This window comes from uncultured Photobacterium sp. (genome assembly GCF_947039875.1).
Classification (GTDB): Bacteria; Pseudomonadota; Gammaproteobacteria; order Enterobacterales; family Vibrionaceae; genus Photobacterium.
Window position 1 is genome coordinate 1 of record NZ_CAMRAN010000010.1, and the last position, 57,671, is coordinate 57,671.

Annotated in this window: 46 protein-coding genes and 3 tRNA genes (1 of these 49 running past the window's edge); 12 read left to right on the plus strand and 37 right to left on the minus strand. The window is 38.0% G+C overall.

Going from position 1 to position 57,671, the window contains the following annotated elements; translation table 11 throughout:
• Positions 1-116 precede the first annotated feature (116 nt).
• Positions 117-207, minus strand: a tRNA-Ser gene (locus Q0V26_RS05405).
• Between the two features lie 204 nt (positions 208-411).
• On the opposite strand from Q0V26_RS05405, the gene Q0V26_RS05410 reads away from it, so the two are divergent.
• From Q0V26_RS05410 to Q0V26_RS05420, 3 genes are all read left to right on the plus strand, one after another.
• Positions 412-1,119, plus strand: a complete 708-nt coding sequence (locus Q0V26_RS05410) for an SDR family oxidoreductase (RefSeq protein ID WP_297478901.1) — start codon at positions 412-414, stop codon at positions 1,117-1,119.
• Between the two features lie 167 nt (positions 1,120-1,286).
• On the plus strand, positions 1,287-2,171 hold the full coding sequence (locus Q0V26_RS05415; protein ID WP_297478904.1) for a DMT family transporter: 885 nt from the start codon (positions 1,287-1,289) through the stop codon (positions 2,169-2,171).
• A gap of 111 nt (positions 2,172-2,282) precedes the next feature.
• Positions 2,283-2,537, plus strand: a complete 255-nt coding sequence (locus Q0V26_RS05420; RefSeq protein WP_297478908.1) for a hypothetical protein — start codon at positions 2,283-2,285, stop codon at positions 2,535-2,537.
• A 65-nt stretch (positions 2,538-2,602) separates the two neighbouring features.
• Here Q0V26_RS05420 and Q0V26_RS05425 read toward each other — a convergent pair whose 3' ends face one another.
• The 5 genes from Q0V26_RS05425 to Q0V26_RS05445 all read right to left on the minus strand — a co-directional run bounded on the left by Q0V26_RS05425 (position 2,603) and on the right by Q0V26_RS05445 (position 8,491).
• Positions 2,603-3,646 (minus strand): histone deacetylase family protein, encoded by a 1,044-nt coding sequence (locus tag Q0V26_RS05425; protein WP_297478911.1) that lies wholly within the window; start codon positions 3,644-3,646, stop codon positions 2,603-2,605.
• The gene (locus tag Q0V26_RS05430; protein ID WP_297478914.1) at positions 3,646-4,677 is read right to left on the minus strand and encodes a spermidine/putrescine ABC transporter substrate-binding protein; all 1,032 of its coding nucleotides are present in this window, start codon (positions 4,675-4,677) and stop codon (positions 3,646-3,648) included. Before Q0V26_RS05430 ends, Q0V26_RS05425 begins: the two co-directional genes overlap by 1 nt.
• 214 nt (positions 4,678-4,891) lie before the next feature.
• The gene (locus Q0V26_RS05435) at positions 4,892-6,817 is read right to left on the minus strand and encodes a monovalent cation:proton antiporter-2 (CPA2) family protein (RefSeq protein WP_297478916.1); all 1,926 of its coding nucleotides are present in this window, start codon (positions 6,815-6,817) and stop codon (positions 4,892-4,894) included.
• 2 nt (positions 6,818-6,819) lie between these two features.
• A complete protein-coding gene (locus tag Q0V26_RS05440; protein WP_297478920.1) occupies positions 6,820-7,437 on the minus strand; it encodes an NAD(P)H-dependent oxidoreductase in 618 nt (205 codons plus the stop codon).
• A gap of 106 nt (positions 7,438-7,543) precedes the next feature.
• Complete coding sequence (locus tag Q0V26_RS05445; RefSeq protein WP_297478923.1) at positions 7,544-8,491, minus strand: AraC family transcriptional regulator; 948 nt, start codon at positions 8,489-8,491, stop codon at positions 7,544-7,546.
• 210 nt (positions 8,492-8,701) lie between these two features.
• On the opposite strand from Q0V26_RS05445, the gene Q0V26_RS05450 reads away from it, so the two are divergent.
• Complete coding sequence (locus tag Q0V26_RS05450; protein WP_297478925.1) at positions 8,702-9,853, plus strand: iron-containing alcohol dehydrogenase; 1,152 nt, start codon at positions 8,702-8,704, stop codon at positions 9,851-9,853.
• A gap of 97 nt (positions 9,854-9,950) precedes the next feature.
• On the opposite strand, the gene Q0V26_RS05455 is transcribed toward Q0V26_RS05450, so the two are convergent.
• The 3 genes from Q0V26_RS05455 to lptA all read right to left on the minus strand — a co-directional run bounded on the left by Q0V26_RS05455 (position 9,951) and on the right by lptA (position 12,303).
• Positions 9,951-10,628, minus strand: a complete 678-nt coding sequence (locus Q0V26_RS05455; protein WP_297478928.1) for a Crp/Fnr family transcriptional regulator — start codon at positions 10,626-10,628, stop codon at positions 9,951-9,953.
• A gap of 707 nt (positions 10,629-11,335) precedes the next feature.
• Complete coding sequence (locus Q0V26_RS05460; RefSeq protein WP_297478930.1) at positions 11,336-11,803, minus strand: GNAT family N-acetyltransferase; 468 nt, start codon at positions 11,801-11,803, stop codon at positions 11,336-11,338.
• An 11-nt stretch (positions 11,804-11,814) separates the two neighbouring features.
• Positions 11,815-12,303, minus strand: coding sequence for a lipopolysaccharide transport periplasmic protein LptA (gene lptA, locus Q0V26_RS05465; protein ID WP_297478933.1), 489 nt, complete (start codon positions 12,301-12,303; stop codon positions 11,815-11,817).
• A gap of 288 nt (positions 12,304-12,591) precedes the next feature.
• Here lptA and Q0V26_RS05470 point away from each other — a divergent pair, with 288 nt between their 5' ends.
• The 5 genes from Q0V26_RS05470 (at position 12,592) to Q0V26_RS05490 (ending at position 16,983) form a co-directional block, all read left to right on the plus strand.
• The gene (locus tag Q0V26_RS05470) at positions 12,592-13,641 is read left to right on the plus strand and encodes an HlyD family secretion protein (protein WP_297478936.1); all 1,050 of its coding nucleotides are present in this window, start codon (positions 12,592-12,594) and stop codon (positions 13,639-13,641) included.
• Between the two features lie 12 nt (positions 13,642-13,653).
• Positions 13,654-14,640, plus strand: coding sequence for a DUF2955 domain-containing protein (locus Q0V26_RS05475; RefSeq protein WP_297478938.1), 987 nt, complete (start codon positions 13,654-13,656; stop codon positions 14,638-14,640).
• The gene (locus tag Q0V26_RS05480) at positions 14,640-15,104 is read left to right on the plus strand and encodes a MarR family transcriptional regulator (RefSeq protein WP_297478942.1); all 465 of its coding nucleotides are present in this window, start codon (positions 14,640-14,642) and stop codon (positions 15,102-15,104) included. The genes Q0V26_RS05475 and Q0V26_RS05480 overlap by 1 nt, the downstream gene beginning before the upstream one ends.
• A 181-nt stretch (positions 15,105-15,285) precedes the next feature.
• Positions 15,286-15,948, plus strand: a complete 663-nt coding sequence (locus tag Q0V26_RS05485; protein ID WP_297478944.1) for a DUF1007 family protein — start codon at positions 15,286-15,288, stop codon at positions 15,946-15,948.
• Between the two features lie 21 nt (positions 15,949-15,969).
• Positions 15,970-16,983: a nickel/cobalt transporter gene (locus Q0V26_RS05490; protein ID WP_297478947.1), complete on the plus strand. Its 1,014-nt coding sequence runs from the start codon at positions 15,970-15,972 to the stop codon at positions 16,981-16,983.
• Between the two features lie 139 nt (positions 16,984-17,122).
• Here the strand turns inward: Q0V26_RS05490 and Q0V26_RS05495 are convergent, their stop codons facing one another.
• On the minus strand, positions 17,123-18,427 hold the full coding sequence (locus Q0V26_RS05495; RefSeq protein WP_297478949.1) for a hypothetical protein: 1,305 nt from the start codon (positions 18,425-18,427) through the stop codon (positions 17,123-17,125).
• A gap of 587 nt (positions 18,428-19,014) precedes the next feature.
• On the opposite strand from Q0V26_RS05495, the gene Q0V26_RS05500 reads away from it, so the two are divergent.
• On the plus strand, positions 19,015-19,494 hold the full coding sequence (locus Q0V26_RS05500; RefSeq protein ID WP_297478952.1) for a GNAT family N-acetyltransferase: 480 nt from the start codon (positions 19,015-19,017) through the stop codon (positions 19,492-19,494).
• Positions 19,495-19,523: 29 nt separating this feature from the next.
• On the opposite strand, the gene Q0V26_RS05505 is transcribed toward Q0V26_RS05500, so the two are convergent.
• Entirely contained in the window at positions 19,524-20,873 is a 1,350-nt protein-coding gene (locus Q0V26_RS05505; RefSeq protein ID WP_297478955.1) for a diguanylate cyclase, read from the minus strand.
• Between the two features lie 369 nt (positions 20,874-21,242).
• Between Q0V26_RS05505 and Q0V26_RS05510 the strand changes: the two genes are divergently transcribed.
• Positions 21,243-21,316 (plus strand) — tRNA-Gly (locus Q0V26_RS05510).
• 365 nt (positions 21,317-21,681) lie between these two features.
• Here the strand turns inward: Q0V26_RS05510 and Q0V26_RS05515 are convergent.
• The 22 genes from Q0V26_RS05515 to Q0V26_RS05620 all read right to left on the minus strand — a co-directional run bounded on the left by Q0V26_RS05515 (position 21,682) and on the right by Q0V26_RS05620 (position 46,279).
• Positions 21,682-22,158: a hypothetical protein gene (locus tag Q0V26_RS05515; RefSeq protein ID WP_297478957.1), complete on the minus strand. Its 477-nt coding sequence runs from the start codon at positions 22,156-22,158 to the stop codon at positions 21,682-21,684.
• 525 nt (positions 22,159-22,683) lie between these two features.
• Positions 22,684-22,983: a hypothetical protein gene (locus Q0V26_RS05520; RefSeq protein ID WP_297478960.1), complete on the minus strand. Its 300-nt coding sequence runs from the start codon at positions 22,981-22,983 to the stop codon at positions 22,684-22,686.
• A gap of 262 nt (positions 22,984-23,245) precedes the next feature.
• Positions 23,246-24,319, minus strand: coding sequence for a hydrogenase nickel incorporation protein HypB (gene hypB, locus Q0V26_RS05525; RefSeq protein ID WP_297478963.1), 1,074 nt, complete (start codon positions 24,317-24,319; stop codon positions 23,246-23,248).
• 1 nt (position 24,320) lies between these two features.
• Positions 24,321-24,662, minus strand: a complete 342-nt coding sequence (gene hypA / locus Q0V26_RS05530; protein WP_297478967.1) for a hydrogenase maturation nickel metallochaperone HypA — start codon at positions 24,660-24,662, stop codon at positions 24,321-24,323.
• An 11-nt stretch (positions 24,663-24,673) separates the two neighbouring features.
• The gene (hypF, locus tag Q0V26_RS05535) at positions 24,674-27,052 is read right to left on the minus strand and encodes a carbamoyltransferase HypF (RefSeq protein WP_297478969.1); all 2,379 of its coding nucleotides are present in this window, start codon (positions 27,050-27,052) and stop codon (positions 24,674-24,676) included.
• An 18-nt stretch (positions 27,053-27,070) separates the two neighbouring features.
• Positions 27,071-27,658 carry a HupE/UreJ family protein gene (locus Q0V26_RS05540; protein WP_297478973.1) on the minus strand — a complete coding sequence of 196 codons (588 nt, stop codon included), beginning with the start codon at positions 27,656-27,658 and terminating at the stop codon, positions 27,071-27,073.
• A gap of 106 nt (positions 27,659-27,764) precedes the next feature.
• On the minus strand, positions 27,765-28,598 hold the full coding sequence (gene fdhD, locus Q0V26_RS05545) for a formate dehydrogenase accessory sulfurtransferase FdhD (protein WP_297478974.1): 834 nt from the start codon (positions 28,596-28,598) through the stop codon (positions 27,765-27,767).
• 42 nt (positions 28,599-28,640) lie between these two features.
• Positions 28,641-30,710, minus strand: a complete 2,070-nt coding sequence (locus Q0V26_RS05550) for a sigma 54-interacting transcriptional regulator (RefSeq protein ID WP_297478977.1) — start codon at positions 30,708-30,710, stop codon at positions 28,641-28,643.
• Between the two features lie 320 nt (positions 30,711-31,030).
• The gene (gene fdhF, locus Q0V26_RS05555; RefSeq protein WP_107276092.1) at positions 31,031-33,175 is read right to left on the minus strand and encodes a formate dehydrogenase subunit alpha; all 2,145 of its coding nucleotides are present in this window, start codon (positions 33,173-33,175) and stop codon (positions 31,031-31,033) included.
• Between the two features lie 56 nt (positions 33,176-33,231).
• On the minus strand, positions 33,232-33,780 hold the full coding sequence (locus Q0V26_RS05560) for a 4Fe-4S dicluster domain-containing protein (RefSeq protein ID WP_297478981.1): 549 nt from the start codon (positions 33,778-33,780) through the stop codon (positions 33,232-33,234).
• Between the two features lie 258 nt (positions 33,781-34,038).
• Positions 34,039-34,533, minus strand: a complete 495-nt coding sequence (gene hycI, locus Q0V26_RS05565; RefSeq protein ID WP_297479117.1) for a hydrogenase maturation peptidase HycI — start codon at positions 34,531-34,533, stop codon at positions 34,039-34,041.
• Between the two features lie 32 nt (positions 34,534-34,565).
• The gene (locus tag Q0V26_RS05570; protein WP_297478984.1) at positions 34,566-35,015 is read right to left on the minus strand and encodes a formate hydrogenlyase maturation HycH family protein; all 450 of its coding nucleotides are present in this window, start codon (positions 35,013-35,015) and stop codon (positions 34,566-34,568) included.
• On the minus strand, positions 35,012-35,851 hold the full coding sequence (locus Q0V26_RS05575) for an NADH-quinone oxidoreductase subunit B family protein (protein WP_297478987.1): 840 nt from the start codon (positions 35,849-35,851) through the stop codon (positions 35,012-35,014). The genes Q0V26_RS05570 and Q0V26_RS05575 overlap by 4 nt, the downstream gene beginning before the upstream one ends.
• A complete protein-coding gene (locus Q0V26_RS05580) occupies positions 35,851-36,399 on the minus strand; it encodes a formate hydrogenlyase complex iron-sulfur subunit (protein WP_080156310.1) in 549 nt (182 codons plus the stop codon). The genes Q0V26_RS05575 and Q0V26_RS05580 overlap by 1 nt, the downstream gene beginning before the upstream one ends.
• 8 nt (positions 36,400-36,407) lie before the next feature.
• Positions 36,408-38,162: a hydrogenase large subunit gene (locus tag Q0V26_RS05585; protein ID WP_297478995.1), complete on the minus strand. Its 1,755-nt coding sequence runs from the start codon at positions 38,160-38,162 to the stop codon at positions 36,408-36,410.
• A gap of 9 nt (positions 38,163-38,171) precedes the next feature.
• Complete coding sequence (locus tag Q0V26_RS05590) at positions 38,172-39,125, minus strand: respiratory chain complex I subunit 1 family protein (protein WP_297478998.1); 954 nt, start codon at positions 39,123-39,125, stop codon at positions 38,172-38,174.
• Positions 39,125-41,056: a proton-conducting transporter membrane subunit gene (locus Q0V26_RS05595; protein ID WP_297479001.1), complete on the minus strand. Its 1,932-nt coding sequence runs from the start codon at positions 41,054-41,056 to the stop codon at positions 39,125-39,127. Before Q0V26_RS05595 ends, Q0V26_RS05590 begins: the two co-directional genes overlap by 1 nt.
• The gene (locus tag Q0V26_RS05600) at positions 41,053-41,667 is read right to left on the minus strand and encodes a 4Fe-4S dicluster domain-containing protein (RefSeq protein WP_297479004.1); all 615 of its coding nucleotides are present in this window, start codon (positions 41,665-41,667) and stop codon (positions 41,053-41,055) included. Before Q0V26_RS05600 ends, Q0V26_RS05595 begins: the two co-directional genes overlap by 4 nt.
• A 365-nt stretch (positions 41,668-42,032) precedes the next feature.
• Positions 42,033-43,874 (minus strand): selenocysteine-specific translation elongation factor, encoded by a 1,842-nt coding sequence (gene selB / locus Q0V26_RS05605; protein ID WP_297479009.1) that lies wholly within the window; start codon positions 43,872-43,874, stop codon positions 42,033-42,035.
• Positions 43,874-45,283 (minus strand): L-seryl-tRNA(Sec) selenium transferase, encoded by a 1,410-nt coding sequence (gene selA / locus Q0V26_RS05610; RefSeq protein ID WP_297479012.1) that lies wholly within the window; start codon positions 45,281-45,283, stop codon positions 43,874-43,876. The genes selB and selA overlap by 1 nt, the downstream gene beginning before the upstream one ends.
• 99 nt (positions 45,284-45,382) lie before the next feature.
• Positions 45,383-45,474, minus strand: a tRNA-Sec gene (locus Q0V26_RS05615).
• A 205-nt stretch (positions 45,475-45,679) separates the two neighbouring features.
• On the minus strand, positions 45,680-46,279 hold the full coding sequence (locus Q0V26_RS05620; protein WP_297479015.1) for a hypothetical protein: 600 nt from the start codon (positions 46,277-46,279) through the stop codon (positions 45,680-45,682).
• Between the two features lie 62 nt (positions 46,280-46,341).
• Between Q0V26_RS05620 and Q0V26_RS05625 the strand changes: the two genes are divergently transcribed.
• The gene (locus tag Q0V26_RS05625; RefSeq protein WP_297479018.1) at positions 46,342-47,463 is read left to right on the plus strand and encodes an SEL1-like repeat protein; all 1,122 of its coding nucleotides are present in this window, start codon (positions 46,342-46,344) and stop codon (positions 47,461-47,463) included.
• A 121-nt stretch (positions 47,464-47,584) separates the two neighbouring features.
• Here the strand turns inward: Q0V26_RS05625 and Q0V26_RS05630 are convergent, their stop codons facing one another.
• The 4 genes from Q0V26_RS05630 to Q0V26_RS05645 all read right to left on the minus strand — a co-directional run.
• Positions 47,585-50,344, minus strand: coding sequence for a hypothetical protein (locus tag Q0V26_RS05630; protein ID WP_297479020.1), 2,760 nt, complete (start codon positions 50,342-50,344; stop codon positions 47,585-47,587).
• Between the two features lie 17 nt (positions 50,345-50,361).
• The gene (locus tag Q0V26_RS05635; RefSeq protein ID WP_297479023.1) at positions 50,362-50,883 is read right to left on the minus strand and encodes an OmpA family protein; all 522 of its coding nucleotides are present in this window, start codon (positions 50,881-50,883) and stop codon (positions 50,362-50,364) included.
• Positions 50,884-50,900: 17 nt separating this feature from the next.
• On the minus strand, positions 50,901-57,482 hold the full coding sequence (locus Q0V26_RS05640; protein ID WP_297479026.1) for a hypothetical protein: 6,582 nt from the start codon (positions 57,480-57,482) through the stop codon (positions 50,901-50,903).
• A 140-nt stretch (positions 57,483-57,622) separates the two neighbouring features.
• Positions 57,623-57,671 carry the 3' end of a hypothetical protein gene (locus Q0V26_RS05645; protein ID WP_297479028.1) on the minus strand. Its footprint extends 3,218 nt past the window's final position, so only the last 49 of its 3,267 coding nucleotides appear in the window; its start codon lies off the right edge, out of view; its stop codon occupies positions 57,623-57,625.

Sequence of the window (57,671 nt, forward strand, 5' to 3'; positions counted from 1 at the left end):
GAGCTGATTTAGGCATTAGAGGATTTGAACCCGCTTTTATTGCGCCAATTAAATATATTGCTACTTTTACTTAGACGAAAAAAAGCCAACATTTAAATGTTGGCTTTTTAAGAATTTGGCGGAGAGATAGGGATTTGAACCCTAGATACGCTATAAACGTATGCTGGTTTTCAAGACCAGTGCTTTCAACCGCTCAGCCATCTCTCCATGCGGCGTATATTATAGTGGTCAGTATTATCTGTAAAGGCTTTATTCTCTAAAGGAATTTAAGCGAGCGTTTATTACACTGATAATTGAATTTTAGCTGTTTTATCACACCATGACTATTTCAAAATGTTCGCTATAATTTAATTTAGCAGCCATTGTTACAATATTGATAAATAATAATATTACGATTTCAAGGAAGATCTGATGAATGTATTAGTTCTTGGTGGCACAGGTGGTATAGGGTTAGCGATCGTTCAACAATTGTTACTCATTAAGCCACATGCAAACATCCACGCGACATTTTTTCGCCACCAGCCTCAATATCAACATTCGCAGCTACATTGGCACTATTGCGATATTACACTAGAGAATCATATTGCAGCACTTGCAAAACAACTACCTCAACTTGATATCGTGATCAATGCTGTCGGTATGCTCCACACCACTGAACATCAACCTGAAAAATCTATTCAACAATTTGATGTGAATTTTTTCCAAACCAACATTCAAACGAATACACTACCCAGCTTATTAATTGCTAAACATTTCATGGCGGCATTAAAAACATCGTCACGCAGTTATTTTGTGACTATTTCAGCCAAAGTTGGCAGTATTGAAGATAATAAATTAGGTGGCTGGATCAGTTATCGTAGCTCAAAAGCCGCACTTAATATGTCCATTAAAACTATTAGTATTGAATGGCGAAGCAAACTCCCCCATTGTTGTGTTATTACTTTTCACCCCGGCACAACCGCAAGCCCACTATCTAAACCATTTCAACGTAATGTTGCGCCTCACAAATTATTTACCCCCTCTTATACCGCACAATGCTTATTAAATTTATTAGCGACATTAACACCACAAGATACCGGACAATTTCTAAGTTATGATGGTAAGATTATCTCTTGGTGACAACTGAAAAACATAAGTTATAAGCACAGGATAGACCAATACCACACATTTTATATCATTATACATAATGTTAAAATCATCATAATATACAGGCTTATTAATACTGTTGTTTGCGCTTCTTAACCTCAATCAGCACCACATTCACCTTGTTTATTGCGGCAGGTATAATGAAAAAACGTTCTGCTGGCTTTGCTATGACCATTTTAATTATTGGTAATTTAGTCGCTGTACTTTCTGATTCATTAATTGAAACCATGGGTAAAGACGCAGCTGTGTTTCAGTTTGTATTTTTTCGCCAATTATCAGCGGTAGTGATTCTGCTTCCTTTTTGTTTACGCGCAACCAAACAAAGTTTTTTAGTCGGCTTAAAATGGCATTGTATACGCGCACATGTGTGGTTATTAGGGGCAATATTTATGGTTATTTCATTAAATACGCTACCGTTAGCCACAGCCAATGCTATTTTCTATGCCGCGCCCTTGATCATGCTTCCGTTAGCCGTCATGGTTTACGGTGAAAAACTCAGTCGTTATTCTATTGCTGCGGGGATCATCGGTTTTGCTGGCGTGTTAGTTATTGTACGCCCAACAGACATTAGCTGGGCAGCATTAGCCGCGCTCGTGGTTGCATTCACGATTGCTGTAAATAACCTTTTTATTCGTAAACTCCCCACCCAACAAAGCGTTGCCCAAACATTATTACTCACAAACTTAATCGGTATGCCAGCATCTCTCGCATTAGCATTGTGGGAAAATAAACCATGGGATTGGTCACCTTTGATTACCGCCTCTGGTTCTAGTGCATTAATTTTAGTGTATGCCGCCACATGCGTAGTGGCCTACCGAGCAGCGGAAAGTAATAAAATCGCCAGTGCTGAATACAGTGGTTTAATTGGTGCTGTGATCGTGGGTTATTTATTGTTTAACGAAGTGCCTGATATAACAACCTTAGTCGGCACGCTAATGATCATTGTGCCACTATTATGGCTAGCAAAAGTTGAAAGAAAGCAGCATAAAAAAGATTCAATTCAAGCGATTGCTGTTAACGAATAATACAATCTTTCATTGCAGAACTTTCTGCATACAGAGGCTAAGACTCGGAATATGCTATTTTCAGCCACAAGTTATATGTGACTTTAACGTTACTTACATAGGATATCTGTAATGAGAAAAGCGCTTAAAATTAATAATATTTATATCAATATGGAAACAATTGTAGCCTTTGATTTGAATTATAAAATAGATGGTCATCGTGCTCTTTATCTATTAACAAATAGCACTGAATTACCTTTTTTAGAAATTGAAGAAAACGATATAGCAACCGATGATGGTACTGACTATCAAGCTCAGAAAGTCATATCAAGTGAATATAACCGGATTAAGCGTGAGTTATGCGTTTATATGGGGGTTGTTTTATAAATAAAAAAGCGATAGCCATTCGACTATCGCTTTTTCATCTTGCATAATTTTAGATTACGATAAACTTAAACGAGTGCTTTATTAAATCCATCAAGGACGGCGACGGTGTTATGACCTAAATCATCTACCGCATACCCACCTTCAAAAACAAATAGTGTTGGTATATTTAATAAGCCAATCATCCAGCCAATATTTTGGTAATCATTACGCATCAATTTAAAGTAACTAATCGGATCATCAGCAAAAGTATCCATACCCAATGAAATCACTAATGCCTCAGGCTTATATTCTGCAATACGAGCCAATGCTTGTGCTAATACGGGCTCATACACCGACCAATCAGTTGTATGCAGTGGCAATGGAAAATTAAGATTAAATCCTACCCCTTCACCTTCACCCTCTTCATCAGTAAAACCTAGATAATGCGGATAATCGTAATCAGGATCGCCATGAATAGAAGCAAATAAAACGTCACTACGATGATAGAAAATACTTTGCGTACCATTACCGTGGTGGTAATCAATATCTAATACAGCAACTCGCTTAGCACCTTGACGAACAAAGCTTTCAGCTGCAATTGCTGCATTATTGGCATAACAATAACCACCCATTAAATCAGACGCCGCATGGTGACCAGGAGGACGACATAATGCAAATGCGGCATGTTCGCCTTGTTTAATTAAATCTACCCCAGTTAAAGCACATTCTGTCGCCGCAACAATCGCTTTCCAAGATCCAGCAGTAATAGCAGCGGTCATATCAAAGCTGTAATACCCTAACCGACCTTCGATATCTTTTGGAATACGGTTACGTAAATGACGTGCAGGTGCAAAACAGTATGGCGACGCATCATGTACATCACCAAACGCTTCTACCCACTGATCCCAGCAACTCGCAAGAAAATCAACGTAATCATCAGTATGAACCCAACGCAGCGGCGCATCACCATAACTATTGGGCTCAACCATCGTAAAACCACCGTGGTTATTTAACGCATTCAACACCATGTCAGCACGTTCGGGTTTTTCAAAACACGGCGTCGCTTCACCATTTAAGAATTCAAAACGTACATGGTGCAAACGTTGTTTTTCAGTGTAGATAACTTTCATTATTTCTTTAACTCCATCCAGTAACGCTGATAGAGTGCTGTCGCATCACCAACATCCGCTAGAAATTGACCTTTTTGCTTAATCGCTTTCGGTGGAAAGATAATCTCACTTTGACGAATAGTATCAGGAAGATTATTTAATGCTTCTAAATTAGGCGCAGCATAGCCAATTTCTGTGATAATTTTAGCTTGGTTCTCAGGCTTTAATAAGAAATTAATAAATTGGTAGGCCGCATCTTTATGCTGACTGGCAGCGGGAATAACCATGTTATCCATCCAGAAAATAGTACCTTCTTGAGGATAAGCAAATTTAAGTGCTGGATTTTCATTTTTAGCACGAACTGCAGTGCCGTTCCATTGCATTCCAACAGAAACTTCACCTGCAATATAAGGAATGTGTGGCGCATCTGAATTAAACACCGCAACATTTGGCATCAATGTTTTCAATGTTTCATAAGCTTGTTTGATTTCAGCTTCATTACGGCTATTAACACTATGACCATTCATAATCAGCGCCATGCCAAATACATCACGAGGATCATCAGTTAATAACACGTTACCTTTAAATTCAGGCTTCCACAGATCTTTCCAGTGTGTGATCTGGTGGCTATCAATACGATCACTATCATAACCTAATGCGGTACTCCCCCAAACATAAGGCAATGAATACTGGTTATTGGGATCAAAAGGTTGATTTAAAATTGTGCTATCTAGTTTAGAAAATGCGGAGATCTTGCTATGGTCTAATTTCGCTAATAAGCCTTCATCAGCCATTTTAGACACGTAATAAGTAGATGGGAAAACTAAATCATACCCTTTACCGTCGATCATTTTGATCTTGGTATACATCGTTTCATTACTTTCAAACGTTGAATAGTTAACCTTGATATCGGTTTCTTTCGTAAATTGTGTCAGTAATTCTGTAGGTAGATATTCTGACCAATTATAAATATTTAATGTTGTATCAGCGAGAGCAGGTTGAGCGGCGAAAGAACTAAGTAGAAGCGATGCAAGTAGATTCTTTTTAAACATTTCACCTATTACCAATATTCAAATAAAGCTCGAAATAAGCTTTCCTAATTGACAATAACATAAATAAATTTAAGCAGTTATTTAGAAATTGCATGTAAATGCTACATAGATATGATTTCGGTAATATAAAAAAAGACGCTAATGATTAAACAGTTAGCGTCTTATTAACTCAATTGAAGTTGTTATTTTAGATCAAGAATCACGCTCATCACTGTTAGTTATTCTTATCTGCCTGCATTTGTTCTGCTTCTTCGATAAAGTTTTTAGGTGGCGGCGCCCAGCCACGTTCTGGTCTATTACGCTCTTGTTTCATCACTTCACCTAACGTTTGTTCTAGTTGTCTGAACAATTCAACATAAGAGGTATTAAAGCGATCTTCTTCAGTATTATTACTCCATGTTTGATACAGCAGCTCTTTACTCTTTATTTCCGTTTCAACAAACATTTCTTTTTGCTGTTCGGCTCTAAACGGATGGACACCGAGTTCTTTCAAAGCTTGTGCACCCATCGCTAACGCTGAACGGTAGGTCTCACTGATCGTATAATCAGCACCTGCGTAGCGTAATGAATAGTGATGCCCTCGATCATAAGCGCGCGCTAATACACGAACATGCGGATAATTCTGCTTGATATAATGCACGAGTTCTGTCGCACGCTCTTGATCGTCAATGGCCACCACAAACACTTTGGCATCTTCAATACCAGCGGTATGCAATAAATCATGACGAGTAGCATCACCAAAAAAACTCTTAATGCCAATTTTACGCATCATATCAATTTGAGTCACAGAATGATCGAGTACTACAGTTTGCATGCCATTTGAGGTCAATAAACGATTCACAACCTGACCAAAACGACCGATACCTGCGATGATGACTTTCCCTTGTTCATCAATCTCATCAGCCTCATGTTCATTTTGAGCCGCACTAAACCGCGGCAAAATCACCTTATCATATAATATAAATAACCCAGGAGTTAAGAACATCGACAAAGCCACAACTAATGATAACGTTTGACCTAATTCTGTAGGCAATACATTGTTTTGGACAGTATAGTTCAATAATACAAATCCAAATTCACCCGCCTGTGCCAAACTAAGCGCAAATAGCCATCTATCACTGCCTTTCACTTTAAAAACAAACGCTAATATTAGTAATACCAATGCTTTAATTAGCATCACACCAAGAGTTAAGCCAATAATGGTACCAAACTGCTCAAACAAAATACCAAAGTTAATACCTGCACCAACAGTAATAAAGAATAACCCCAGCAATAAGCCTTTAAATGGTTCAATATTTGATTCAAGCTCGTGACGGAATTCACTGTTTGCCAGTACTACACCCGCCAGAAACGTTCCCAATGCAGGTGATAAGCCAACTAAACTCATTAGCACAGCAATACCAATTACCAGCATTAATGCTGTTGCTGTGAAAATTTCACGTAAGCCAGAACTTGTAACAAAACGGAACAGTGGTCGACTAAGATAATGCCCACCAACAACAACTCCCGCAATGGCGAAAATCACCACAATAGCGTATCCCCACCCAGGTAACCCTACGACTAAACTCAGTTCATCATGATGCTCGGCAGCAGTAGCTACGGTTGATTGTGCTTTCTCGACTAATTCAGGTAATGCTAATAATGGAATTAATGCCAGCATCGGAATAACGGCGATATCTTGAAACAGTAACACCGAAAATGCACTTTTACCGCCTTCCGTTTTACTTAGCCCTTTTTCATTAAAGGTTTGCAGTACAATCGCAGTTGATGACAATGAAAAGATCAAACCAATGGCTAAGGCATAAGTCCAACCTAGCCCTAATGCCATAGCAACTCCCATAACAACAGCAGCGGTTACTACAACTTGCAAGCCACCTAAACCCAATAAGCGATGACGCATACTCCATAACATTTTAGGTTCTAATTCTAAGCCGACAACAAATAACATCATCACTACCCCAAACTCAGCAAAGTGCTGAATTGTGGTAGTTTCGCTGCCAACTAATCCAATAACGGGGCCAATAACGACACCGGCAATTAAATAACCCAATACTGAGCCAAGTCCGAAGCGTTTCGCGATAGGTACAGCAATAATAGCTGCCATTAAATAGATAAATGCTTGTAAAAATATTCCAGTCATAGCTACTCCGTGATCACAATATCAAGACTCTGATTTAATTCTGATAATTTACTCGCAACGTCATAATCGAACTTATTCTCTGCTATTGCGACTAACACGCGACGCCAATTTTGTAGGTGTTTGATAGTACGTTGCTCTTCCGTAGCAGTACCCGCACCAAATAAAGCAAACGGAGCTAAAAACGCCATTCCCGTCAATTCTGTCATTAGCTCTAGCGGCTGTAATACCTGACGAATACCAGAATGGTTAAAACCATCTTTACAATAACTAGCTTCAGAACCACCAACAGTAAGTGCGCATAGCAATTTTTTACCCTCTAACGCCTTACCTTTACTACCGAAAGCAAAGCCATATTCCAACACCAGATCTTGCCATTCTTTCAGTAACGATGGCGTTGAATACCAATAAAGTGGAAACATAAACACAATCACATCATGATCACGTAACCGTTGCTGTTCTTTATCGATATCAATACGAAAATTGGGGTACTCTGCATATAAATCCACAGTCGTAACGTGGTCAAAACCTTTAGACGCATTAAATAACGGAACATTGATTTCAGAACGGTGTTGTAACGGATGAGCAAATAAAATCAACACTTTTTTTTGAGAAGCAGACATTGTTTTCCTTATTATTGTTATCTTATCTTTGATAGATACTACGCTAATAAAACAATATATTATAAAAAACATAATAATTGCACATCAACGATGCTATTTAGATATATTATTGAATCAATCCAGCATTTTCATGAATTTTACTTGGCGGTAAACCAAAATAGCGTTTAAATTCACGGCTAAACTGCGCAGGACTTTCATAGCCCACCAGTCCCGCTGCAATATTAGCAGCCATACCTTGTTGTAAGATTAACGTCTTGGCATTATTTAACCGTATTTTCTTAATGTATTGCAGTGGTGGATCGGTCACGACCTGTTTAAACACTTTATGAAAAACAGACACACTCATTCCAGCCATTGCCGCTAACTCATGCACTTGTAATTTTGTATCATAATGTAGTTGTACATAATCAATAACTGATGAAATTTTAGCTAACGCACTATCTTGTTCACAATATTGCGCTAATAAATACCCTTGATCGCCTTGCAGTAAATAATAAAACAACTGCCGAATCAGTGATGGGCCAACAACCATCGCATCAAGAGGATCGTGCAATACTTCTAATAATTGTTCGACACTGCGATACATGCGTTCTGTCATCTTTGCGGTCGCCACTCCACAACTGCCTTCATAATTAAATTGATATTGCTGCTCAGATTCAATCATGGTGACTAACTGGCGAATAACAGTTAGATCAAAATCGATATTAATTCCAATCAATGGCTGTTGTTGTGAGGCAAAGGTTTCACAAACAATGGGATAAGGTGTCGTAACTAATAAGCATCGTTGTGGATCGTAATTAAATTGGTGTTGATTTAAATGACCCGTTTTGTGGCCTTGAATAATAATAACAACACCTTGCTCATACATTTGTGGGCTATGTTTATGATAACTATCAATTCTAAATAACCGTATTCCAGCAAGATTGGTGTCCACACGACCAGATTGATGCGCTAAACCATAATACTCACATAACGAATAGGCCAAGGTAATTATGGATGTTGGTATGGTGATCGGTTGAGATGCAGTTATCTTTGCAATGCTTCCACTTTTCATGGTTATCTACTCACAAAATCATTTCAGTCACCTTAACAGACATCCACTATTAATAGCAGCAACAAAAGAGGAATAGGCAAGTATTAAAGAGAATTATGTATTAAGTAAATACGTATTATCCCCTAGACTGGAAACATCTAAGGTACTCAGTATCTGATAACTAAAATCATTATAATAATCAGCTCAGTTTGCTGTTCTAAGGAAAATAAAATGGATAAGTTTACCTATCAAAGCCCTACAAAAATTCATTTTGGTGAAGGTCAAATTACTGAAATTGCCAATGACATTCCGAAAGATAAGAAAATCTTAGTTATCTACGGTGGCGGCTCAATTAAAAGTAACGGCGTCTATGAACAAGTTGCCGCAGCACTAACAGGCTTTAATTGGAGTGAGTTTTCAGGCATCGAGCCAAATCCACAATATGGCACCCTAATGCAAGCCGTTGCTAAAGTGAAAGCAGAAGACTATGACTTCTTATTAGCCGTTGGTGGTGGTTCAGTGGTTGATGGCACTAAATTCATTGCCGCAGCAGCATGTTATGAAGGCGCAGATCCATGGGAGATTTTGCATGATCAAGCACCAATAACAGCTGCGTTACCTATCGGTTGTGTATTAACATTACCAGCAACAGGCTCTGAAACTAACGGCGGTGCTGTGGTTTCTCGTGGTCACGATAAGCTATTCTTTGGCTCAGCATTAGTGAAGCCTACGTTTGCTATCTTAGATCCACAAACCACATTAAGCCTATCACCTCGCCAAGTGTCTAATGGTGTTGTAGATGCTTTTGTTCACACCATGGAACAATACTTAACTTTCCCTGTGAATGCTAAAGTTCAAGATCGTTTTGCTGAAGGTCTATTGTTAACGCTTATCGAAGAAGGCCCGAAAGCACTAGCAACTCCAGATAATATCGCGGTTCGTGCCAATATCATGTGGTCTGCAACTCAAGCGTTGAATGGCTTAATTGGTGTGGGTGTTCCACAAGATTGGGCTACACATATGATTGGCCATGAACTTACTGGTAACTACAGTATCGATCATGCCCGTACATTAAGCATCGTGCTACCTGCGGTAATGCAAGTTTGTCGTAAAGAGAAACAAGCAAAATTAGTTCAATATGCAGAACGCGTATTTGGTATTACTACCGGCACAACTGACGAGCGTATTGATGCAGCAATTGCACGCACTATTGCTTTCTTTAAAGAAATGGACGTTCCAACCTCACTGGCTGATGTTGAACTAGGCACTGCTGATATTGATGTATTAGTTGCTAGCCTTGAAAAACATGGCAGAACAGCACTAGGTGAAAAAGGAAAACTAACGATTGCAGACAGCCGCAAGATTTTAGAAACCGCGCTGTAGTCATTACCCAATATTATTACCATAAATAAAAAGGCTAGGTATTTTATATCTAGCCTTTTTATTGGGAACTTCAATATTATGTACCTTTTATTAACGGTTAGTGATCGAAGATATCAGCGGTTAAATTTACTGACAGACAAAGCGCTGCAATATCTTTAATTTGTAAACTATTGCCATATTCAATTAATTGCCCTTCATCTTTTAAACGTTTAATCGTTCTTGATAATGTCTCAGGGGTCATACCTAATTGCGTAGCTAATAATTTTTTTGTTATCGATAAGCTGATTTTATTATCTTTGGTTGATTGCTTTTTATATATCTCAGCCAGTTTCATCACAAACCGTTGATTCGCATTTACTTGCGTTAAAATATTAATGTCATTGACTAAACTATGAATTTTATTGCTCATATACTCCATAACGCTGACAGCAAGCTCTGGTGTTTGAGAGACTATTTTTTTTATATCAGTATGTTTATATACCGCTAAAACAGAATCTTGTTCTACCCTTGCCGTCATTGGATATTGACGAGGTGACATAAACATAGCCATTTCAGCAATCACATCACCAGCAAGAAAAACATTGAATACCTTCTCTTCGCCACTAGGCATTAATCGATAAAGTGTCACTTTTCCTTTTTCAATTACGTACATACAATTAGCTTCTTTACCTCGATGAAACAGTATCGTACCTGCCTGATAAGATCTTTTCTCTTGCAGTAATGCCAATGTGGATAATTGTGTTTTACTCATTAAAGAGATAATGGAAAAGTTCATCTTACCGCCCTCTACTTGATAATTATCAAGATGTATTTTAAATGCATCATTGTATGATAATGATTATCATTTTAGATTCAACCTTAGAAAGGAACTTTTTATGGACAACATTAGTGTAACTTTCCGCTGGATAAGTTTTATCTCAATACTTCTACTTTTTGTTCCTATTCTTTTTCATTAGGATGCTTAAAATTGTTTAACATGGACGGCCATATTTTAATTTGGACAGCCAAATATTTAACACTTAAATAGAGTCACCAAAAATCAATCCATGCCACTTGCAATAAACACCCAAATCTAAAATTTACAGCTTATTGTTTATAATTCATCACTAAATCTGTTCTGTTCCCATATTTCAGGATCGATAACGCCTACAATCCTGACGGTTATTGCAGTATTTTCTTCTGATTATAAAAAGTATTTAACTGGGATGTAGCTGATGACTCGCCGACTTTCCTTTGCACCAATGTCCACCAGCATGTTGTTTCAATGTACACATTCGGGACCATTTACCGCTTACATTGGCATAATGTTCCATAAATTGTTCACTGTGCTCAAGCCAAGCATCCGGTGTTCTATCGCCCTCGCGGGCATTCATTATAGGAAATAACGGAGAGGTAATTTAAATATTACCACTAAAATAAAACCCCTATCATTTAATAAACAATAGGGGTTTTATTTATGAGTTTATTTACAACCACGACAAATTAAGCCGTGGTTTTAAAACATTGACGGGTGACATCGCCCCAGTATCCATCATGGTAAATATCTTCAACGAATACTTCATTGGTGTAACTGCCAATCGCACGTCGCCAAAATGCAACCGCGTGATCTGCGCCCTCAATCTGCTTGCTTTGCCATAAACCCGGCATCATATCAAATAGCGTATGAGCAAAACGTTGACCAGCTTTGTTCTTACGAAACACGGGCACAACGTAGAAATCACACACTTCATAATGATCAACACTCTCGTTAGCAATAGCGGCTAATCCTGCGGGTTTACCATCAATATACAATAAATAACCAGTGACATTACCCTCAATCGGAGTGTCTAAAGCAAACTTACCTTCATCATCTGGCAATTTTTTTGTTAACGGTGAAAATTCAGCTTCATAAGCTTGGGTTAAATTTAAATAAATCGCTAGATTGCTCGCATTAACTTTTACTAGTTCCACGAAAATTCCTTTTACTTCGTTTCTGGTAATAATTTGGTTTTAACTTGCTGAGACTTAGTGCCTGTCGCCTTCATAAACTGTGTTTTAAGGTTATAACTAACCGTATTGGCACGGATAGTATTACCACCTTGAGTTACTTTTACGTTTTTCTTTAATACCATCATGCTATCTGAAGGGGTATAGATACCATAACTAGATTCGCCATTAATGACTTTGCCATCTTCCATAACACGTTTGAAGTAAGCTGGCTTGCCATACACTTCAATCGTTTTTAATTCTTTAGTTTTAGCATTGAGTTTAATCACCGCTTTATCTGCTTTAATGGTGATACCACCCTGAACGATATCCACTTTACCCGTTAACGTTGTCGTATTATTTACAACATCAACATCTTGAGTAACAGATGATAATTGGATAGGTAGTGCTGTTTCTGCCGTAGCTGCCAAGACAGAGGTACTCAAAAGTAAGAGTAAAGTCGCAGTAAATAGCTTTTTCTTCATTATTTATTATTCTCATCATGTAATGCTAATTTTGCCACGATAATACCAAGGAATTAAAGACGCTATTGCTTCTCTTCATTACGCACTTAAAATATATCGCTCTTCTTAATATTCTAACTGATTTTTACAGTTTTATCTTAAAGCTATTTGTTTGTTTCACTTCATGCCTTATCGCTAAATATATATACAATATAATCAATGCCTTATAAAAAACACCACTTTATTGTTGCACATACAACAAAGAACGATTAAATTACATTAATTATTGTTGTATAGGTTACAAAAAAAATGAAAGAAAAATTTTATCAATACCTTATTTATAGCGTACTCACTATCATTGCGTGTTTTTCCCTCTTTTTATTGATTAGTGATAACATTGCGCCCTTTACCACTCAATCAACTTTATACCGTGCTGTTGCCAATATTTCACCGCAAGTTTCTGGTGTGATCACCAATGTGGCGGTTAAAAATGGCCAAACAATCGATAAAGGAAAGCTACTGTTTAGCATTGATCCTGCTCCCTATGCACTTAAAGTGCGTCAGGCTCAAGCCGATTTAGCCCAAGCAGATCAAAACTATTCAGCACAAACACAGCAATTAGTCACTGCAAATCAGCTGTTAAAGCAACGTCAATTAGAATCACATAATGCAGCTATTTCACTGACTAGATTTCAGCAGTTAATTAATAAAGGCTTGGTGACTCGTCAACAATTTGATGACGCACAAACACAAGCAGCGGTTGCAAGTAGTGCTTATCAAGGTGCTAAAGCAGATGTACTACGCATAAAAGCCCTGCTTAATGGCAAATCTAACAATGCTGCTGTTGAGTTAGCTCAGGCTAAGCTAGATCAAGCTCAATTAGATTTAGCACATACCCATGTAATCGCCCAAACCACAGGCACAATCACCAACCTACAACTACAGGTGGGAAGCTATATTACTCAAGGTACGCCTGCTCTGTTTATCGTTAATGAAAACAATGTCTGGTTAAGCGCCGATTTTAATGAAAAAGGAATGACCCAATTACAACCTCAGCATATGGTTTATATTGCGTTTGACGCCATTCCAGGCAAAGTATTCAAAGGTGAGATAAGCAGTCAAGATCGGGCTGAATTTGATGCTGAAAACCCCAATAACCAACTATCAACAGTAGCAAATGATAAAAATTGGATCCGTGAATTACAAAAAATTCGCACTCGTATTACGGTTAATGATCTTGATCCTGCTTTAATTTCAGGTGCCCGTGCCAGTGTTATTGTTCAAAGCAGTAACCCAATTATCAATACAATAGCGCAAATATGGATCAAGCTAGTCGCTATTTTTCACTATATTTATTAGTGAGTAAGGCATATGACATTAAATAAAAGTGATACCAATAATGCGCTACGAATTGCGTTAACCATCACCTTTTGTATGCTAATAGGTAAATTAGCCAATTTTAATTCGCCAGTTTATTTTGCACTTTATCCAACACTGTTAATGACCAAAGGGCGTCAATTTTCATGGGTTGGTATTGGCCGAATGTTCTTACCTACGTTTATCGCCGCTAGCACAGCGTTAATTGTTAGTAACTTATTTTATAACCATCCTTTTATTATTTGGACGATCAGCTTATTTTTCTTTGATTTTATGCGGCGTCGAGCCAATACGTCGGCGAAATTAAATCAATTATTAATGCCAACGTTTAATTGGATTTTAATCATTATTTTTGCTCAACATACTGATATGAATATGGCAATGAGGATCCATGAAATATTATTAGCAATGATCATTACCGCTGTAATAGCAAAAATAATGATAGGGCTATTTCCTATCACGGCCCAACAACCACCATTAACTCCTATGCCCATATTTAATGTCAGTTATCGACACCGATTTATCACATTAACTTTACTGGGGATCAGCGTCGCGTTTCTTATGATCGTTGACTTAATTTCAGCCACATTTTGCCTAGTACCCGTTATTGCCGCGGTTACACAGTTAAACCGAACTAACTATGTAAAAACGGTAAAATTACGTTTTATCACGCAAATTGGAGGTTGTGTGATTGCTCTGATTTTTTCAGTTTTAATGATGGGACATCAAACCATTATTCCTTACTACGCTTTTATTCTTGGGGGGGTGATATTTGTTCTAGCATTGATGATGACTACAACTAACGGTATTGCGCGTGACATTCATGCTGATACCATTTTAGCGACAGTATTACCGATCCAACTCTATTTAGGAAATAATAGCTTTAATTTGAACAATACCTTTCTACGTGGGTGGGAACTGGCGGTAACTTTAGGTATATTGTTTTTAATCCATTTCTTAAGTTCGACCAAGAGATCCTAATGCATTCTGTTATTACTAATATACCTGAATTGGATAGTAGCCTAAGTTTTACCATTGGAATTACTTACAAACAATTTAGAACCATTGCTAATCAATCACTAAATTCAAAATTTGATATCACTTTAGAAATGCTAGGTGCATTACGAGTATTAGATCATTTAGGTGAAATTCCTCAGCAAACCGTTGCAGAAGCATTACAACGAGAGCGTTCAGTAACAAAACGTTTAATCGATAATTGTATTAAACGTGAATTAGTTGAAGCGAAGAAAAGTGTCGATAATAAAAAAGCGCGGTACTTAGTGCTTACTCCTAAGGGATTAACGGTCAAGCAGCAAGCTGATATTGTCATTAAAGCCATTACACTTGATTTTTATGCTCCTCTTAACGCACAAGAATGTGAACAGTTATTATCCCTTTGCCGTCGACTAGTAAAACCTGATTTCATTTTAGGCAGTGACAATTAATCTAACTAATAAAGCAATGAGCTGTTAGTACTCTTAATAGTTAACAGCTCAATACTCTTCAGATGATGCCCATATCTTCATCTAGATTCATTAATAGCTCTATGTTATAACATAACAAGAATATTGCTATTTACCCTGAATCATTGTCACTCATCAAATGATGAATATGGAGCCAACTTAGATGCGTTTGAATGCCTTGCCCTGTTTTATATTATCTATCGCTGCGTTATTACCCATAACCAGTCAAGCGCATCCGCACTCTTGGATTAATATGAAAACCTACATCGAGGGAAATAGCACTCAAATTACAGGGTTTAAAATGGTATGGACATTTGATGCCATGACCACCGCTTATATGATTGATGGTGAAGATATGTCGACTGAACATAAGCAGCAAACATTAAAAAATATAGCGCAATCTGTAATGGAAAACATGAAAAATTCGCATTATTTTACCTATTTTTATGATAATGAAACCCCGATTAAATACCATATTCCTGCCGGCGGTGAATTAATTAAGCCTCGCGCTAAAGCCACACTGACTTTTGAATTACCACTAGCAAAACCTAAAACTATCACTAAAGATTCATTAAAATTATTAATCTTTGAACCAAGCTATTATGTTGATATGTCATGGGGTAATAAAAGTGACATTATCCTTTCTCCAGAACTAGCAAAAACATGTCGCTTTACATTAGTAGAGCCAAACCCAACACCTGAGCAGGTTACTTTTGCTATGTCGATTCCTGCCGATGCAGATCCTGATAATCAATTAGGGCAAGTGTTTACGCAAGCAGTAAAATTACACTGCGATATCAACACTACCGCGCCTTCCATCAAATAGTTTTAATTTAGGATCTATCCAATGAAATCTGACTATCATTCCCCTGTAGAGGCTGATAATAATCCTCCACTATCGTCTTGTGCTCATCATCAACATTCCCATGAACACGCTGAAACTCACCCTGCACCTGCCTCATGGTTAGTCCGTATAAGTGTGTTACTGCTGTTTGTGGGTAGTGGCTATATGTTATGGCAGCAATGGCCAACACTACTGATGGAAAGTATTAAATGGCAACGTGATATTAATGGCCAGTTAAGTGATTTACTTTACGATGCTCAACAAAATATAACCGCCGCTTACTCATTAGCGGGCTTGAGCTTTCTTTATGGTATTTTTCATTCATTAGGCCCAGGCCATGGCAAAATGATTGTTACTACTTATCTCGCTACTAACCCTGCAAAAATCAAGGCCAGTTTAATAATGACAGTGGTATCAGCATTTGTACAAGCGCTGGTTGCCATTACGTTAGTGAGTATTTTATTGGTGTTTTTCAAAGCATCAATGCGACAAGTAAATGATGCCGCAGATCAATTTATTAGCTATAGTTTTATGGCGATGTTATTGCTTGGGGCTATTGTTATTTACCGCAGCCTAAAACAAGCATGGCAACTCAGAATGGCACATCAGCACCACGACCATGGTAGTGAATGTAGCTGTGGCCATAAACACTTTGCAAATGCTGATGAAATCAATAACGCGACCAGTTTACGAGAATATATTGTCATCATCTTCAGTATTGGTATTCGTCCCTGTACCGGTGCCATTTTAGTGTTGTTATTCGCTAATATGGTTGACCTGTATTGGCTTGGCGTTATAAGTGCAATACTAATGGCAGTGGGGACAGCACTGACCACATCAGCCATTGCATTATTGACCTTATCAGGTAAGAAAATCGTCAGCCGCTATTTAGCCACCAACGAACGTCAACGCACAATGACCAGTATTATTATCAAACTGATCGGTGGAATATTACTTGTATTATTAGGCTTATTGCTACTTAACGGCCACAGCTATGGTATGTCGCCCGTCTTATAATCAAAAGATAACCAACAAGAACGACGAGGTTGATCTAGAAAATAAAAAGGTTGGGTAGTGATCACTTTCAATAAGAAAGAAATAACAACACACTCAACCTTTTTTATTGGCTCACATCAGATGATTTAATCACTCAATATCAATCAACACTAATACCTTGGCGTCGATATTCACGTAAAATCTGCTGCTCTGCCACGGTCGATAAAATAAACATCATCACATACCCAAAACCCAGCGCCACAATAATCGCCACCACGTTAGCAGTAAATAACGCTAACAGATAATAACTTACCACCAAAGTAACGATGCCACTTAATCGAATCATTAAACTCAATGTAAATTTACCATGAGCTTTGATATACGCTAACTGGTAAGCATTAAGCATCATGAAAATAAAGAAAATAGAGAAATGAAATAATACAATCTCTGCGCCTTTATATTGTGTAGGGAAAATAAACCCAACAATATCTTTACCACCAATAAGCATAACCAAGAAAAAGCTCACACTCACAATGACAGCTAATCGGTATACCCAACGACGAATAGTACGTATTTGAGCATGCTCACCTTTACGTACACTTTGTGATAATTCAGGTAATACAAATCGATAGATAGGAAATACGAATAACATTGTCATATAAGTAAATATCGGTCTAACAACCACTTGAAAATCACCTAACTCATCTAAACTAAAATGGGTGATCGTTAGTAGAACCGCCGCATAAATCATTAAAATACTGGCTCCGGCTTCTAAAGATGCCGTGAAACTTTTGCGGACATAATTACGCATATTCGGATCAAGCTGCACCGTCGTTAACGGTTTTGTCGCTATCTGTTTTCTACGTTTCCAATACATGAAATGAGCAACAATCAATGAAGAAACCATTACACTATAAAAAAGAGAAGCTAACGCAGTAAAGTGTAAAATATAGTAACACCCCACAAAGGTAATAACATTTGATGTCGGTTCAATCCATGTCACTTTATTTGAAACATCGTATAAACGGTACATAGCGATTAAATTGGTAAAGTATATTTTCAACCCCATACCAAAAATAACGCCAACCATTTCAAAATAGCCAACATTTATATGTAATTCATGTTTTATATAGGGTAAAACTAAACCCCATGTAATAAGTACAACGATAATCAAACTGAAGCGGAATATATTGATAATATCATGATCATTGTGTGTCTGACTGTAAGTAACAACCATTGATGATCGAAAGCCCGTCATTAAAATTAATGATAATGACACAATATCAATAACACTATTAAATAGTGCTAAATCGTCTTTTGCTACCCACTGTGCCAACCAAACTTTAAACAAAAAACCAATCGAAATACTGGCTAATGTTGCCCAAATACCCGCAACAAATGCTTTTTTTAATCGTGTCAATGTATCAACATCATCAACTAAAGGAATGGCCTGCGGCTCTTTCATACGTAATAACTGTAGAGAAACATATTAATATAATACTGGATTTTTCAAATGAGATCTCAAGCGAATAACAGATTTAATAATTAACACTTAAAAACCATTATTATTAACTGATTTATAATGGTTTTATTTCACCAAGTAACGCATAAATCATTTCAAATTCAACACAATATCGATCTAACTGATGTAATAAGAAATTTAGGTTTTTATTTAACCCATGACTCACACAATAACGGATCGTTTTTTCCGTGCCTTTGATTTTAAATCGAGCAATAATTAATCGACATTCTAATTATGGTGTGGTAATAAGAAAAAACCTACGAGGGAAGCCATCTTGAATCCAAAGAATAATATAACGTAATATCTCTCTGCATTCTAACATTTTTTATAATATAATTAATAAGTTAAAATGAAATCAAAATTCTTAAAAATATATTATAAGCTCATCTAAATATTAACTTCGATATCTGCATATTAAAATCACTCATTCAATTCTGGTTACAATTTATTCAATATTAAGTAGGGTGTTCAGATTGCAATCATAACTATGGCTAGGTATAAGTAGTGCTTATTCTAACTATGAGAAACTTATGAACATAGTCCCCATCCAGGCATCACATTGGCAGCAAATCGAATATATTCAACATTTAGCCTATGGTGATGATTTTTCAGAAACTATTGAAGTGTTAAAAAGTAAAGTTACAATCTCACCACAAACGTGCTTTGTATGTATCAATGAACAACAGCATGTCCTTGGGTATCTCATTAGTCACCCACATCATAAAGGTTCAACACCTACGTTAAATCAACTAAGTACAGCAATTGAGAGTAATCACCTACACCTACATGATTTAGCAATCATTACCTCGGCTCAAGGACAAGGATTACCAAAATTATTACTTAGCCATCTATTCACTGTACTTAAAAATTTGGACTATCAGTCTGTTTCATTAGTTTCAGTTCAAAATTCCACAGCATTTTGGCAAAAATATAATTTTATTACTGATAACAGCTTAACTACACCTATAAACTATGGTGATAATGCAATATGTATGTCTCGCTATATATAAATATATTTAATCATTATTATTCGTAAAATTTATATAGCCGTAATTCGGTTACGGCCATTGTTTTTTGAATGATAAACAGCTTTATCTATATTTTTGAGCACTATCTCAATTTGATCATTTTGTGGTGAAAATGAAGTTAATCCGATAGAAACAGTAAGATGAATAACTTGGCCGTTATATAAAAAAGGATGCTGATTAACAGCGCTTAAAATTCGATAACAGACATCTTCAGCATGAATGTTACTGGTTTCTTCCATAAATAAAATAAACTCTTCACCACCCCAACGAGCAATAACATCTGTTGTTCGTATATTATTCAAACAAATATCTGCAAATACCTTTAATATTTCATCACCTGCATCATGCCCATAAGTATCATTGACCCTTTTAAAATGATCAATGTCAAAAAAAGCAATACTGTGTGTCGCAGTAATATTTGAAAGAAATATTTGTCTCAGTACGTTGTTCATATATCTACGATTATAAATATTAGTTAGCTCATCGGTAAAAATAGCAAGTTTCAGTATATTATTTGCATCACTAATATGGCTATGCGTCAATAAAAGCTGCCGCTCTCGCTTGTAAATATAAAAGAAAAAAGACAACACCGTTAAATATAATATAATACGAATAATGACATGCTTTTGCTCATTATACTTATCATTTTGCATTGAAAACAACCAGTTACCATTAGGTACTGGTACATTAAAAACAGATATTGGTCCCTTTTTCGTATCAATAATATTATCAAATATTGTTAGCATTTCGCCATCAGGATCAAACCCCTGAATTTTATAAGATAAGTTTTTAAAAGGTAACTTATTACTAAGACCTTCCAGATCACTGATTGCAATAATAAACCCTGTAAACTTTGACTTCTCATTAAAAATAGGCAACCGTAAAATAAAAGATAAACGATTATTTTGAATGAGCCTTATCGGTCCAATTAAAGTAAGCGATTGATTTTCAATAGATAACAATACCCCTTTATGCCTTTTTTCTAACTGATTTAAATCATGACCTATTGCAGAATTATTTTCTGAATGGGGATACGCAAGTTGAATGATCCCCTGCGGTGCAAACTGTAACTCAGATACACTACTGTTCGTCGCCATAACTTCTTTTGCTAATGTATTAAATTGAACAGGATCATAATCTGTTGCTTTAAACAAGAAATTAAATGTTTTCAATGATATAACCATATTATTGATTTCATTATTAATAATCTTTGATACATCTTGTTCAAAGACCAAATCGTTTTTCTTATTCAATAGTTCAAATTGTTTTTTTTCATTAAAAAAAAACATTTCAACAACGATCAATGTTAACAATAAAGAAATAACTATTGCTAGACTTGATGGGGTAATTTTTAACTTCATTATTGATACTTCAAGATGCACTAAAAAACAAAATGGAATCATCACATAGCTATTTAGCTTATAATTACATTCATATGCTCATATTGAGTATACTAGCTCATATACAAGGTAATGAATATAAAATATTACAAAAATACACATTTCGTCACAATTTCCATATTTAATGCTAATAATCTAAGCTTGAAAACCTTCAAAAGCATGAAAATACAACAGAATTTATAAAAGTAAATAAAATTCACTTATTGATGTTATTTTGAACAATGACTATTAGATATCGTACATTTTATTCATATTTCAGTGCTAATTACATTATTTGTAATATCTCCTATTGATCACACAAAGACAAATGTATATTGTCTTTATGTGAAAGCGGATATCGTATAATGGTATTACCTTAGCTTCCCAAGCTAATGACACGGGTTCGATTCCCGTTATCCGCTCCAATATCAAATATCAAATATCAAATATCAAATATCAAATATCAAATAATCTACGTCCTTCATTTTTATAAATACGATTAATTTATCTTTAGTTACAAAAACAGCAAAATATATAACCTGTCATCAACTTCATCGCCACTTCTTTATAAGGAAAGTGATATTTAATACTACCTTCTTTATATTTAACCATAATAATAACTTATTACTGGTTATGTAACATCTCGATATCACATATTTACCACTTATTATTTAGCATTAATGAACATTTAAAATAAAATCACTAAAACAAAAACGATATTAAAAGAATTAATATCGTTTTTAATTTTATTCATTATACAACATATTATCTATATACGTTAATGTTTCTATTATGCTTTATTCCACGATTGCACAAATCCTTGAGCAGAAATCTTAAAATCTAATTCTGTTTTTTGATTATATATATTGACAAAAACTTTATGAATCTTAACTGTTTCTGTATATTTAAACTGCGTAATTAAAAAAGCAAGTCCTTCATTTGTCGTGGGAGTATAAACCCAATAATTTTTACTATCTTCCGTTCTACGACAAATCTTATCCATTTCTACTTTTTGGCCATTAATCGTCATTAATACAGTTTTATCTAAACCATTTTTATTACATTGACTCAAAAATCGCTCAAAACCATTATTGTTATACTTTGCCTTATAAAGCGAAAAGAACACTCTTTGTTGTCCTCTTTGCTCATCAATCAAAGACGATAAAACATAATGCCCATCAATCCCAGAGGAGTTCCATTCTGATGCATTTACATGAACAGGTAATATTGTGGCACAAGTCCAAGCAAGCCAAAAAAATTTACTCATATTATTCCTTTAACATCAATAAAATAAACAATACCAGCACGACATTGTTTTATTAAAATTTAAATATTATTGCATCAGTATTTAAAAACATATTAGTATAATAGCGACTAATTAAATAATGAGAATAGTTAATAAAAACGAATCAGACATGATCACAAATAAATATTTAACACGATTTAAAACTACATTATTTTTGCGATGAGTATCATTATTACAAACTATGAGTAGTCATATAATAAAGAATAATTAGACTCTTTTTTCTTTGTTTAAACAACGAACAAACTAAATATAATACCTTTACCAGATATTATTATTGACGTTCAAATAGAAAATAAAATATCTCTTTTTGTCGAGTTAACCCTTATTATGTACACAAATGTCATCAAAAATTTATCTATCCATTTTCTTGACTACATTAGTCTCAGTTCGCTTCTAACCCTGTTAACAAACGACACATGTTTAGAACATAGCTCATACATACAAAAATGCTCATACTAATAACAGTACGAGCATCTTAATAATCATTTACAGGCCAGTCCACATCGCAGCACCTGCGGCCCAAACTTCGACATAGTTTGCATTACATCGAAACTTTAAATAACCGCGATTATTATCTTTTTTATAATTAACATATACCCAACCACGGTTATCTTTCGATTTATTATCCACACTGTTATTGGACATTGCGGTAACGACATAATTTGTTTTAACAGCGATCCGTTGTTGGCACATTTCAATATCTTTAGCTGTCGGTGGTTGACGTGTTTCTGTGGTAATATCACAACCAGCTAATAATAATGCGGTCACAAAAGCGTATTTTTTCATTGGCTACTTACGTTGTTTATCATCAAGATATCGCTAATGAGAGACACAACGAAGTGTACGCTTAGGCTCTGTTAGCTTGTTTGCGCGGCATTCTATAGATAAATAAAAAAAATGATAGTAATAATTAGTCTGTTTAGATGATTTTTTGAACATTATCACTAATTAACTTGAATTGGTGCCTATCAATAAAAATATTAAAAATGCTGCTTGTCTATAAAATAGATTTACAGCATTTTAGTACCAAATAAATAGAGCAAAGTAATTACAATTGTTGTCGATTTTCGTTTAACCAATTAAACCAAGCATCCATCCCTTCACCTGTTTTGGCTGATAACTTAATAACCTGAATTGTCGGATTTACTTTTCGCGCATTCGCAATACAATCATCAATATTGATATCAACATAAGGCAACAGATCGACTTTATTAATGATCATCAGATCAGCTGCAGCAAACATATTTGGATATTTAAGCGGTTTATCCTCGCCTTCCGTCACTGACAAAATCGCAACTTTAGAGGCTTCACCAAGATCAAAACTTGCAGGGCAAACTAAATTACCGACATTTTCAATGAACAAAAAACCAGGTTCATTAATAGCAAGTTGATGATAAGCATCATGAATCATTTGAGCATCAAGGTGACATCCCTTACCAGTATTAACCTGAATAGCCGGAACAGCGGTTGCACGAATACGATCAGCATCGTTGCTGGTTTGTTGATCACCCTCGATCACAGCACAAGCACACTGATCTTTTAATGTCATTAATGTTTCGGTTAATAAGGTTGTTTTACCTGAGCCTGGACTTGATACTAAATTTAGTACTAATTGGTGATTTTCAATAAAATGCTCACGATTATGTGCTGCTAACTGATTATTATTACCTAGAATATCCATTTCTAATGTTAATAACTGTCGTTGTGATACACCAGCAACATGCACTTCAGCTTCACCCTTACCGTAATGTAAATCACCAGAATCTAAACACTCAGGTTGATGATCTGCATGATGATGATCATGACTATGGGCGTGGTGATGATCGTGGTCATGCGAATGTATATGACACTTTTCATGCTCATGATGATGCCCATCCACATGTTGCTGCGGCATAACGCCCGCAGGCAATGTATAATGAACATGATGATGAACATCACCTTGATGATGATAATGGTGATGAATCACAACTGATTGTGGCACTTCTGCTGCTAATTGATCGTTATGCTGGTGTGGATGTTCATGGTGGTGATGATCATGGTGTCCATGAGCATATTCGTGAGAATCCTGTTCGTGAGAATGATCTTCAATTCTGCTATCGCCGCAGCCGCATACGTTACACATATTATTCAACCTCGATATGTTTAATCATTAATTCTTCTCCAGTTTCAACATTAAGTTGATAACCGTGACAGCGCGGGCAACTCACCCCTCGCTCAGGAATTTCTACATGTTGCTGGCAATCTAAACACCATACACGAGCAGCAACAGATTCAATCTTCAATTGGGCGCCTTCCGCAATCGTGTCACGACAAGCAAATTCAAACCCAGTCGCTAATGCTTGAGGTTCAATACACGACAAAGTACCAATGGTCAGGGTTACACTAACAACGCGCTTAAACCCTTGTTTCTCTGCTTGTTCAACCACGGTATCAACCGTATTTATACTTAGCGATAATTCATGCATTTAGGTGGTACCTATGGGGTAATAGTTGAATCTAGTGGATGATGAAGCGCATACCATAACTGTCCCGCTGCGATTGCACCGTCATTTGATGGCAGTTTTTCACCACAATATAATGGTTGCGATAAGGCTGAGAACTGGTGATATATTTGATCCATCAACACGCGATTTTGAAAAACGCCACCACCAAGAACAATAGCGTGATCTGGATATTGTTTCGCGACAGTCACAACCATTTTGGCAATAGCCATAAACACACTGTGCGCTAAACTATTAATCCATGTCTGATACTGTGCATCATTTATTTCACCAACAAGCGGCAACACATGTGCAAATAATGGCTGCCAATCAAAGGTACCGCTGTCAGTGATCTGAAAAGACAATGGAATATGGTATAGATCTTGTTTAGCTGCTTGTTCTAATAACAACCCACATTGACCTTCATAATTAACCTGATCAATCAGCCCAAGTAAGCAAGCCCATGCATCAATAAATCTTCCCATTGATGAGGTATAAGGTGATCGACTACCACTTTGCCATAGTCGATATAAATTATTAAAATAAGTTTCATTCCACGATGAAAAAGCACTCAATTGCATTGCTTTAATGTCATCAAGGCAATAGCACTCAAGTAATATTGCAAATAATAGTCGTGCAGGCTCTTTTATTGCTTTTTCACCACCAATAAGACGGAAAGGACGCAAGTAACCAATACGCTGATAGTCTTGGCACGATGCGAGTAACACCTCACCTCCCCATACAGTATCATCATCACCATAACCTGTGCCGTCAAAAGTAAAACCGATCACTGGTTTAGTTAAATTAAACTCCGCCATTACCGCCAAAACATGCGCATGGTGGTGCTGTACTTGTAATAAATTTAATGGAATTTTTGATTCAGAAATCAATTTGTTGGCGTAGATTGATGAAGAGTAACCCGCATGTTTATCGCACACAAGTTGTGGTGCCGTCACTTGATACAGCTCTTGTAATTCAGCCACAGCTTGTTGATAACGCTGCTCAGTATCAAGATTATTAAGATCACCAATATAAGGTGATAAAACCCATTGTTGAGGTAACGCAAGTGCAATGGTCGATTTCTGCTGCGCACCAAGCGCTAAGGTTATCATTTCAGCTTTATGCCCAAAATGGCTATAAGGAGCATAACCTCGCGCCATTCTTAAGGTTCGTATTTTTCCCCCCGCATAATGCACCACACTGTCATCACAGGTATGAACAATAGGACGATTATGATCAAGTACACTATCAATCGTACCCCAAAATTGTTGCTTAATTTGCTCAATATCTGTCGCAATTGGCATGCCAGAAACATTCGCACTGGTCATGACTAACACGGCGGTTGCATTAATGTCAGCTAACGCGGTAAATAATAAATAATGCAAAGGAGTATAAGGTAGCATAACCCCTAAATAAGGTACATTAGGTGCAACATTCGCAGCAACATTCATACCAGACGAGGTGCCATGAATAGTTTGATATTTATGCATTAACACGATCGGACGAGCCAGAGAATCCAATGCTTGCCATTCAATTTCATCGCCAGTGACTAATTGATGTGCCACCTCGATATCTGCAACCATTACTGCTAATGGTTTTTGTTGCCGATGCTTAATTTGACGTAATCGTGTGACAGCACCGGCATTGGTACCATCACAAACAAGGTGAAAACCACCTAAGCCTTTAATCGCAACTACAACGCCAGCTTGAAGCCGTTTTGCTAATTGATTAATAGCTGCTTGTTGCGTTAATTCAACCTCTGATATTACGTCATCACGGTAATCAACAAACCGCGTCCAAGGTCCACAAACTGCACAACTGATTGGTTGAGCATGGTAACGACGATCAAGAGGATTTTCATACGCTTGTTGGCAATCAGAACACAATACAAAACTGGCCATACTGGTCGCTATGCGGTCATAAGGTAAGGCACGGGTAATACTGTAACGAGGGCCACAATGGGTACAATTGGTAAAGGGATAGCGATAATAACGCGAGGTAGGATTTGCGGTGTCTTGTTTACAGGCATTACAAAGCCCTTGATCGGGAGAAACACACACTGTAGTACTATTGCAATGCTGGCTTTTCTCGATACTAAATAGCATCGGCTTTTCTGCGACGAGCCATAATGATAATGGCATCACTGTCATTTGATCTATACGACTTAATAGCGGTGCTTGTTGCTGAAGTTCAATAATAAATTGTTCAAGGTTTTCAATCTTACCTTGAGCATCTATCTTGACGCCTTCTGAATCATTAATTACCCATCCAACGAGCGCATATTTCAGCGCCAGTTGGTAGACAAAGGGGCGGAAACCGACCCCTTGTACAATGCCGGTAATATGAATATATTGTCGTGCAAAGTTGTCTTTCACTGCGATTTTCCAGCTAAATTACGACAGCATTAATATGCCACCAAAGGCTGCCATAACAACGCCAACAACACGCATAACACGTAGGTTAATGGCTGAAGTCATAACAAATTTACCTAATGCAATACCTGACACATGTAAGATTGCCGTTGCTACAATAAAACCACTGAAGTATTCCAGTGCTTGTGCGTCAAGCGGCATTTCCATGCCATGTGCCATACCGTGAAATAGTGCGAAAGCCATTACTAATCCCGTTGCCACTTTCTCTGACATACGACCACCAGCTAATAACATTGCCCCCATACCAATAACAGATAAAGCAATACCCATTTCAATGCCCGGTAATACCATACCCGCAACACCTAATGCGCCACCGATAATCATAATTCCAATAAATGCCATAGGTAAGCGTGATACTGCTTTACCACCGATTAGTGCAGCCAATAAACCAACACCAATCATTACTGATAAGTGATCAAGGCCTGTAAATGGGTGCACAAAACCTGTCATAAAACCTGTTGTTGTATGAGAGCCAATATGGCCAGGGTGTGCTAAAACGAGTGGTGAAAAAAGAGTAAGCGCACCGGCAACAATATGTTTAAGTTTCATTTATTTTTGTCCTTAGTGTAATAGAATGAAAACCCGACCTAACGGGATTTATTGCTAATGAATAATAAACTTATTCATTAACATTAAATTCAATACCTAAGCGTGATTAAATCATTCCTATAATGCGCTCAGAATGCGTATAAGCATCTGCACGACCATTACGACAATGACCCAATAACGTCAGGTTAAGTTTTTCCGCTAAATCAACGGCCATTTTGGTCGCTGATGAAATTGCTAGTAGTACTTCAACCCCTGCGGCTGCGGCTTTTTGCACCATCTCAAAACTGGCACGACTCGTTACCAATACCGCGCCACCTGTTAACTGTTGTTGATGAATACAACCTACCAGTTTATCTAATGCTATATGACGGCCAACATCTTCAAAAATAGCCGCCACTTGACCTTGAGTATCAATATACACCGCAGCATGAGCGGAGCCTGTCAGCTGATTCAATTGCTGCTTGCGTAATAATTGTTGTAAGACAGGATCAAGATACCTTAAATCAAATTGCACCGATGACGGCACTGGTGCTAATACACGGCATACCGTTTCTAATTTTTCTTCACCACAAATACCACACCCCGTCAGCCCTGCTAATGAGCGACGCTTTTGTTGTAAGCGTGCAACACAACGGTTGGCAATGGTAACGTTAATATTGATACCGCCACAGGTCGGCGTCATTTCAATATCATGAATATCACGGTGATGATCAATGATCCCTTCTGATAACGAAAAGCCAATCGCAAACTGTTCTAAGTCATTAGGCGTACACATCATGACGGTGTAAGCAACACCATTAAAAGCAATGGCAACCGGCGTTTCTTCAATAATGTAATCAAGTTCATTGCAATCATTTTTGCCTTTACGGTAACGTACAATAGGACGTTCACTTGCATTACAAAACATCGATTCCGGTAACACTTCAAAGGTGTTCAACATCTTTTTCCTTTACTTATCTATTATGATATTTATTTATAACACTCAGCTAATTAAACGGAAATCTTGACTATTCAAACCCATTTTCTGCATGCGTGATAACAATGTGGTTCGCTTTAAACCCAACTGATTCGCCGCACCATTAGGACCTGCAATAACACCACCACAATGAATTAATGCATCGACTATCATTTGTTTATCAATCATCGGTGACGGTAATTTAACATCAGCGGACAATACAACATCTTGTATCACAGGCTCGACTGGCGTAAGAGTTAACATTGATGGTGATGAAACCAATTCTTGGGTTGGCACGTTAAGCACATGACCTCGTGTCAAAATAACTGAACGTTCAATCACATTACGTAACTCACGCACATTACCGGGCCATGAGAATTGCTGCATAATATGCATATCTTCAACCGCAATAGAGGTAATGTTTTTACCCATTTTTTTTGCTAACTCTCGCGTAAAATGTTTTACCAATAAAGGAATATCTTCTGCTCGTTCTCGTAACGGCGGAATCTCAATTGGAAAAACATTTAAGCGATAATACAAATCATTTCTAAATTGTTTCTGTTGCACCATCTCAAATAAATTTACATTGGTCGCAACTACAACACGGACATCAATACTGATAAGCTGATTTTTACCTACTCGCTCAATTTCATTTTCTTGCAAAACACGTAATAATTTAGGCTGTAACTCTAATGGCATATCACCAATTTCATCTAGAAATAGTGTACCTTTATGCGCTTGTTCAAAGCGCCCAACACGTTGAGTTACTGCACCTGTAAATGCACCACGTTCATGACCAAACAATTCACTTTCAAACAGTCCACTTGGAATCGCAGCGCAGTTCATCTTGATCATGTCAGTTTTGCTACGATGACTCATTTTATGAATCGCCCGTGCAATCAATTCCTTACCAGTACCTGATTCACCTAAAATCAATACAGTACTGTCACAGCTTGCTACTAATGCAACTTGCTCTAACACTTTATTCATCACTTCACTTTGACTAATGATGTCATCAAAAATCGCATGCTCATCATAACTATCTTCAATACTAATAAACTTTGTCTGAGAGCGATGTGGTGTCGCTGATTGATGTACTTTTATACTGTGTATAGCCAATGCTACACGCGCTGATATTTGCTTAAAAAGTTCAATTTCACTTTGCTCAAATTGACTTTCTATCGCTTTGATATAGCAAATATAACCAATCGTTAAGCCTCGAAAAATCATTGGGATAATACAAGCACTTTTGGCCTGTGATGAAAAATAAGGACTATTATCATCATGGTTTAATTTATAAATATCAGCCGCAGTCAAAATAACAGCTTGATTATTTTCGACTGCATTTTTAATCATACTGTCATCAGTAAAAAAATGGCATTGGTAATCCATTTCTCCGCCAGCATCACTACCAGAATATTGATTATAGTGGCCATCTTGAGACTGTATAATTGATAATTCATTCATTCCAAAACGTTGATATAAAAAACGCAGTAACGAACAAATCAGTTCTTTTTTTGAGCTCTGATTAATAACTGTATTGGTAATATCAACTAAAAACTGGAAGTCCTTATGTTCATTACTTAATTGCTGAGTAAGCGACGATGCAATTTGATGCTCAAGAATATGTTCGATCATTGCTGCAACCATATTATTGAACAACTTGAATTGTTTTTCTACATCATCATGATTAGGTAGACGAAGGTTAATATATTCAATAGCACCTAACTGTTGGTTTGCTATTAGTAGCGGTATTTTACAGTATGTTTGAATATTAGTGTATGCCGGATGAAGAGATAATTGAGGAAAAGTACGATAAAGCTCTTCACCATTAATGTAATGGCTATATTCACACGATACAACATGATGAAGACTTAAACTATCTTCTGAATAATCATAACGTTGGAACTCTTTATCTACATTTTGATAATATAAAATTGATTGAGCACTTATGTCATCTTTTAAAATAATATTAACACGATCAGCATCGATAAATAATAAACGTTCATTATTTAGAAAATTAATCACACCTGAAATGTCATTTATAGACAATAATGCCTTAGAAAAGATCATTAAATCGCTTTCAAAGTTTTCCATGCTAACATTAACTCTTATTGATAATATGGCTCGAATAGCGAATAAAAATCCAAGCATTTGTTATATAATTCTCAATCATTTTAATAACCAAGTATTGATCCATATCAATCAATAATTATTAACAACAGTATCTTTAAAATAAAACGAATAAAAATGAAAATGTTTGAGCTGACAAATAAATTAAAACAATAATTTTTAATAACAAAAAATATAAGGAACCAAGATAAAAATAATCAATCTTTTATCTTGGAAACCTTATTTTCATTTATGATGCTATATATTGTATATAAAACATAACAAGTCTTATTTACACAACATTTTTATGCATTAGCAACATGGTTTTTCAAACGTGCTTTTAAATTACTGTATTCAGTTTGTACATAATTTTCAGCCCATGGCTGATCATCAATGTTCTCTACTTTAACCGCACAGTATTTAAATTCAGGCGTATTTGAAATAGGATCGACATGCTCAATGGTTAATTCATTACATGCGCCAATCCACCATTGGTATGTCATGTAAACCACACCTCTGTTTACGCGCTCATTGTAGTTAGCACGCGAGATAACTTTGCCGCGACGAGAAGATACCCACACTAATTGTTGATCATCGATCCCCAATGCTTTGGCATCATCTGGGTGCATTTGCACATAACCAGGTTCATCAGCCAATGTTTGTAGTGCAGAACAGTTACCTGTCATTGAACGACAAGAATAGTGGCCCACTTCACGTACAGTTGACAATACCAATGGATATTCGGCATCAGGTTGCTCTAGCGGCGGACGCCAATCAGCACCAATGAAGATACCTTTACCCGAAGGTGTAGTGAACTTGTTGTCTTTAAATAAGTAAGACGTACCTGGGTGATCTTCTGTTGGACAAGGCCATTGGACAGATTTTAGATCAGCCATTTTTTCATACGTCACACCGGCATAATCAGGACATAACGCACGTAGTTCATCCCAGATTTCTTCAGTGTTATTGTACGACATAGGGTAACCCATGTACGTTGCTAGCAAACTAAAGATTTCCCAGTCAGGTTTCACATTACCGGTCGGAACCACTGCTTTATAGAAGCGTTGGAAACCACGGTCGGCACTACTGTACACGCCTTCATGTTCACCCCAGCTTGTTGCAGGGAAAATAACATCCGCAAATTCCGCTGTTTGGGTCATGAAGATATCTTGAACGATAACCAATTCCATTTTGCGCATAGTCGCGCGCATGGCGGCAAGATCAGCTTCAGTTTGTGCTGGATCTTCACCAAAGATATAGAACGCTTTACAAATACCTTCATCAGCCTTGTGCCCAACTTCAGTCAGACGGTAGCCCGGCTTACCTGAAAGCTCAACACCCCACGCTTTTTCAAACTTTTCGCGGTTTGCATCAATGTTTACGTCTTGATAGCCAGGGAATTGGTGCGGCAACATACCCATATCACAGGTACCTTGAACGTTGTTTTGACCACGAACCGGACCACAACCTACACCAGGACGGCCAAAGTTACCGGTTAACAGTGCAAGACCCGCTAAACCACGAACCACGTCAACTGCCTGACCGTACTGAGTAACGCCCATACCCCATAGAATCATGGCTTCAGGTGCCGCAGCATAAGTACGTGCAGCCAAACGGATATCCGCAGCTTTTAGACCTGTTACTTCTTCCACTGTTTCTGGTGTGTAACGTGAAGCAATTTCACGGAACTCATCAAAACCTTCAGTGTTGTATTGTACGAACGCTTTATCGTAAAGATTTTCTTCGATAATCACATTTGCTAACGCATTAACAAGTGCCATGTTCGAGCCGTTCTTTAGCGCTAACCATTGATCAGCAACACGCGCAGATTCGATCTTACGTGGGTCACATACAATAATTTTAGCGCCATTTGCACGGGCTTTTAAAATATGTCGTGCTACAACTGGGTGAGAATCAGCCGCGTTGTAACCGAAGATGAGTAAGCATTTAGTTTGTTGAATTTCGGGAATAGCGTTACTCATTGCGCCATTACCTACTGTTGTCTCCAGACCGGAGACTGATGGTGCGTGTCACACCCTAGCACAGTGGTCAACATTGTTGGTTCCGATCACCGCCCTTGCGAGTTTTTGCATCACATAGTTGGCTTCATTGCCCGGACCGCGGGCTGAACCTGTTGTCATTATTGCATCTGGACCATATTGCTTTTTAATTGCCATTAGCTTATCACCGGCAAATTGAATAGCTTCGTCCCAAGACACGGCTTCTAAGGCTGACTCACGTGTACGGCGAATCATTGGTTGCTTTAGGCGTGGTGTTAATAAGTTGGTATCGTTGAGGAAATCCCAACCATAGTAGCCTTTCAAACAAAGTTGGCCTTCATTGGTACGACCCATTGCTGGCTCTGCTGCCACCACTTTGTTATTTTCGACAACCAACTTTAGTTTGCACCCAGTACCACAGTAGGGACAAACAACAATTGATTTTTTCATACTAACCTTTTGGCTATAATTGTTATTAATGTGTATTTAAACGAAGGCTTAGCGCCTTAGCGAACAATCGCTACTGCAGCATTGAGCGCAGCTGCTTCACGTTTTTGTTTGCTTGTTTGTTGTAATGTTTCAGGTTCAATAATCTGAATAGCGCTAGTAGGACAAACTTCTACACACGCAGGACCAGCATCACGATGAGAACACAAGTCACATTTCAATGCTTGAGATTTAGGCACCATGCGCTTAAATAGCGATGCACCTTTTGATTCTTCAACCATCTTTGTCACGACATTCATTGCACCATAAGGGCAAGCAATGACACAGGTTTTACACCCGATACAACGTGACTGAATCACTTTCACATAACCATCTTCTAAAACGATGGCATTATTAGGACAAACCTGAGCACAAGGTGCATCATCACATTGACGGCACATTACGGGTGTTGTTACATGCGCATTTTTCACCAAGGTCAAACGAGGTGTAAATTCTGCTGCATCAACACCAGTAAGCATTCCGTCTACTTGGTGAGAAACAACACATGCAATTTCACAGGTTCGACACCCAATACACAGATTTGGATCTGCAAAAACAAACCGGTTCATGGTCTATACCTTGTTAATGTCGATACATCACAGCATAGCGTTATGCCATGATGCTTTGTAAGCATTTATTGTACCAAAAATATCCATAGAACGAATTTATTTTTAAGCCAATGAAATCTAGTTAAAAAAAAAGAAAGCGCGAGCACTGTCACGCTTTCTTTTTTTAGAGTGTCGATAATCACTTTCTATTAATCAAATACATCGACATTTTTCGTCAATACTATCGACACTTTATCGACACCGACTAATAGCGATTACTTAGCAATGCTCAAAACCGCCTGATCCTTGCCATTCAGGTAAACGCTGATAAATAGTTTCAACCGCGGTTTGCACCATCTCAGTTAACGGAAATGAAAATGCGACAATAGCAGGCTGAATACCCACAAAAATAACCTCAGGCACAAAGGTTTTTAAATCATCAATCAAAAAATTGAGCGGTAAGCTATGAGTCGAGACCACATACATATCGACAATGGTTTCTGGATCAATAATTCTCACTTCTCCCGCCTGTTCACCGATATCAGCCGCATCCACCACAATCACTCGTTGTGGTTGAGCTTTACGAATAAGGTGCAAACAATCTTCAGGCATCGAGCCGCCTTCAAGTACACTCCAGCCTTTAATCGGATTATCTTTGATCATTTTTGCTAATAAGGGTCCTGCGCCATCATCTCCCATCATGCTATTACCCACGGTGAGTACAATATTGCTGACAGACAAATCAACATCATCGTTAGAGACACTTTCGCCCATCACTGTTGACAAATTCACTTCCTGTAACATAATTAGCGTATTCCTCGAATCATCATATACATGGTCGGTTCACGGTGAATATCCCCAAGCGCGGTAATAAAATCACGGGTCAATTGCTGTGATCGCGCATTTTGAGTTGAACTATCAATCCGATCAAACGCTAATGCCAACATATTAAGATGTTCAGGATAAATAGTGATTTCACCAAACACAAAATAGCCTTTCATTTTATTAAATGCTTCACCGTCTTGTGGTAAGCCACTGATCCAATCTAGGTATTCATCACCTTCACATTCAATTACGGCCTTTAAACAATCGACCACACCTAAATGGTGACCGATCGCCAAACTGTAATACATGATCTGCTTAGCTTCTTCTGGCACATCATAGCTCTCATCAACAAACTTACGTCCTAAGGTATAAAAGTAGACGTGGCCTTGAAAATGACGCGACTGTGTTAATTCCACTAAAGCAGCACTCATTGGTGACAACCTTCACACGATGCTTGACCTTGTTGTGTGCTCGGGCATGCTTCTGAACCTGTTAATGCTGTCATGGTTTTTGATAGCAAAATATTCACGATTTCAGTAAGTCGCGGATCATCTTTAGTTGCAAGGTAAGCACTGATTTTTTGATCAACGTCATCGGCACTACAAGTAGCGAGTACATTCATAACGTCATCGGCAATACGTTGTCCTTGCACATAACCTGCAAGTAGACGTGCTTGACGTTCAATCATCACTTTAATATCCAATGGAATTTCAGTGTGTTTTAAACTTGCCTTTTGTACTTCAGGTTGATGCACTTTGGCTTTTAATTTTTGATCAAGTAAACCCAGTGCAACCGCAAAACCATAGATGGTCGCCGCGGGGGTCGGAGGACAACCAGGAATATATACATCTACGGGAACAATTTTATCCGTACCACCCCATACACAATAAAGGTCGTGGAAAATACCACCATCACAACCACATGCACCGTATGAAATCACAATCTTAGGATCAGGTGCTGCTTCATAAGCACGTAATGCTGGTGCACGCATAGCACGAGTTACTGAACCGGTATACAGCAAAATATCAGCATGACGTGGAGACGCTACAATTTTAATACCAAAGCGCTCGGTATCAAAAATAGGTGTCGTGGCCGCAAAAATTTCGATCTCACATGCGTTACAACCACCGCAGTCAACGCGGTATACATACGCTGAACGACGAATCTCCTTGATCAATGCATCTTTTAGCTTTTGGCTATTCGGTGGCAATTCAACAGGTACGGTTTGAGTGTGGGCTGTGCCGACTAATTGTTTAATACCTTTCATTACTTTTGATCCCCAAGGTAACGTAGGTGACTGACATTTTCGCTATCTAGCATATTGTTACGACGACGACATTCAGGGCAGGTTTCAATTTGCTTACGGCGCTCTTGAAGTTGCTCACCCGTTACACCACTGTGTGCTAACGTATCTAAAACATATTCAAGTAACTTACGTGCCACAAATGGACGTTCACATTGACGACAATTTGCTAACGTAAATACCGCTTCATCATAAAGATCAGCTTTACTGGTTACCGCTAACTCAAAATTCTGAGTCAATTTAATCGCATGAGTTGGACACACTTCTTCACAACGGCCACAGAAAATACAGCGTGCGGTTGACAGTTCCCAACGACGAGTGCCCGCTTTGGCATCTGTTTCCATGATCAAAGCATTGGCAGGACAAGCACGCGTACATGCACCACAAGATAAACACTGATCAGCGTCTAATTCTGGCTTACCACGAAAATCTTCATTCACTTCCATCGGAGCAAAAGGATATTTAGTGGTAACTGACCCTGTTTTTATTACCGTTTTTAATAACTTAAACACATGACCTCCTAAAGCTTGAATGGCGAGTTCTTGCGGTCAATGCTGTATTGCTCAATCGCTTTATAAGGAACTGTTTTACTACGTTGTTTTTTAGTATCAACAATAGTTACACGGTCAGTACATGAGTAACATGGATCTAAGCTACCAATGATTAACGGCGCATCTGCCACAGTATTACCACGTAACATATAGCGTAATGTTGGCCAGTTAGCATATGTAGCCGCACGACAACGCCAACGGAATAACTTCTGATTATCGCCGGTCATGCTCCAGTGAACGTTTTCACCACGTGGTGCTTCAGTAAAGCCCAATGCGAATTTATTCGGTTTATAGTCAAAGCCTTCAGTTAGAATCGCACCTGGTGGCAAGTGATCCAAACCGTATTCAATCACATTTAATGATTCAAACACTTCGCGTACACGTACCATTACACGTGAGAACACATCACCATTTTCCATCACTTGAATATCAATCGGTACGCTACCGTATGACTCTAATGATTGGCCATGCACAATACGCACATCACGGTTAAAACCACTCGCACGGATCAATGGACCTACAGGGCTGTAATCACGTGCAATTTGCTTTGATAAAATACCCACACCTTCAGTGCGGCTACCGATATTTGGTGTCACAAGCAGTACATCCACCAGCTCAGAAAACTTCTGACGAACTTCCTTCACCATCGCAATACCTTGTACGCGCTGCTGTTTTAGAAAATCGCGACGTACGCCACCAATTAAGTTCATGCCATATGTTTTACGGGCACCTGTTAATAACTCAGCCAATTCCATGGTTTTTTCACGCACACGGAAAAATTGCATAAAGCCAGAATCAAAACCGACAAAGTGGCTTGATAGACCAATGTTTAATAAGTGACTGTGCAAACGTTCAACTTCAAGTAATACAGTACGAATCATCTTGGCGCGAAATGGCACATCAACTGATAATGCGTTTTCAATAGTATTACTGTAGCCAACACTATGAGTAAAACCACAGATACCACAAACACGGTCAGTTAACTGTGCCACTTCATGATAACCCATGCGTGTTTCAGCTAATTTTTCCATACCACGGTGAACATAGAACATGCGGTAATCCGCATCAACAATGTCTTCACCATCAACGAACAGACGGAAGTGACCCGGTTCATCAGAGGTAATATGCAATGGACCCACAGGCACGATACGGTTGCTATCATCACCTAACTGGTTATCAAACTGATAGGTTTCAGTTTCTGTTGTTGGTTGTGGACGCTGACGGTAATCCATTGCATCTTTACGCAATGGGTGAAGATTTTCAGGCCAATCATCGGGTAGAACTAAACGACGTTCATCAGGCAAACCTACTGGGCGTAGACCGTACATATCACGGATTTCACGCTCGCCCCATACCGCAGCAGGAATGGTTGGAGTAATAGAGATAAATTCTTGGCTATTAGCATCAACTAAGACTTTTACCGTTACCCAGCTTTTTACTTCACCTTCCATAGAAAGCGCATGATAAACCGCAAAGTGACCATTAAGGCTACGTTCATCATTACCAAAAGTAACCGTTAACCAGCCTCCTTGATCGTAATAAAGCCATTTCATCACCTCAACCAACGAGGTCATTTTAACGGTGATAGTCACTTGGTTTTCGGTCTGCCACTCTTCATCAATAATTGCGGATGGAAAGAAATGATTCACACCATCGACATAATTTTTACCAATACGACCCGCTTGTGGCTGCGAGTGAAATTGTTGAGATGTATTGTTTGTCATATCTATTACTTACCAACCAAAAATTAAAAATATCAGTGCCAATACAGCCACTAAAAACGCAGGGAAAATCGTACAGTGAATTTGAGTAAAACGTACACGTGCCATGGTGTTTTCAACTAAACCAGCAATCAAGAACACCACAAACAATTTAATCAACAAAATGATGGAAGCTGAAAATAAGCCACCAAAACTTAAGCTGCTTGCTTTACCCCAAGGAATGAAAATCGCAAGGAATAACTGTGCAACAACAAGTTGTTTTAAACCTAAACCCAATTTCACCATCGCCAATGCAGAACCTGAGTATTCTGTTACTGGACCTTCTTGAAGCTCTTGCTCTGCTTCTGCACTGTCAAACGGTACTTTGCCCATTTCGATAAACAATGCAAACGCACATACAAGACCTGCAAGAATAACGGTTAATGGATGCTGCCAATGGTTATTCGCTAACGCGTGGCTGATATAACCTAAGTCAGTGGTACCAACACTTAACGCAACCACGACAATTGCAAGAATTAGAATTGGCTCAACTAAGATACCCAACGTCAATTCACGGCTACTACCGATACCTGCAAACATACTGTTTGAATCGATACCTGATAATGCGAAGAAGAAACGGAAAATCGCTAACAAGTAAATATCGGTAATAATGTCACCCGAAATTGGAAACGGTGACACTTGAGTAACGGTAGGCAGTGCCATGCCAATTAATAGCATTGTCACTACAAGTACCCATGGCATTATCCAAAAAATAAAACCAGAGTTTGCAGGTGCTACCGATTGGCGACGCAATAATTTGGCAATATCACGGTAATCTTGTAATACACCAGGCCCTTGACGCGAATGAATTTTAGCGCGAATAACGCGAGAAAAACCCGTTGCCAGTGGCGCTAACATCAGCATTAAAATAGCTTGGACAATCGCTAAAACAATCCAACCCGCTGTTGGCATTTCAAGTGGGGACATTAGAGACTAACTCCTGAAATGAGAGGAACAAACAACACCACAATCACCACCGCAATAACGCAGAAGCGACACACTTTACGACTATCGAGTGTTGGATTTTCACCACCTTCACTTAAATGAGGCAATACAAAACGCTCAGTCAATGATGCTTGGCGGTTGTTATAAATAAAACCAAACATATTACGCATCGGACGGGTAATACTTGCAGCAGAAACCGTCATACGTTGTTCGTATTGGTAACCACACGCCCAAGGATCACCTTGATGACGACGAGCAAGACGACGTTGACGGAAAGCATAAAGTAACGCAGCAGGTACTAAAGTTAATAGTGCCAGTGCAATGGCGATGACAGGTGTTGAAAGGATCGCTTGATCAGCAACCGCAGGATATACCGTTAAACCATGAGCAACCGCTAATGGTGCCATATTTAACATTGATGAAGCAATTGATGAGAAGTAAGGTACTATCCATGGTGCACACACGCCTAATACCACACACAATATTGCCAGTGATGTGGTTGCGGTGATCATTGCAGGACCCACTTCTCGAGTATTGGCTGCGCGTTCTGTTTTAGGTGCGCCAGTAAAACAAATACCGTATACCTTCACAAAACACATACATGCTAATGCGCCCGTAAACGCAAGCATTACCATACCAAATGGACCAAAGACGAGGTTTGCAACTGTGCCAACTTTACCCATGCTAAATAGCGATTGGTAAATAAACCATTCTGAAACAAAACCATTTAATGGCGGCAATGCACAAATTGCTAACGTACCAATCAAAAATGCTGCGGCTGTTTTAGGCATTGTTTTCGCCAAACCACCCATGTCATCCATTTCTTTGGTATGCATACGAAATACAATTGAACCAGAGCCTAAACATAACAGGCCTTTGAACACTGCGTGGTTTAATAAATGATATAGACCACCAAGAAGACCAAGCAATGCTAATACTGGATGATGTGAAGCAATACCAATCATACTCACACCCACACCAATTAAAATGATGCCGATATTTTCAATAGTATGGTATGCCAACAATCGTTTGATATCGTGTTCTGCTAGTGCGTACATTACGCCAAGCACAGAAGACACTGCACCAAAGATTAACACCAAGAAGCCCCACCATAATTGGGTTGCGCCAAGAAATAAAATCGCAAACTTCAAAATACCGTAAATACCAATCTTAACCATCACACAAGAAATCAAGGTTGAGCAGTATGACGGTGCAATCGGATAAGCTTTAGGTAACCAGCCATGTAAGCCAATACCAGCCGCTTTAATACCAAAACCAACTAAGGCTAATAAGAACACTAGAGATGCCGTTGCTCCAGTAACAGGGTTATGCATGATGGCACTAAACTGATAACTATCGGCATGAGAAGCAACGATCATAAATGCCACTACAACTAAAAAACTGGCTGCATGATCAGCAATAAAATATTGCAAGCCTGCTTTTTTACTTGTCGCACTACCATCACTAGTAATAATTAACCAAGAAGCCAGTGAAATGATCTCCATAAATACAATAAAGACCATTACATTGGCTGACACCACAAGCGCTGTCATCGCTGCGGCAAAAATATTGAACAGGACATTAACCTTCCAACCACCTTTGCCGTAGTATTCTTCTAAATAGTTAATTGAATAAACTGAAGCTGCCATGGTTACGACTGAAATGACCACCACCATTAGTGCTGATAGCATATCCATACTAAACCAATGACTGATCGCCGCCGTCGCATCCGCTGTATCGAAACCCGAAACAATCGTGCTTACCCCTGCAATGATGCCAAACAATCCACCAAATGCACTGATTACTCCAGCAATACGTAAACTTTCTTGCTCATGTTTACGCCCCTGATACGATAAAATCGCAGCCACGGCATAACTAATTAAAGCAAAACAAACTAAAACTAATGGGCTCATCGTGTTACTGCTCCACCTTTGGCTGACGCTGAACTATCTGCCGCGCACACACGTTTAATATCACGTGTTTTCGCGATACTTGCTTCATCAATCAGGATTATCGCTTGCGTTGGACACACTTCAGCACACGCGGGTCCTTGTTCTCGAAAACCACACAAATCACATTTAACCGCAATGCTTTTTACTCCTGGTTCCCAAGCAAGAATATCTTGACCAAATGTACTTGGAATAGAAGTTGAAGGATTACTTGAACGGATAGTGGAAGGGATATAAGTATCGTAGCTATTTGCCATCGCAACAGGTCGACTACCATCAAATGCGATTGCACCAAAAGGACAAGCAACAGCACATAAAGTACAACCAACACACAAGGTTTCATTAAGCATGACACGATCTTGTTGCTTGGTGATCGCTTGTACTGGACATACTGTGGCACAAGGTGCATCTTCACAATGACGACACATCACAGGCGCTGTGGCATCATCAAGTTTAACCACGGTTAGGCGGGGATGGCTTTGCAGTCCTTGTTGTTTATGTACTGTCGAACAAGCTGCCATGCAGGTGCCACAACCAATACACTTCTCAGGATCTGCAATTACAAAGCTTTTCATTGTCTACCTAGTCAATCGCAAAAAAACCTATTAAAGCAAGAAATATGCCACACAAGTATAATTTAAATAATAACTATAATATCAAAAGCTTAAAAATACATAATGGTAAAAAAATACTTTCTTAGATAACAATATATTGATTGTGGTGCCGTCAGCGGTAACTTCGACACAGCCATGTCGACACGCTTCGACAGTCGAGTGTCGAACCATCATCTTAAAGAGCGGCGTCTATATCAGAAAAAGTACCATACGAAAAAGCCCTCTACCTATATTTCACATAAGTAAAGGGCCTTTATTGATACTCTAGATAGGATGCTGCATGGTATTAACAACGTTGCTTGCTAGCCTATATTTACCGTTATCTGTTAATGCCATGCTTTTAAAATAATGCGCTCATCATCATCACGTTTAACCCAACCATCTTTTTCCATTCGGTTCGCTAGCGGAATAGAATATTTACGACTGAGATCGGTACGATCTTTAATATCCGTCATGGTAATACGATCATGGGGTTGATGATCTGCAATTACCGCTTTCACAAGATCTAAATATACCCCCATATCAAAATAAATATTTTCATCAAGCGCGGTAATGTATTTTTGATGGCTTAATTGACGTAACCACTTTTTACCACCGACAATTTTGACTTTATTTAACTCAAGCCCAGCTTTGCCAAACTGACGAATTTGATGCAGAATATTAAGCGCATCTTGAGGTAAATCATCTTCATTATCACCTTGTCCAACACACCATTTACCGTAACTTAAATGCACTTTCTGTTGTAGCTTTAAACGCTGCATGATCAGTTCAATCACGGCGTCATTGATCCGTAACCGACTGCATAATTCCGTCGAAGCCATAGAGATACCGCCACCCAGTAATGTTTCAACTTGTTGCGATATATCTGTTAGCCATTGGTTGTCAAAACAAAATGGTGCAATAAATGTTTGTTGTTCCGTTGGTTTAAAATCAACGTCATGACATTCAAAATAACCTTGTAGCACTAACAACATCTGTCGTTGTGACTCTGGCTGTAATTGATGCGGTAAATTATTTAGCACGTCATATAGACGGCGTTTTTGATAACCAAAAATATAATCAGTCCACACCACTTCTGCGCCATGCTGTAAACCACTGCCACCTTTTTGGATCATCGCCAATCGTTGACCAAATAATAATGGCATTGGTTTTTCAAACACTAATCGAGCTAGCTCAGTATTGGGGATATAGCTCAGACGTGCTGTTCCGTGCCATGTTCCCATCGCCACTTCCACTTGGCGTTGTTTTTTAACTTTTAACTTTGTCGCTGTTTTAGTTAATCGTACAATACATTGATCACGCAAGGTGATGTGTTGATTGATACCGGTAATCAACTGCCCTCTACCAATATCCTTACGGCCAACCCCTTTAACATTCACCGCGACACGGCATGTTGCTGAAACTGAGGTTAATTGCTGGTGATAAGCCTGAATTGATCGCACTGTCCCAACAAGGTTTGATGGATGACACCGTACTTTATCGCCAATCGCTAATTGCCCTTGTGCAAGTGTGCCCGTTAGCACCGTACCAATTCCGTTAACAACAAACACCCGATCAATATACATCAGAGGATCTGTCGCAGGCTCAAGCACTGCAATATCATCACTGTTTGCTGGCGCGATAACTTTATGACGTGCAATGTTGACCTGTACGGTATCAATTAAAAGTTGGCGCAGCGCTTCAATGTTATCTTTCTTTAATGCAGAAACAGTCACAATTTCAGGTAACAACCCGCTACGTTCCATGACTTGTTCTAACACTTGGTCTTCTATTTCAGCTAATTGCTCTGCATTGACTTTATCGCGTTTATTAATACAAACAACAATATCTTCAATCCCCATCGCATGTGCAACATCAAGGTGTGAAGTGGTCATTGGCATCCAACCTTCATCGGCCGCTACCACTAATAACAACACATTTAAATGCCATACGCCCGCGACCATATTACGCAAATAACGTTCATGTCCTGGTACATCAACCACACCAATAGTATTGCCATGATCATCTTGAAAATGCGCAAAGCCTAAATCTTGGGTCATGCCTAATTGCTGCTCATGAGGACGGGCGGTGATCATGCCTGTTAACGCTTCAATCAACGCAGTTTTACCATGGTCAACATGCCCAGCAAGACCAACTACGGCTTGATATTGTGTCGATATTACCGCCATTATTTAGCCTCAGTATTTGTATAAGATTGAATATAACCGTCAAGTTGAGCAATAAAGTCGGTATGATCGCTATCTAATAAGGTCGCGACATTTAATAGCAACTGATTACTATTAACATAACCAATAATCGGGATCGGTAACTCACGTAGCGCATCTAAATGCAGTTGTGCTTTACCCGGTAAGGTAAGTTTAAGACCATAACAAGGATAGGTTTCACTAGGAATGGCACCGCCACCGACTTGCATCACCAGAGGAACAGCCTGAGCATAAGATTTCCAGCGTAGCGCCCATTGTTGAGCCAATGATTGACTCACTTTAGCGCGATCTAACGCCTGCTGTGCGACACCAAAAGCAGCAGGATCACGGTTAAGTTTCTGGACTAATAACTGCTCAAGCATGGATAGGACAATTCGTCCCGGACGGAAAGTACGCATCATGGGGTTTTTAGCTAATTGTTGGCAAAGTTTTGGACACCCAGCAATGATACCCGCCTGCGGTCCACCAATGATTTTATCACCAGAGAAACAGACTAAATCAACGCCCATCTGCAAATAACGTGGTAATGAGACTTCACTTTGGGCATATTGTTCAGACGATAATCCAGAGCCTTGATCGATCACTAATGAAACATGCTCAGGTAAACGTTCAGCCACATCCTGAATATCTGGCGATTCAGTAAACCCCTGCATGGAGAAATTAGACTGATGTACCATTAAGACCATCGCAGTATTTTCAGTGATCGCATTAATATAGTCATCACTGGTGGTGATATTGGTGGTGCCAACTTCAACTAACTTACAACCAGAAAGGGCTAGAATATCAGGGATACGAAAACCCCCGCCAATTTGAACTTGCTCACCGCGAGAAACAATCACTTCTTTACCCGCAGCCAACGCATGCAGCACTAAGTAAACTGACGCAGCATTATTGTTTACAACTACACAATCTTCAGCACCAATCCAGCTCTGGATCAAGGTCGGTAATAAACCATTACGATCACCACGCTTACCATCAGCTAATTTCAACTCAAGGTTGTTATACCCCGTATTAACCGCTTTCACGCTGTCCCAAATTTGTTCGTTAATTGGAGAACGTCCAAGATTGGTGTGCACTGCTATACCGGTAGCATTCATTACTCGTTGTTGGCGACGACGATATAACTGACGGCAACTATCAAGCACTAAGGCCATAATATCGAGATCATTAACACCTTGAGTTTTAAAATCAGGGTGCTGACGGATAGATGCAAACAGTTGACGCAGTGTATTAGTTACAACTGGGCGACTTAATAAGCGCACATAATCAGTTAAATCTGAATGCTGAAGAAGTTGTTCAATTTGAGGTAAACGGTAGTTGATTGTTGGAGCGAGTGATGCAGAAGGTAGAGCTGGCGATGTTATTGTCGTCACGATAAGTTCCTTGGCTGAATTGCAGACAACAGCACTCATACCCTAGCCCAAATAGGCAAAGTAACGAGTGTCAAAGGAACCATTTAAACGCGCGAAAAATGGCGGAAGAGGCAGGAATTGAACCTACCAAAGCTTATACAGCTCACATCGGTTTTGAAGACCGAGAAGGCCACCAGACCTCATCTCATTCCGAAATTCTTTTGCATGATAATGTAACTATCATCGTCATTATTTGATTTACATCAATTCGTAGTACAAATACCACTATACCAACAGAGTATTCATTTGAACGTGTAATATTTCATCATACAAAAGTTAAATTCCGTTATCATTATGAACAAAAAAAGCCCTACGTTACCGTAAGGCTTAAACAAAAAAGATAATATGTTTATTAAGTTATCTTACAACCCCATTATCTTGTAGGTTTTCAATTAGAATATGTGTTAATTCTGAAATAATATCGTTCATGTTATTAGGATCAACAGACTCTGATGATGTTGACCAAATAGGCTTATGGCTTTTTGTATCAAACAAGGTAAATTCAACATTCACAAACTCATAAGAAACCGTATAACTGTCATCATAAATATAGCTATACGAACTATTATAGTAATTATGGAATGATAAACCGCTGCTATATCCTCCATAACCATTTCCTGGGTAACGAATATTTTTATCTTCGATGTTAACTAACTTCGCGACAAAAACTGTTTGGGTGCCATTTTTCTGAATATAACTCGATAAATCCGCTTTTGATGGTAATTTATTAGGGTATATTTGAGAACTCGATACAGCATTAACTCCCTTCTTTTGTAATTCTTTAACCATATCATCTTCAAATATTCGTCTCACACGTAAATTATCCGACATCGCAACTACTAATGAACTTTTGATAGGAAAATTTGCATAATTTTGATCAACCCATGATGAAGTTAAATTACTAGAAGCACATGATGTTAATAACATTGTTAATATAAAAATAAAGATTGAACGCATAATACATCCCTTTAAGTTATGTTCTAAAATTAACAATAGTACAGGGATAGGAGAAAGCAATAATGAAAAAAATGATAGTCTCAAGTTTAATAATACTTTGTGGTTGTAGTGCTGAAAGCAATGATTCAAATTTAACAAACGAGCCTGAATTAAACAAACCAACATCAATGTCAAAAAATAAAGCACTACAAACACTCTCACCATTATCTCAATCAATATTAAAGATTGAAAATGCAGAAACATCTAAATCTGAGAAAAAGAATGAAATAAAAAAAATAGAATTTATGGCAGAAGATGATCCTGATGCGATGATTTATTTAGCCGCATTGTTCGAAGAAGGTGAATTAGTCACAAAATCAGAACAAAAAGCACGATCACTGTATAAAAAAGCAATAGAGAAAAATCATCTCCTTGCTCGTTATTATTATTCACTAATGCTAATAGATGGCAGAGGTGGCAAAACTGACTATGCTAATGCTGAATCAAACTTACTAATTAATATTAAAAATCAACATGCTCCATCATCTTACTCATTAGGTTATTTATATTTCATACAAGAAAGACATCAGGATGTAATTGATATTTTAAATAAAAACGATAATGCCAATAATGAATATTCAAATTATTTATTAGCCATTTCATATCTAGAATTAAATAAAAATACACAACAAGCGATTAATTTATTACATAACTCAGCTAAAAAAGATCATCCTTATTCTCATTTGGTATTAGGTGACATCTATCGCCGAGGACTCTATGACATCGAAATCGATACAGAAAAGAGTTTTAAACATCTTAATATTGCAGCAAAGCAAAATAATCCTAAAGCCTTATTTGATTTGGCTACATTAAGTTTGGAAAATTTATCTCTTATTGAAAATGATATTAATATTGCAATAGAGCAATTAAAATCGGCAGATAAAAATGGATACCCTTCTGCCAGTTTTGAATTAGCAAAATTATATGATCAAGGTGATCTTATCGAACAAAATTTTGATAAAGCTATTTATTGGTATAAACGTTCAGCTGCTCAAGGAAATAATAGAGCAATGTATAATTTAGCCAGTATTTATATAAATGGCGATGGTGTAGACATCTCTATGGAACAAGCGGAATACTGGCTAATAGAATCAGCTAAAAATGGTAATCATCGAGCTAAAGATATTCTTAAAAACGGAGAGTAAGTTACTCTTAACGTATTATAATAAAAGCCCAATAACTATATTGGGCTTTTATTGTTTTATGATAAAAAAAACTTGCTTGATATAACATCAAGCAAGTATTACCGTCACAAGTAAACGATAACTAGTTATCAATACGAACACTAAAGATAAGTTCTTCAGACTCACCAGGGGCGACACTTCCGATTGTTCCTATAATTGATCCCGTAGAACCATTAGCAATCGTATTAATTGAGCCCTTTGAAATACTCGGTAAAGACCCTGCTACATTAAATGTTGTATAAGCGGGTGTGGCATCGGTTAAGGTCACGTTACGTGCCTCTTCAATTGCAATATTCTCTGTTGTTAATCGATACATAATGCATTGGCCAGGTGCAATAGCAAAATTGGTGGTCACATAAACACCCGAATCTGATACACCATTACAATCTAAATCTGGTGTTTGTTCTTTCGTTACCTTCATATTTGTATTTGCAACTGTGGTGGTATCAATAATCTGCAATGTGCCACAACTTACCGTGGTTTCGACAGTCGTAATATTATCCGTTCCCTGTGGTGTATTTGCAGGCACAAAGACCTTTATAAATAATACTTTCTGTGCGCCACCAGCAAGAGAAGCCACTGACGTTATCGCATTATCAGACCCTGTCAGTATATTATCGCTATCAGTATCTTCATAAATAACTGTAGAAAAACCAGCACCTGAATTCGCCACAGTCAGCAGAATATTTAAGAATTCATCATTGGTGTTATTATTTAAAATATGTTTATAAACAATGCTTCCGCCAGCAAACGTTACACCATTTGAATTTGGAGGACCAAAGGCTAAACATTGATTATTATTATCAACAGTCACAGCGTCATGTTTAATGTCTTCTGCGCCAGTTGTTGGGGAAAAGACTTTAAAATAAATATCTTGAGTGATAGATTCTGCGTCTGCAGGAACGGTTACATCGGCATAAACAACGACCGCATCATCAGGACCTAATACTGGAATATTGGTAATGACTTCATTCTCAGCATTTTTAAACACAACAGTCCAATCTGCTGGCATGGTATTGACCGCAAAATTTGAGCCACTGTATTGCAACTCATAACTTTCAGCTGCATCTGACTTATTAGTTACGTATAAAGTAAACCGAGTGGTTGCACCAGGTAACGCAGTATTTGTTGTAACAGCCGCAGCTTCAGGACCTGCACCATAACCACAATTATCGTCAACGGCATCACAGCTATCTTCAACTGTTAGCCCCGTTTCTGCTCTCACATTATTAGTTAAATCAACGGTACTCACGACTATTTCTCCCAAACGGTCAATAACAGTATTTGTTTTCGAGGTATCGTTTGACGATCTTGCACGTTTAACCGTCTGGTATGGTCCACCTATAGCTGAAGCAGGAAGGGTTGCAATCAATATGACTTTATATCCACACACTCCATTACTGTCAGTCACTAAGTATGATGGACAGGTTTCGCCTGCTGCAGGAATAACGCCTGTATCTGGATTACTGTCATTATCAGTATCTATTAATGGTGTTACACCATCACTTTTATATAAGAAGAAGCTAGTACCACTTGGAAATGTGGAAGATTCAATAGTGACATTAAAAATATCTTCATCATTACCCGTATTCCAGATGTAATTGGTAAAACTAACACGAGCACCTTGCGAGGCGGATGCTATCTCAACAATCTCATGATTAGTGTCATCAAGTGCATCACAATTATTATCGGTACCAACATCACAGCCACCATTATTAGCAATAACCGCATAATTAGACGTAATTAGAAATGGCACTCTATTAGTATTGGTTGAATCTAACTCACCTGTATCAACAGTACCGTTATTATCTTCATCAAAACCATAAATACCTTGGTTATACAATGTTGTTGCAGAAAGGCCTGAATCGATATTAACTTCAAATGTTATCGTCGCTGATTCATCAGCCGCTAAACCATCCATTACAAATTGAATTTCATCATTATCAGGACAAGATGCATTAGGGGCAATACAGGTTGTAAATGCTAAATCTTGATCACCAGTCGTTTCACTGCCACCAGTTGTGATACCTGAAGCCGTTATTGTTGTTCCTGATAAACTCCAAGATACCGCACCATTAAATCGCATCCCTTCAGGCAAAACATCATTTAAAATTACGCCATTCGTCTGTAACGGATCCATATCTGTAAGACCAACATTCGTGTATGTAAATGTTACCGTATGCGGGCCGCTTGGTGACGCACCAACATTGGCACTTAATGCTTTCGAAATTTCAACAATCGGTAAATTGGTTGCTGTTACAGTATCAGTATTGGTCTGTGTTCCCACTCCACCATTTGCCACAGAAATACCATCAACACTTACCGCTTGGCTGGTTGCTGTCACTGTTAGCGCATCCGATGAATTAATTGTCGCAGCAGCATCAATATCAGCCACAATAACAAATTCAAAACTTTCACCTGCTGCTAGAGGACCAATTACAGAACCTGAAGCTATTGGTGATGAACCAGGATCAGCAACACCGTCGTTATTTTCATCAGGATAAATAGTTGCAGCACTAATAACAGAAGCTGGCATCACAACATCAAGTACAAAAGAATCAGTATTATTACCAGTATTCGTTAATACATGATTGAATGTCACCGTTCGACCAGGAGCACCTAACTTCGATTGATCATTAATCAATGTCAGTGCTGCAACAGGTTGAACAAGGGTTTCAACTAAATTGGATGTTGTGCTACGTAAAATATTGGCACTATCTCGATACGTAGCACCAGCTTGATTTTTAATCACTGTACCAGATTCAGTTAAGGCCATTACAGCGAAGCTGGCACTAGCAACAACGGTTATACCTATTTTGGCGATTCCCTTGAAGACATTCATATGAAGCTCCCCCTTCCCTATTGTGCGCTAGAATGACTAGCCACTGAGTTGTATTGCATACTAACCGGATTGAAATCGTCACCTAATAAAATAAGTTGTGTGCGGCGATTTACTCGATTGTTTGTTTTATTATTCGAAACAATAAACGGCTCTCTTGAACCAGAAGCTAATGTCACGATACGGTGTACAGCAAGCCCTTGGCGTTGTAAATAATTTGCAACAACGTCAGCGCGTGCTTTTGCTAATTGGTCGTTATATTCTGCTTTCCCTGAATTATCAGCAGAACCAATAATAGCAATATTTAATCTAGGATTAGATTTCAATAATTTTACAGCTTGATCTAATGCATGTTGTTGTTGTGCATCTAGCAATTTTTTATCAAAATCAAAATTGACAACGGTCGGCCAATAATGTCCTTCAAGAACAGTTGTTGTACTGCTACAAGCAAGATCACCATAGTCGGCATAAATAGCTTCATTAGAAACACAGCCTGAAATCCCTACACTTAAAAATAATAAAGAAGTTGTTAATAATTTCATGATTACATTCCTCACCACTATTCGCTTAACCAACCAAATAAGTCTTCATCAAGCTTAAACATCATTTCAAAATAAAAACCTTGTAAGTTATAACCTTGTGGGTCGAGGTCATCATCATCAAAACCTATTACGTTATAACCAATACCTGCACGTAGATTTTTCATAACAAGATAGTTTAAACCGACACCGAAAGAATAACGGCGACTATCAAACCAATCAGTGCCTAACATGCCACCATGCACATCAAGGTCCCAACGACGGTTAATATAATAAATTACGCGGCCATCAATAATTGTTGCTACAGAATCATAGTCTTGCTCATATTCAGTGAAATCCTCCCACTTCAGCCCAACACGTCCTGATATTGTCCAATCTGGCGATAGTTGATAATTCTGGTGGGTAGATAAAATATGTGCTGTACGTGTGCTGTCATTACGCTCTGTTTTCCACTCATAAGCACCTAACATATGGTAACGATTGCTTAATCTAGGGCGATATGCAAAGCCTAAACTGAAATGATTACTCCATGTGTTTTGTGCATTTTCTTTATCAATATAGCGGTATTCTTCACGTACAAGCCCACTCCAATCTTGACTCAAGCGCGTGACCCAGGCGCCCAAAATGCCATAATAATCTTCAGTATCACCGTGACGATATTCTATACGGCCCGTGGTTTTATAATTAGGATTACGTACATCAGCTAAACCTAATGACACCGCGACACCAGAGGTTCCTTCGCCTTCAATAACTTCAACATATTCAATTGCAGGATCAACACTGATACCGGGAATTACTTCAAACCGGCCACGATAACCATTAGCTAGCTCAAGGCTACGACCATCTGATGCACCACGTTGTCTAAACTCATTAAACGTACTACCACCATGGAGCCAATCAACATCGATACCAGCCGTAAATAAGCTTGTTGAACCACTGCCTAAATTACTAATGCCGTCTAAAGAATCAATATACTCATATTGGGTATATATGCTGGCTTGCTTATGTACTTTCCAATCTGCTTTTACATTAAAACGACGCTTACTATCATGACCAAAACTCTGCTCATATTCAGTGTCTAACCGACCAGGACGTCCCCACAAACTAAATGTACGACCCAGCCCCACAATTGCGGTGGTATATTCTTCTGAATCTGTTTCGGTTTCATTTTTAATATAACGAGAGCCTAAACGTGTTACCCATTGAGAGCCCAAAATCTTGCTATCTACGGTTGCCCCAATAGACTGTTGCTTTTCTTTATGCGCTAGAGATTCAGAATGACTGGCTTCAATGTTTAGGTTCATTAACCCTGTTAACTTCTGACGATGGCGAAGACGAAGCTCTTGACGAGCTGGCGTTACACCACCAGTAGAATTAGTAAACCCTTCTTCTGCATAAACATATTCAAGTTCAGTCGCTGCTTGAGCGTGCCAATCACGATTAAGTCTAAGTTTATATGCCATACCATTTTTAAGTTTTTCCTGAGTGTCAGTAGTTAACGTACTGGCACTTTCATCCCCCTTATGGGACATACTCGCAACAGAAGCTGTTATTTGCGTTTTATTATCAAAATCATAGTTAACCCAAAGGCTACCAATGTCATAACCTTCAACATCATTGTCGTTATATTCGTAGCTCAAACCGGCAAGTAAATAAGGGGTGAATAAATAAGAGAGTCTTGCACCTGCAACGGTATAAGCATCACCATCACCATCCACATCATAGGCGACTCTCACTTTGATAGGATTGAGATTAGAATCGTAACTTGGAATAACACGATTAAATCGTATATCGCCCGAAAAATAGTCAATAGTATAGTCAATATAACGGGTTAATAGCTGCTGATTTAGAACAAGACCTGTATTATCTCTGTCATACGTAACCAAAGTTACCGTATCAGAATGACGCACAATGCGTGTGTCCCCGATACTATAAAACATTGCAGTACCGTTACCATTAAACTCAATCACTTTATGTAAATCTTCAGGACGTGCACCATATAATTGTGCGGTAATTTTCCCATCGTTATACATACTATTGAAGCCATTAAGGATCTGACTTGTACGTCCAATATCAGACTCATCAGTTCCATCTGCGGTACTATAATCACCCCACATTGCAAAATGGCGTTCTTTTTCAAGTTTCACATAGAGCTTACTGGTACTACGAGCATCATAACCTTTAATACTTGCATCACCTGGAATTGGGTAATAGCTGTCTGGTGATATTTCGCGATAAAATTCTTCATCAGACTTGTCACTGTCATAACTTAACGTTAAATGCATACCACCTTTAATATTACCTTTAATAAAGGCGGCGGCTCTTTCGTCATGACTATAGGTTTTATTTTCATAACCGTCTAATTGAGCAGGTGGTCTTTCTCCACTAAAGCGGCCATAGCGTCCGGTATAATTTACAATACCTGAGACAAATAATGGACGTTTAGCTGCAATTTGATAAAGTTTAATTTTGTCAGAGAAGTCTTCAACTGACGCTTGGATATTAATTTGGCCCGTATTTTCAGTACTGCGTAAATAAACGGTTTTTTCACCATTAATGACACGAACCTGATGACCTGTTTCATTCTCTTGAATATCAGGATCTAACCAAGTATCACCTTGATCTGTATCTAGCGTTACAAAGTAAGTACCACGTGCCAAATTATTATTTTCATCGTACAACTTAATAATAACAGGAATAACAGAACGACCACCGTCAGCACGTAATACATCACCATCAGCGACAACACTTATACGTTTTGCAGATTTTGGATGAGAGAACGTTTTTCCTAAAACAAGACGCTCGTTACCAAATGGATCAACTGTTTTAATTTCAACAACGTTATCGCCATCGTCTAATGGAATACCATACCAACCAACAATTTGAGCATTCTCGCGTTTATTTATAATACGCTCGCCTAATTGATCAACATTGATTGCATTACCATTAACATACAATGTTGGTTCAACATCACCTCGAATAACGGCAATAAAACGACCATCATAGCTATAATCATTGGTTGGCCAATACCATGCCCCTGATTCTGCTTCTGCGCGGGTAATATTCTTCGCTTCACTTTCAGGCAATGGAATAACATCTTGTAGAATATTATCAATTCTAAACTTAGCTTCTTTCGGAATGTTATTGTATGCCGTTGGTACAATTTCAGTTTTAATTTTGTAAAGCGATAATGCCGTTCTCAAAACATTAAGCTTTTCTTGTGAATCACTAAAGCCAAAACGAATGGATGATAATTTATCAGTGCTTGGATAAATATAAGCCTCATCTTGTACTGATTTTGGATATAACGTGATCATACTCGCAAGATCTTCGTTACTACCTTTACGTGACTCTAATGCATAACCTTTAAATACAGTTAAAGAGGAAGTAGATGCTGGCGTTTGAGAAGCATTGTCAGCAGCGGTTGACGGCCCACTAATAACGCCAGCTTGTAATTCATCTGCTTTTAATGCTTTTGGTTTGGCATCATATTGCAACCCTTTAAAATTCTCTGCTGTTTTAAATAACCAATCACCATTTATATTTGTATTTCTTTCTTTTAATTCTTGATAAACCGCTTCTTGATTTTCTACCGGACATGGCGCGACAAAATCAGCACGATGCATTTCACCACGTCGCATATCAACAAATCGAGAATCACCTTTTCCTGCATTACGTGTATCTGTTGGTTCTAATTCAATACCTAAAGGTAGGGTTTGTTTGTCAACTTTCATGACATGATTACCCGCCTTAACGCCGAACATTGAATACTGACCATTTTCATCAGTGATAACATAATCACCGGTTTCTAAATATATTTTCACTCCACCAATAGGCCACATCTGATTTTTCATAATGTCGTTACACTGTGCATCGACAAAAACCTTACCAAAAATAATGCCTCTCTCTGACATCACGCCCGTTTGGGTAACCTTAACTTGGTATTTATCAATATTAGAAGTAAGACGGGAATCCGTAGTACCACCAAAGGTCGCTGCATTAACATAAACAGAGTTGATACCATCTGAATCTATAGCACCTGCTGTTAGTTGCAAAACATAGGTTAATTTATAGCTACCATTTTCAGGCGGTTGTGTACTGCCATTTAATGTCCCAATATCAAAACGATATGTATAAGTATCAATACGTACTGGATCTTTATAAGGTTGATCATTTAATCGAGTACTGCCTTCCATATATTTAAAACCATATGGCATTGAATCAAAAACTTGTGCATCAAATAATTGACTGTCTGGTAGGTTATTTTTAATCGTTACTGAATATTTAACGAAGCTACCAATTTCTGCGTTATCTTTATCAGCATCTTTTTGAATGGTTAATCTACGATCTAAACTTTTGGGGTCTAGCGGTATATCAAACGTATCAACCCGATCTCTAACAGTTATCGGGAATAAACCTGAATTTTCAAGATCTTCATTTCCATATGGCCCATATGACATAGGCATAACATTGTGAATGTTAAAATTCGCTAAAGTTGTATAAGCAGATGGCCATACATGTGTCTGTGGTGGCTCAACCGAAATATAATATTGATTACCATCAATGGGTGCTAATTTAGGAAATAACACACGACCATCAACATCTGATACCACTTCAGCAACAGGAGTGAGACCATCAACATTAGGCACTCGTATTTTCGCCGTCGGTGCTACATTATTTTCTGTTTGATAAAACTTCACTATCGCATTTTCTACACCATTAAAATTGGTCGCATCAAAAACAACAAATTGAGGGCTTATATAAGCCAAATCTGTCAGAATGATTCGGTTATTGTTGTTAGGATCAAAGACTTCAATCACTAATTCATCATTTGGATTTGACTGAATTTCACAGTCTACGGCAGTTGAACCATTAAGACCAAAACCTGTAAAGTTAATTGTACCATCAATATTCGATAACAATTCTGTACGAGTAATTTCACCTGTACGCCATGGAATAGCAATATCTTCTAAACAGTGGTTACCCCCAGGGCGAATATAATTATCTTTTGGTGATACCGCATGCACAGGAATAACACTTCTGAAAATACCAGTGTTAGGCCCTGTTTCAGCAAAAATCCAATAAAAAGAATCACCTTCCGTTGAACGTAATGTCACGGGGTAATTAGAAGAACTTGGGCCAATAATATCAATCGTTGACGCATGTTCATTACCTTGAGGAAGGATAATTTGAGCATGAATACCATCAAATTTTGAATCAAACCCAGTTGAACTTGAATGATAATAAAAGTTTGTTGGAATAAAATGCTTATGCTCACTGTATAAAATAGTAAAGTCACTATTTGGGTCTAATACAGTATCGTCAATAAGTTCGAAATCAATTAAATTATCTTCTTCTTTACCTACTAACGTATTACATACTTCACCACTTCTAGAGATATTTTCAGCTGTTGACGATAAGTTAACTTCTGCTTCACTGTATATTTTAAATGGTACGGTTCCACGTACATCATTAACTTGTGCATAATAAGTAAAATGTCCTGATGTATTTGGCTTCATATAATCAGGTTTAACTAAAAAACCCACCTTTTCTACATTACCTGATCCATCCCAAGAGCTATATTCATACCAATCTAAATTATGGTCATCTTGTTCAAAAATAAAATTATTATTAATTCCGACTAATACCACACCGCCATCAAAATTGTATTCAGGAGAAATTAAGGTTATTGGTGAATGATCTTTAGCAGGCTGGCCATTAATCACTTTATCTTGTAATAAAGAAATATTAGCAGGAAGCTTTACTGAAATTAACACACCAGTATGGCTAACTTTCACTTGTGAGCCTGCTGCTTCTGATTGAACAAAAATATTATACGGCAGTGCTGCCGATTCAGGCTTGGTGCGACCAACACTGGTATAATTTACTCTAAAATCAATTTCTGAAAGCGATGTTACTTGCTGTTGACAAATAGGTGAATTTTCAATGTTTAAATTAACGATAGGTCCATCAATCACGATAATTTTAGTCGTGCTTGTTTTTTCAACTGAAAGATCATTGACTGATGTAACAACAGCAGCAAGATCATAGAAGTCATTGTTTTTATCTGTTGCTGGAATCTCAACCGTATAAACAAGATTAATAAATTCACCTGGTTTTAGTTGATCAATAATATATTTGCCATCGCTATTTTTATTAAGCTCAGGTTCGCCTGGATCATGAATACCATTACCATTAGTATCAAAATATATCTTTATATTGTCTGCATTCGGTGATGTAAGATCCCCATTATCATCAGTTAGATTATTAACATTAATAATATAGCTATCTTTAATATTACCAGTATTAGTTACTGTGTGAGGAATACTAACAATAGAACCAGGTGAAACATTTTTTTCTGTCTTATTATCTCCCGATGTATCAGGTGATAATGAAACATCATATACTTTTTCAACTTTAATATGGGATATATTCGAAAGTACTCGAATATTCTCACCCGTCGTTGAGTCAAAATAAGTCATGATGGCCTGATTCATTATTTTTGTACCAGCATTAGTTAACCCAAAAACTGTTGAACTCACACTTAATAATATAAAAACAATGAGGTACTTCATTTTAGTTATTACATCTAAGAGGGCCATAAGCACTCTCCAAAGGCTAGTAATTCAAAGATATGGATATAGGCTTATTGAACTTACTTGATTTAATTATTTTCAAATATATTTAAAATAAGCTCAATAAGCCCCCCTACAAGGTAGGGAGGGCTAAGTTCTATTTACTCTTAATCAATTTTCACTACAAAGTTACCAACCGCTTTGTCACCAGGAACA

Excerpts from the sequence above, each read along its gene's own strand:
- Q0V26_RS05570 (WP_297478984.1), bottom strand. The coding sequence starts at position 35,015 with ATGAGTGCTGCTTTAGTGGAATTAACACAGTCGCGTCATTTTCAAGGC.
- selB (WP_297479009.1), bottom strand. The coding sequence starts at position 43,874 with ATGGCGGTAATATCGACACAATATCAAGCCGTAGTTGGTCTTGCTGGG.
- Q0V26_RS05475 (WP_297478938.1), top strand. The coding sequence starts at position 13,654 with ATGACATTAAATAAAAGTGATACCAATAATGCGCTACGAATTGCGTTA.
- Q0V26_RS05500 (WP_297478952.1), top strand. The coding sequence starts at position 19,015 with ATGAACATAGTCCCCATCCAGGCATCACATTGGCAGCAAATCGAATAT.
- Q0V26_RS05595 (WP_297479001.1), bottom strand. The coding sequence starts at position 41,056 with ATGAGCCCATTAGTTTTAGTTTGTTTTGCTTTAATTAGTTATGCCGTG.
- Q0V26_RS05440 (WP_297478920.1), bottom strand. The coding sequence starts at position 7,437 with ATGTCTGCTTCTCAAAAAAAAGTGTTGATTTTATTTGCTCATCCGTTA.
- Q0V26_RS05490 (WP_297478947.1), top strand. The coding sequence starts at position 15,970 with ATGAAATCTGACTATCATTCCCCTGTAGAGGCTGATAATAATCCTCCA.
- Q0V26_RS05585 (WP_297478995.1), bottom strand. The coding sequence starts at position 38,162 with ATGACAAACAATACATCTCAACAATTTCACTCGCAGCCACAAGCGGGT.
- hypA (WP_297478967.1), bottom strand. The coding sequence starts at position 24,662 with ATGCATGAATTATCGCTAAGTATAAATACGGTTGATACCGTGGTTGAA.
- Q0V26_RS05420 (WP_297478908.1), top strand. The coding sequence starts at position 2,283 with ATGAGAAAAGCGCTTAAAATTAATAATATTTATATCAATATGGAAACA.
- Q0V26_RS05520 (WP_297478960.1), bottom strand. The coding sequence starts at position 22,983 with ATGAAAAAATACGCTTTTGTGACCGCATTATTATTAGCTGGTTGTGAT.
- Q0V26_RS05455 (WP_297478928.1), bottom strand. The coding sequence starts at position 10,628 with ATGAACTTTTCCATTATCTCTTTAATGAGTAAAACACAATTATCCACA.
- Q0V26_RS05485 (WP_297478944.1), top strand. The coding sequence starts at position 15,286 with ATGCGTTTGAATGCCTTGCCCTGTTTTATATTATCTATCGCTGCGTTA.
- Q0V26_RS05515 (WP_297478957.1), bottom strand. The coding sequence starts at position 22,158 with ATGAGTAAATTTTTTTGGCTTGCTTGGACTTGTGCCACAATATTACCT.
- Q0V26_RS05470 (WP_297478936.1), top strand. The coding sequence starts at position 12,592 with ATGAAAGAAAAATTTTATCAATACCTTATTTATAGCGTACTCACTATC.
- Q0V26_RS05505 (WP_297478955.1), bottom strand. The coding sequence starts at position 20,873 with ATGAAGTTAAAAATTACCCCATCAAGTCTAGCAATAGTTATTTCTTTA.
- Q0V26_RS05590 (WP_297478998.1), bottom strand. The coding sequence starts at position 39,125 with ATGTCCCCACTTGAAATGCCAACAGCGGGTTGGATTGTTTTAGCGATT.
- Q0V26_RS05410 (WP_297478901.1), top strand. The coding sequence starts at position 412 with ATGAATGTATTAGTTCTTGGTGGCACAGGTGGTATAGGGTTAGCGATC.
- Q0V26_RS05540 (WP_297478973.1), bottom strand. The coding sequence starts at position 27,658 with ATGAAACTTAAACATATTGTTGCCGGTGCGCTTACTCTTTTTTCACCA.
- Q0V26_RS05425 (WP_297478911.1), bottom strand. The coding sequence starts at position 3,646 with ATGAAAGTTATCTACACTGAAAAACAACGTTTGCACCATGTACGTTTT.
- Q0V26_RS05415 (WP_297478904.1), top strand. The coding sequence starts at position 1,287 with ATGAAAAAACGTTCTGCTGGCTTTGCTATGACCATTTTAATTATTGGT.
- Q0V26_RS05445 (WP_297478923.1), bottom strand. The coding sequence starts at position 8,491 with ATGAAAAGTGGAAGCATTGCAAAGATAACTGCATCTCAACCGATCACC.
- Q0V26_RS05550 (WP_297478977.1), bottom strand. The coding sequence starts at position 30,710 with ATGGAAAACTTTGAAAGCGATTTAATGATCTTTTCTAAGGCATTATTG.
- hycI (WP_297479117.1), bottom strand. The coding sequence starts at position 34,533 with ATGGGCGAAAGTGTCTCTAACGATGATGTTGATTTGTCTGTCAGCAAT.
- Q0V26_RS05575 (WP_297478987.1), bottom strand. The coding sequence starts at position 35,851 with ATGAAAGGTATTAAACAATTAGTCGGCACAGCCCACACTCAAACCGTA.
- Q0V26_RS05450 (WP_297478925.1), top strand. The coding sequence starts at position 8,702 with ATGGATAAGTTTACCTATCAAAGCCCTACAAAAATTCATTTTGGTGAA.
- lptA (WP_297478933.1), bottom strand. The coding sequence starts at position 12,303 with ATGAAGAAAAAGCTATTTACTGCGACTTTACTCTTACTTTTGAGTACC.
- Q0V26_RS05480 (WP_297478942.1), top strand. The coding sequence starts at position 14,640 with ATGCATTCTGTTATTACTAATATACCTGAATTGGATAGTAGCCTAAGT.
- Q0V26_RS05635 (WP_297479023.1), bottom strand. The coding sequence starts at position 50,883 with ATGAAATTATTAACAACTTCTTTATTATTTTTAAGTGTAGGGATTTCA.
- Q0V26_RS05600 (WP_297479004.1), bottom strand. The coding sequence starts at position 41,667 with ATGAAAAGCTTTGTAATTGCAGATCCTGAGAAGTGTATTGGTTGTGGC.
- fdhD (WP_297478974.1), bottom strand. The coding sequence starts at position 28,598 with ATGTTGAACACCTTTGAAGTGTTACCGGAATCGATGTTTTGTAATGCA.
- Q0V26_RS05435 (WP_297478916.1), bottom strand. The coding sequence starts at position 6,817 with ATGACTGGAATATTTTTACAAGCATTTATCTATTTAATGGCAGCTATT.
- Q0V26_RS05625 (WP_297479018.1), top strand. The coding sequence starts at position 46,342 with ATGAAAAAAATGATAGTCTCAAGTTTAATAATACTTTGTGGTTGTAGT.
- Q0V26_RS05495 (WP_297478949.1), bottom strand. The coding sequence starts at position 18,427 with ATGAAAGAGCCGCAGGCCATTCCTTTAGTTGATGATGTTGATACATTG.
- hypB (WP_297478963.1), bottom strand. The coding sequence starts at position 24,319 with ATGTGTAACGTATGCGGCTGCGGCGATAGCAGAATTGAAGATCATTCT.
- Q0V26_RS05430 (WP_297478914.1), bottom strand. The coding sequence starts at position 4,677 with ATGTTTAAAAAGAATCTACTTGCATCGCTTCTACTTAGTTCTTTCGCC.
- Q0V26_RS05560 (WP_297478981.1), bottom strand. The coding sequence starts at position 33,780 with ATGAACCGGTTTGTTTTTGCAGATCCAAATCTGTGTATTGGGTGTCGA.
- Q0V26_RS05630 (WP_297479020.1), bottom strand. The coding sequence starts at position 50,344 with ATGAATGTCTTCAAGGGAATCGCCAAAATAGGTATAACCGTTGTTGCT.
- Q0V26_RS05620 (WP_297479015.1), bottom strand. The coding sequence starts at position 46,279 with ATGCGTTCAATCTTTATTTTTATATTAACAATGTTATTAACATCATGT.
- Q0V26_RS05640 (WP_297479026.1), bottom strand. The coding sequence starts at position 57,482 with ATGGCCCTCTTAGATGTAATAACTAAAATGAAGTACCTCATTGTTTTT.